The 57,671-nt window shown below is 53.6% G+C and carries 55 protein-coding genes (1 of these 55 running past the window's edge); 21 read left to right on the plus strand and 34 right to left on the minus strand.

Features of this window, described 5'->3' with window-relative positions; genetic code table 11:
- Positions 1-471: 471 nt before the first annotated feature.
- From Q0835_RS20755 to Q0835_RS20775, 5 genes are all read left to right on the plus strand, one after another.
- On the plus strand, positions 472-1,491 hold the full coding sequence (locus tag Q0835_RS20755; RefSeq protein ID WP_298820648.1) for an amino acid ABC transporter substrate-binding protein: 1,020 nt from the start codon (positions 472-474) through the stop codon (positions 1,489-1,491).
- A gap of 228 nt (positions 1,492-1,719) precedes the next feature.
- Complete coding sequence (locus Q0835_RS20760; protein ID WP_298820890.1) at positions 1,720-2,925, plus strand: amino acid ABC transporter permease; 1,206 nt, start codon at positions 1,720-1,722, stop codon at positions 2,923-2,925.
- A gap of 13 nt (positions 2,926-2,938) precedes the next feature.
- Positions 2,939-4,090: an amino acid ABC transporter permease gene (locus Q0835_RS20765; RefSeq protein WP_298820645.1), complete on the plus strand. Its 1,152-nt coding sequence runs from the start codon at positions 2,939-2,941 to the stop codon at positions 4,088-4,090.
- Between the two features lie 69 nt (positions 4,091-4,159).
- The gene (locus tag Q0835_RS20770; protein WP_152501981.1) at positions 4,160-4,963 is read left to right on the plus strand and encodes an amino acid ABC transporter ATP-binding protein; all 804 of its coding nucleotides are present in this window, start codon (positions 4,160-4,162) and stop codon (positions 4,961-4,963) included.
- 21 nt (positions 4,964-4,984) lie between these two features.
- Positions 4,985-5,683: a TIGR02117 family protein gene (locus Q0835_RS20775; protein ID WP_298964021.1), complete on the plus strand. Its 699-nt coding sequence runs from the start codon at positions 4,985-4,987 to the stop codon at positions 5,681-5,683.
- Here Q0835_RS20775 and Q0835_RS20780 read toward each other — a convergent pair.
- Positions 5,680-6,327: a TetR/AcrR family transcriptional regulator gene (locus tag Q0835_RS20780; protein ID WP_298964022.1), complete on the minus strand. Its 648-nt coding sequence runs from the start codon at positions 6,325-6,327 to the stop codon at positions 5,680-5,682. The two genes, Q0835_RS20775 and Q0835_RS20780, sit on opposite strands and share 4 nt — an antisense overlap.
- 71 nt (positions 6,328-6,398) lie before the next feature.
- Here Q0835_RS20780 and Q0835_RS20785 point away from each other — a divergent pair, with 71 nt between their 5' ends.
- Entirely contained in the window at positions 6,399-7,211 is an 813-nt protein-coding gene (locus tag Q0835_RS20785; protein ID WP_298964023.1) for an HD domain-containing protein, read from the plus strand.
- A 279-nt stretch (positions 7,212-7,490) separates the two neighbouring features.
- A complete protein-coding gene (locus Q0835_RS20790) occupies positions 7,491-8,837 on the plus strand; it encodes a globin-coupled sensor protein (RefSeq protein WP_298964024.1) in 1,347 nt (448 codons plus the stop codon).
- Positions 8,838-8,855: 18 nt separating this feature from the next.
- Here the strand turns inward: Q0835_RS20790 and sseA are convergent, their stop codons facing one another.
- The 8 genes from sseA to Q0835_RS20830 form a co-directional block, all read right to left on the minus strand.
- Positions 8,856-9,701, minus strand: coding sequence for a 3-mercaptopyruvate sulfurtransferase (gene sseA, locus Q0835_RS20795; protein ID WP_298964025.1), 846 nt, complete (start codon positions 9,699-9,701; stop codon positions 8,856-8,858).
- Positions 9,702-9,710: 9 nt separating this feature from the next.
- Positions 9,711-10,184, minus strand: coding sequence for a GFA family protein (locus tag Q0835_RS20800; protein WP_298964026.1), 474 nt, complete (start codon positions 10,182-10,184; stop codon positions 9,711-9,713).
- A gap of 21 nt (positions 10,185-10,205) precedes the next feature.
- Positions 10,206-10,922, minus strand: a complete 717-nt coding sequence (locus Q0835_RS20805; RefSeq protein WP_298964027.1) for an alanyl-tRNA editing protein — start codon at positions 10,920-10,922, stop codon at positions 10,206-10,208.
- 109 nt (positions 10,923-11,031) lie between these two features.
- Complete coding sequence (locus Q0835_RS20810; RefSeq protein ID WP_298964028.1) at positions 11,032-11,949, minus strand: NAD(P)/FAD-dependent oxidoreductase; 918 nt, start codon at positions 11,947-11,949, stop codon at positions 11,032-11,034.
- Positions 11,949-12,593: a LysE family translocator gene (locus Q0835_RS20815; protein ID WP_298964029.1), complete on the minus strand. Its 645-nt coding sequence runs from the start codon at positions 12,591-12,593 to the stop codon at positions 11,949-11,951. The genes Q0835_RS20810 and Q0835_RS20815 overlap by 1 nt, the downstream gene beginning before the upstream one ends.
- Positions 12,594-12,720: 127 nt before the next feature.
- Positions 12,721-13,221: a hypothetical protein gene (locus Q0835_RS20820; RefSeq protein WP_298964030.1), complete on the minus strand. Its 501-nt coding sequence runs from the start codon at positions 13,219-13,221 to the stop codon at positions 12,721-12,723.
- A gap of 116 nt (positions 13,222-13,337) precedes the next feature.
- The gene (gene cls, locus Q0835_RS20825; protein ID WP_298964031.1) at positions 13,338-14,852 is read right to left on the minus strand and encodes a cardiolipin synthase; all 1,515 of its coding nucleotides are present in this window, start codon (positions 14,850-14,852) and stop codon (positions 13,338-13,340) included.
- 29 nt (positions 14,853-14,881) lie between these two features.
- The gene (locus Q0835_RS20830) at positions 14,882-15,916 is read right to left on the minus strand and encodes a cysteine synthase A (protein WP_298964032.1); all 1,035 of its coding nucleotides are present in this window, start codon (positions 15,914-15,916) and stop codon (positions 14,882-14,884) included.
- A gap of 317 nt (positions 15,917-16,233) precedes the next feature.
- Here Q0835_RS20830 and Q0835_RS20835 point away from each other — a divergent pair, with 317 nt between their 5' ends.
- On the plus strand, positions 16,234-16,890 hold the full coding sequence (locus Q0835_RS20835) for a ChrR family anti-sigma-E factor (protein WP_298964033.1): 657 nt from the start codon (positions 16,234-16,236) through the stop codon (positions 16,888-16,890).
- A gap of 67 nt (positions 16,891-16,957) precedes the next feature.
- Positions 16,958-17,764 carry an SDR family NAD(P)-dependent oxidoreductase gene (locus tag Q0835_RS20840; RefSeq protein WP_298964034.1) on the plus strand — a complete coding sequence of 269 codons (807 nt, stop codon included), beginning with the start codon at positions 16,958-16,960 and terminating at the stop codon, positions 17,762-17,764.
- Between the two features lie 35 nt (positions 17,765-17,799).
- On the opposite strand, the gene Q0835_RS20845 is transcribed toward Q0835_RS20840, so the two are convergent.
- The 5 genes from Q0835_RS20845 to Q0835_RS20865 all read right to left on the minus strand — a co-directional run bounded on the left by Q0835_RS20845 (position 17,800) and on the right by Q0835_RS20865 (position 23,623).
- Positions 17,800-19,032, minus strand: coding sequence for a cyclopropane-fatty-acyl-phospholipid synthase family protein (locus Q0835_RS20845; protein WP_298964035.1), 1,233 nt, complete (start codon positions 19,030-19,032; stop codon positions 17,800-17,802).
- Positions 19,033-19,051: 19 nt separating this feature from the next.
- Positions 19,052-19,903, minus strand: a complete 852-nt coding sequence (locus Q0835_RS20850; protein WP_298964036.1) for a DUF1365 domain-containing protein — start codon at positions 19,901-19,903, stop codon at positions 19,052-19,054.
- Positions 19,900-21,195, minus strand: coding sequence for an FAD-dependent oxidoreductase (locus Q0835_RS20855; protein WP_298964037.1), 1,296 nt, complete (start codon positions 21,193-21,195; stop codon positions 19,900-19,902). Before Q0835_RS20855 ends, Q0835_RS20850 begins: the two co-directional genes overlap by 4 nt.
- 284 nt (positions 21,196-21,479) lie before the next feature.
- Complete coding sequence (locus tag Q0835_RS20860; protein ID WP_298964038.1) at positions 21,480-22,079, minus strand: hypothetical protein; 600 nt, start codon at positions 22,077-22,079, stop codon at positions 21,480-21,482.
- Between the two features lie 1,067 nt (positions 22,080-23,146).
- A complete protein-coding gene (locus tag Q0835_RS20865) occupies positions 23,147-23,623 on the minus strand; it encodes a MarR family transcriptional regulator (RefSeq protein ID WP_298964039.1) in 477 nt (158 codons plus the stop codon).
- Between the two features lie 255 nt (positions 23,624-23,878).
- Here Q0835_RS20865 and Q0835_RS20870 point away from each other — a divergent pair, with 255 nt between their 5' ends.
- Complete coding sequence (locus Q0835_RS20870) at positions 23,879-24,106, plus strand: hexameric tyrosine-coordinated heme protein (RefSeq protein WP_366142388.1); 228 nt, start codon at positions 23,879-23,881, stop codon at positions 24,104-24,106.
- A gap of 182 nt (positions 24,107-24,288) precedes the next feature.
- Here the strand turns inward: Q0835_RS20870 and Q0835_RS20875 are convergent, their stop codons facing one another.
- From Q0835_RS20875 to Q0835_RS20895, 5 genes are read right to left on the minus strand one after another with little or no spacing between them, the layout of a single operon-like run.
- Positions 24,289-25,734, minus strand: a complete 1,446-nt coding sequence (locus tag Q0835_RS20875; protein ID WP_298964040.1) for a M81 family metallopeptidase — start codon at positions 25,732-25,734, stop codon at positions 24,289-24,291.
- 20 nt (positions 25,735-25,754) lie between these two features.
- Positions 25,755-27,665 (minus strand): family 20 glycosylhydrolase, encoded by a 1,911-nt coding sequence (locus Q0835_RS20880; RefSeq protein ID WP_298964041.1) that lies wholly within the window; start codon positions 27,663-27,665, stop codon positions 25,755-25,757.
- Between the two features lie 4 nt (positions 27,666-27,669).
- On the minus strand, positions 27,670-28,470 hold the full coding sequence (locus Q0835_RS20885; RefSeq protein ID WP_298964042.1) for an SDR family oxidoreductase: 801 nt from the start codon (positions 28,468-28,470) through the stop codon (positions 27,670-27,672).
- Entirely contained in the window at positions 28,463-29,329 is an 867-nt protein-coding gene (locus tag Q0835_RS20890; RefSeq protein WP_298816386.1) for a MurR/RpiR family transcriptional regulator, read from the minus strand. Before Q0835_RS20890 ends, Q0835_RS20885 begins: the two co-directional genes overlap by 8 nt.
- Before the next feature lie 6 nt (positions 29,330-29,335).
- Positions 29,336-29,722 carry a RidA family protein gene (locus Q0835_RS20895; protein ID WP_298816388.1) on the minus strand — a complete coding sequence of 129 codons (387 nt, stop codon included), beginning with the start codon at positions 29,720-29,722 and terminating at the stop codon, positions 29,336-29,338.
- A 105-nt stretch (positions 29,723-29,827) separates the two neighbouring features.
- Between Q0835_RS20895 and Q0835_RS20900 the strand changes: the two genes are divergently transcribed.
- From Q0835_RS20900 to Q0835_RS20910, 3 genes are read left to right on the plus strand one after another with little or no spacing between them, the layout of a single operon-like run.
- Positions 29,828-30,331: a hypothetical protein gene (locus tag Q0835_RS20900; protein ID WP_298816390.1), complete on the plus strand. Its 504-nt coding sequence runs from the start codon at positions 29,828-29,830 to the stop codon at positions 30,329-30,331.
- A 2-nt stretch (positions 30,332-30,333) separates the two neighbouring features.
- Complete coding sequence (locus Q0835_RS20905) at positions 30,334-31,857, plus strand: M81 family metallopeptidase (RefSeq protein ID WP_298964043.1); 1,524 nt, start codon at positions 30,334-30,336, stop codon at positions 31,855-31,857.
- A complete protein-coding gene (locus Q0835_RS20910; RefSeq protein ID WP_298964044.1) occupies positions 31,854-32,921 on the plus strand; it encodes a D-TA family PLP-dependent enzyme in 1,068 nt (355 codons plus the stop codon). The genes Q0835_RS20905 and Q0835_RS20910 overlap by 4 nt, the downstream gene beginning before the upstream one ends.
- A 93-nt stretch (positions 32,922-33,014) precedes the next feature.
- Here the strand turns inward: Q0835_RS20910 and ugpC are convergent, their stop codons facing one another.
- The 8 genes from ugpC to Q0835_RS20950 form a co-directional block, all read right to left on the minus strand.
- Entirely contained in the window at positions 33,015-34,142 is a 1,128-nt protein-coding gene (gene ugpC / locus Q0835_RS20915) for a sn-glycerol-3-phosphate ABC transporter ATP-binding protein UgpC (protein ID WP_298964045.1), read from the minus strand.
- Between the two features lie 70 nt (positions 34,143-34,212).
- Positions 34,213-35,427: a sugar ABC transporter substrate-binding protein gene (locus Q0835_RS20920; protein ID WP_298964046.1), complete on the minus strand. Its 1,215-nt coding sequence runs from the start codon at positions 35,425-35,427 to the stop codon at positions 34,213-34,215.
- 41 nt (positions 35,428-35,468) lie between these two features.
- Positions 35,469-36,311: a carbohydrate ABC transporter permease gene (locus tag Q0835_RS20925; protein WP_298816401.1), complete on the minus strand. Its 843-nt coding sequence runs from the start codon at positions 36,309-36,311 to the stop codon at positions 35,469-35,471.
- Positions 36,308-37,198 carry a sugar ABC transporter permease gene (locus Q0835_RS20930; protein ID WP_298816403.1) on the minus strand — a complete coding sequence of 297 codons (891 nt, stop codon included), beginning with the start codon at positions 37,196-37,198 and terminating at the stop codon, positions 36,308-36,310. The genes Q0835_RS20925 and Q0835_RS20930 overlap by 4 nt, the downstream gene beginning before the upstream one ends.
- A gap of 8 nt (positions 37,199-37,206) precedes the next feature.
- The gene (locus Q0835_RS20935) at positions 37,207-38,373 is read right to left on the minus strand and encodes a Gfo/Idh/MocA family oxidoreductase (RefSeq protein WP_298964047.1); all 1,167 of its coding nucleotides are present in this window, start codon (positions 38,371-38,373) and stop codon (positions 37,207-37,209) included.
- On the minus strand, positions 38,370-39,134 hold the full coding sequence (locus tag Q0835_RS20940; RefSeq protein WP_298964048.1) for a copper homeostasis protein CutC: 765 nt from the start codon (positions 39,132-39,134) through the stop codon (positions 38,370-38,372). The genes Q0835_RS20935 and Q0835_RS20940 overlap by 4 nt, the downstream gene beginning before the upstream one ends.
- Positions 39,131-40,042, minus strand: coding sequence for an ROK family protein (locus Q0835_RS20945; protein WP_298964050.1), 912 nt, complete (start codon positions 40,040-40,042; stop codon positions 39,131-39,133). The genes Q0835_RS20940 and Q0835_RS20945 overlap by 4 nt, the downstream gene beginning before the upstream one ends.
- 243 nt (positions 40,043-40,285) lie before the next feature.
- Positions 40,286-41,167, minus strand: coding sequence for an N-acetylmuramic acid 6-phosphate etherase (locus tag Q0835_RS20950; protein WP_298816412.1), 882 nt, complete (start codon positions 41,165-41,167; stop codon positions 40,286-40,288).
- A gap of 197 nt (positions 41,168-41,364) precedes the next feature.
- On the opposite strand from Q0835_RS20950, the gene Q0835_RS20955 reads away from it, so the two are divergent.
- The 8 genes from Q0835_RS20955 (at position 41,365) to Q0835_RS20990 (ending at position 51,240) form a co-directional block, all read left to right on the plus strand.
- Entirely contained in the window at positions 41,365-42,126 is a 762-nt protein-coding gene (locus Q0835_RS20955) for a GntR family transcriptional regulator (RefSeq protein WP_298816414.1), read from the plus strand.
- A gap of 4 nt (positions 42,127-42,130) precedes the next feature.
- Complete coding sequence (locus tag Q0835_RS20960; RefSeq protein ID WP_298964051.1) at positions 42,131-43,171, plus strand: SIS domain-containing protein; 1,041 nt, start codon at positions 42,131-42,133, stop codon at positions 43,169-43,171.
- Complete coding sequence (gene nagA / locus Q0835_RS20965; protein WP_298964052.1) at positions 43,168-44,319, plus strand: N-acetylglucosamine-6-phosphate deacetylase; 1,152 nt, start codon at positions 43,168-43,170, stop codon at positions 44,317-44,319. Before Q0835_RS20960 ends, nagA begins: the two co-directional genes overlap by 4 nt.
- Before the next feature lie 220 nt (positions 44,320-44,539).
- On the plus strand, positions 44,540-45,097 hold the full coding sequence (locus Q0835_RS20970) for a 2-oxoacid:acceptor oxidoreductase family protein (RefSeq protein WP_298964053.1): 558 nt from the start codon (positions 44,540-44,542) through the stop codon (positions 45,095-45,097).
- An 11-nt stretch (positions 45,098-45,108) separates the two neighbouring features.
- Positions 45,109-46,374, plus strand: a complete 1,266-nt coding sequence (gene porA / locus Q0835_RS20975; RefSeq protein ID WP_298964054.1) for a pyruvate ferredoxin oxidoreductase — start codon at positions 45,109-45,111, stop codon at positions 46,372-46,374.
- Positions 46,371-47,390: a thiamine pyrophosphate-dependent enzyme gene (locus Q0835_RS20980; RefSeq protein ID WP_298964055.1), complete on the plus strand. Its 1,020-nt coding sequence runs from the start codon at positions 46,371-46,373 to the stop codon at positions 47,388-47,390. Before porA ends, Q0835_RS20980 begins: the two co-directional genes overlap by 4 nt.
- The gene (locus Q0835_RS20985; protein WP_298964056.1) at positions 47,387-49,024 is read left to right on the plus strand and encodes an NAD(P)-binding protein; all 1,638 of its coding nucleotides are present in this window, start codon (positions 47,387-47,389) and stop codon (positions 49,022-49,024) included. The genes Q0835_RS20980 and Q0835_RS20985 overlap by 4 nt, the downstream gene beginning before the upstream one ends.
- Positions 49,025-49,188: 164 nt before the next feature.
- The gene (locus Q0835_RS20990) at positions 49,189-51,240 is read left to right on the plus strand and encodes a trypsin-like peptidase domain-containing protein (RefSeq protein WP_298964057.1); all 2,052 of its coding nucleotides are present in this window, start codon (positions 49,189-49,191) and stop codon (positions 51,238-51,240) included.
- 2 nt (positions 51,241-51,242) lie between these two features.
- Here the strand turns inward: Q0835_RS20990 and Q0835_RS20995 are convergent, their stop codons facing one another.
- The 7 genes from Q0835_RS20995 to Q0835_RS21025 form a co-directional block, all read right to left on the minus strand.
- Entirely contained in the window at positions 51,243-52,544 is a 1,302-nt protein-coding gene (locus tag Q0835_RS20995) for a S8 family serine peptidase (RefSeq protein WP_298964058.1), read from the minus strand.
- 102 nt (positions 52,545-52,646) lie between these two features.
- Positions 52,647-53,954 carry a TRAP transporter large permease subunit gene (locus tag Q0835_RS21000; protein WP_298816435.1) on the minus strand — a complete coding sequence of 436 codons (1,308 nt, stop codon included), beginning with the start codon at positions 53,952-53,954 and terminating at the stop codon, positions 52,647-52,649.
- Positions 53,954-54,460 carry a TRAP transporter small permease gene (locus Q0835_RS21005; protein WP_298816437.1) on the minus strand — a complete coding sequence of 169 codons (507 nt, stop codon included), beginning with the start codon at positions 54,458-54,460 and terminating at the stop codon, positions 53,954-53,956. Before Q0835_RS21005 ends, Q0835_RS21000 begins: the two co-directional genes overlap by 1 nt.
- 57 nt (positions 54,461-54,517) lie before the next feature.
- Positions 54,518-55,531, minus strand: a complete 1,014-nt coding sequence (gene dctP / locus Q0835_RS21010) for a TRAP transporter substrate-binding protein DctP (protein WP_152501935.1) — start codon at positions 55,529-55,531, stop codon at positions 54,518-54,520.
- A gap of 84 nt (positions 55,532-55,615) precedes the next feature.
- A complete protein-coding gene (gene leuD, locus Q0835_RS21015) occupies positions 55,616-56,239 on the minus strand; it encodes a 3-isopropylmalate dehydratase small subunit (RefSeq protein ID WP_298964059.1) in 624 nt (207 codons plus the stop codon).
- Complete coding sequence (leuC, locus tag Q0835_RS21020) at positions 56,236-57,642, minus strand: 3-isopropylmalate dehydratase large subunit (RefSeq protein ID WP_298964060.1); 1,407 nt, start codon at positions 57,640-57,642, stop codon at positions 56,236-56,238. The genes leuD and leuC overlap by 4 nt, the downstream gene beginning before the upstream one ends.
- Positions 57,639-57,671 carry the 3' end of a GntR family transcriptional regulator gene (locus Q0835_RS21025; protein ID WP_298964061.1) on the minus strand. It continues 771 nt past the right edge of the window, so 33 of the gene's 804 nt are visible here — the last part of the coding sequence; the start codon falls outside the window, past its right edge; its stop codon occupies positions 57,639-57,641. Before Q0835_RS21025 ends, leuC begins: the two co-directional genes overlap by 4 nt.

Raw genomic sequence — 57,671 nt, forward strand, 5'->3', positions numbered from 1 at the left:
TCACTGAAGATGTCGTACTTCAGTACCTTGAGAAGCACATCGATAATCCTACCGGCATCAGCCGGTAGTGGTTTAGTCATTCGCCCTTCGCCTGCAACCGGGTTTTCGCACTCCAGAGTAGTAGGTGCGACTGACAAAACTCAAACTAAAGTTAACGGTGACGCTACGGGAATTAAATGGATTGAACTCTTTTTGGGCATTGAATGATTTCGTTTTAGACATGTTCGTGTTTTGTGCAGCTGTTTCGGTGGCAATTGTTCCAAGGCACTAGAATTTTGAAGAGATAACTGCAGCAAGTACTTGACCCGAACGGCTAAATGCCATCGTATGGGGTCGTTGGGTTGGGACGGAAGACTTCTGGAGGAAACAGTCAGCAAGGCTGCATACTGTCCGGAAAGCGAGACAGGGAAGACGTCTTCCGAATAAGCCCGACAAGACAAAGTATGGGTAACAAATAAAGGCTGCATATCCATGTCCAATAAAATCCTTCCGCTCGTACTCGGCGCTGCCATGGGAGTCGCCGCAACGACGGCTGCAGGTGCAACGACGCTGGAAGACGTCAAGGCAAAAGGTTTCATTCAGTGTGGCGTGAGCCAGGGCCTGCCGGGTTTCTCTAACCCGGATTCACAGGGGAACTGGACCGGACTTGACGTTGACCTTTGCCGCGCAATGGCTGCTGCGGTATTCGGTGACGCATCCGCTGTTAAATTCACTCCGCTGTCCGCTAAAGAGCGTTTCACCGCTCTGCAGTCCGGCGAAGTTGACGTTCTGTCCCGTAACACCACGTGGACCATGTCCCGCGATACTCAGCTGGGCCTGAACTTCGCTGGTGTGAACTACTATGACGGTCAGGGCTTCATGGTTCGCAAGGACCTTGGCGTCACGTCCGCTCTGGAGCTCTCCGGCGCTTCCGTGTGCACCAACACCGGTACGACGACTGAGCTGAACGTTGCAGACTACTTCCGTGCGAACAATATGCCGTACGAAATCGTCGCTTTCGAAAAAGCTGACGAAGTTGTTGCTGCATATGACGCTGGTCGTTGCGACGTTTACACCACGGATGCTTCCGGTCTGTACGCTCAGCGTCTTAAGCTGGCCAACCCGGGCGACCATATGGTTCTGCCGGAGATCATCTCCAAAGAGCCTCTGGGTCCGGTTGTTCGTCAGGGCGACGATGAGTGGTTCAACATCGCGAAGTGGACCCTCAACGCAATGCTGAATGCTGAAGAGCTCGGTGTTACGTCCGAAAATGTTGATGAAATGAAGGCCTCCGACAACCCGTCTATCAAGCGTATGCTTGGTGCAGAAGGCGCGTTCGGTGAAGCTATCGGCCTGTCCAATGACTGGGCTTACAACATCATCAAGAACGTCGGTAACTATGAAGAGTCCTTCAACGCAAATGTTGGTCCGGACACTCCGCTCGGCATCTCCCGTGGTGTTAACGCACTGTGGAACGCCGGTGGCTTCATGTACGCTCCGCCGATCCGCTAATCCTCTTATGATTTGAGGATTTTAGGGGTTCCGGCGGTTTGCTGCCGGAACCCTCAATAAATTCCGCGCATCAAAACTGGAATAATCCAGTAACGCGTGGGGGAACAATCTGCTTTCGCCGACTGGGGAGCGCAACAGCGCAAGACGTGAAGCAGATATGGACACGTTGGAGGTGAGGCTTCGAGCCGGGCTCTTTCGTGACAACTTGGGCGAGGTTCTATGTCAGTAATGGAGCAGGACTCGGCGGGGGCGCCGGCGCGTGCTTCGCTGTTGAACGATCCCAAAGCCCGTGGCCTTTTTTACCAATTGGTATTGATCGTCGCGTTGGTGACTTTGGGATACGTCATCGTTACGAACACGATAGCCAACCTGGAACGGCAAAACATTGCCTCAGGTTGGGGATTTCTAGAAAACACTGCCGGTTTCGGCATTATTCAGTCTTTGTTTCCCTATTCGGAAACATCAAGTTACGGCACGGCCCTTCTGGTCGGTCTCTTCAACACTATTCTTGTCGCCGTTGTCGGCATCTTCTTCGCCACGATCTTTGGCTTTGTCATCGGGATTGCACGGCTCTCCAACAACTGGGTCATCAACCGGTTGGCATATTGCTATGTAGAGCTTGTCAGAAATGTCCCTCTGCTGCTGCAGATCTTTTTTTGGTACTTCGCGGTTTTGCGCGCTGTTCCAGGAAAGCGGGAAAAGTGGTCGCTGTTTGACACCTTTCACCTGAACATTGGTGGCATGAGATTGCCGAAGCCGATCTGGGAAACTGGTTCCCATATGATCGGTATTGCGCTGATCGTGGCCATCATCGCATCAGTTGTCGTTTCCAACTGGGCCCGCAAGCGTCAGGAAGCCACTGGGCAGCAATTTCCGATGTTCTGGACTGCTGTTGGCCTCATCGTCGGTCTGCCGTTCATAGCATATCTGGTTATGGGCATGCCGATGTATTGGGAGCATCCCAACTTCGTTGAAACCGGGCCGATCCTGCGTCGCGGTTTTGAGTTGAATGTCGGCATCAATGTCATTCCGGAGTTTCTGGCTCTGACGGCAGCTCTTGCGATCTACACCGCCGCCTTTATCGCTGAGATTGTGCGTGCAGGCATTCAGGCGGTCTCGCATGGCCAGACGGAAGCCGCTCATGCACTGGGGCTGCGCAATGGTCCGACCTTGCGTCTGGTCGTCATCCCGCAGGCAATGCGCGTGATCATTCCGCCGCTGACCAGTCAGTATCTGAACCTGACCAAGAACTCTTCTCTGGCGGTTGCCATTGCCTTCCCGGACCTCGTGTCCGTCGGCGGCACGGTTCTGAACCAGACAGGTCAGGCAATCGAAATCATCGGTATCTGGATGGCAGTTTACCTATCGCTCAGCTTGCTCACATCCGCCTTCATGAACTGGTACAACCAGCGCATGGCGCTCGTGGAACGTTAAGGAGCGCTTGATCATGTCAGACACAAAAATGTTCCATATAAGGACCGAGGAGGCGCCGCTGTTGCCGGCGCCGGTCTCGACCACCGGTGTTATCGGATGGATGCGGCAGAACCTGTTCTCATCCATAAGCAACACCATTTTGACGGTCATCGGCATTCTGATTGCCTATTCGATCGTGGCGCCCTTCATCCAGTTTGCGATTGTTGACGCAGTCTGGAACGGTGAAAACCGCGAGGCGTGCCTTCCGCAGGATGGTGCGCATGGCGGTGCCTGTTGGGCTTACGTTAAGGCCTATTTTCCGCAGTTTATCTACGGTCGGTATCCGACAGACGAAATCTGGCGGGTGAATGTCGTCTACGCGTTGTTCGTTCTGCTTCTGGTGCCGCTTGCCTGGCCGAGCGCTCCGTTCAAGCGTACCAATGCGATCCTGTTTCTGGTGGTCTTCCCGATCGTGGCCTACTTCCTGTTGACCGGTCTGGTCATTGGTGGTTCCGTGATCTTGCCGATCGTTGAAACAGCCCGTTGGGGAGGGTTGCTCGTTACGCTCGTCATCGCGGTGACGGGTATCGTTGCCTCGCTGCCCCTCGGGATTGCGCTCGCGCTCGGTCGTCGGTCAAAAATGCCGATCATCAAGATGGTCTCCATCATCTTCATCGAGTTCTGGCGCGGTGTCCCGCTCATCACGGTTTTGTTCATGTCTTCCGTGATGCTGCCACTGTTCCTGCCGGAAGGCGTAACCTTCGACAAGTTGCTGCGCGTTCTGATCGGCGTGACACTGTTCTCTGCTGCTTACATGGCAGAAGTGGTTCGCGGTGGCCTACAGGCTATTCCCAAGGGGCAGTATGAAGGTGCGATGGCACTGGGACTGCGGTTCTGGCCGATGATGTATCTCATCGTTTTGCCACAGGCCTTGAAACTGGTGATCCCGGGCATCGTGAACACGTTTATCGGTCTGTTCAAAGACACCACGCTGGTCTTGATCGTCGGCATGTTCGATCTGCTTGGTCAGATCCAGTCGTCCTTCACGGATCCGACCTGGTCGACACCAAGCCAGGGCCATACCGGCTATCTCTTTGCAGCCATTGTGTTCTTCATATTCTGCTTCGGCATGTCGCGGTACTCCATCTTTATGGAGAACAAACTGCACACAGGACACAAACGCTAGGACCGAGTTTCCGGGGCGCGCGCCAGACCGCAGCGCCCCGGCCAAAAGACACTCATGGAGTAAAGTCTCATGACTGAGAATGCAGTAAACCCGGAAGAGATCGCCGCCGATCGTTCCAAGATGCAGATTTCCGAAACGGATGTCGCAATCGAAATCAAGAACATGAACAAGTGGTATGGTGACTTCCACGTTCTGCGTGACATTCATCTGAAGGTGATGCGCGGCGAGCGGATTGTCATTTGCGGGCCTTCTGGCTCAGGCAAGTCGACCATGATCCGTTGCATCAACCGTTTGGAGGAGCACCAGGCCGGGCAAATCATTGTCGATGGCATTGAGCTGACGGACGATCTCAAGAAGATCGACGAAATTCGTCGGGAAGTCGGCATGTGTTTCCAGCACTTCAACCTGTTTCCTCACCTGACCATCCTTGAAAACTGCACGCTGGCTCCGATCTGGGTGCGCAAGATGCCGAAGAAGGAAGCTGAAGACATCGCGATGCACTACCTGGAACGCGTCAAGATCCCTGAACAGGCCTTGAAGTATCCAGGGCAGTTGTCAGGTGGTCAGCAGCAGCGCGTGGCCATTGCGCGATCCTTGTGTATGAACCCGAAGATCATGCTCTTTGATGAGCCGACGTCTGCTCTCGATCCGGAAATGATCAAGGAAGTGTTGGACGTGATGGTCGGTCTTGCCGAAGAAGGTATGACGATGCTTTGTGTGACCCACGAAATGGGCTTTGCACGGAAAGTCGCAAACCGCGTGATTTTCATGGACGCGGGCCAGATTGTTGAGCAGAACGAACCTGAAGACTTCTTCACCAATCCGCAGCATGAGCGGACGAAACTGTTCCTGAGCCAGATCCTGCACCACTGACATGGGCTGGAATTGGGAAGAATGTTTTTACTGATCAGGCGTGCCATAGGAGGTCTATGCCTGGTTTGCATTCTACTGGTAATACTGATGGGTCTCGGAACGCTTGTTCCGAGACCCTTTTTTGAGTCAATCCAGACAGAGGCCCGTGAACCGGATAAGAAACGGACAATTCTGGTGCTGTCCAATCCGATCCATACAGACATTGCTCTGCCTGCCGACCCGGATGTTCTTGAGGCCTTTTCATTCGTCTCCGACACTGGGTTGGCGCTCGATTTTCAGGGTGTTTTCTGGGTTGTCTTCGGTTGGGGAGGGCGATCTTTCTATGTTGAGACACCAACCTGGGGGCATCTCAAGCCTGGCCCGGTGATCGATGCGCTGACCTGGGACAAGTCAGTCATGCATGTAAGGAGAACAGGGCCCATAGCGGTTGAGTTGGAAAGCGTCCGCGAGGTGCATCTTTCAGAAATCGAATTTGACCGGTTGCTGGACAGCATCAGGTTGAGTTTCGAGTTGGATAAAAACGGCGATCCGATACCCATACCGAATGCTGCATATGATGCACACGATATTTTTTTCTCCGCCAAGAGCGGTTTTAACGCTTTGCTTGGCTGCAATACCTGGACCGCCAGGGTTCTTCGAACCGCGGGTCTGCAAACGGGAACCTGGACACCCCTTCCGATGACCCTGAATTGGTCACTGGACTTGCACAATCATTTTTAGGGGTGGCGGTCGTCATCAGATAAAGCTGAGGCCTGGGCGGATATCAGCCTGTCGACGGCGCTGGAAGACAATCGCTTCAGTTTTTCAGGGTTCTCTCCAGCACGCGCGCGGATCGACAGTCCGTGGAGTACCAGCGCCAGGTGTTGCGCAATTTCTTTCGCATGAGCTTCACGCACCGCGCCTTTGGATTCTCGCAAAATCAGGCGCGCAAAACCGGTGTCCATACGCAGAAGAACATTTCCAAGCGCCAACTGAAAATCCGAGTCCTGCAATGCTTCCGAAGGGAGCGTGGATATTGCAAGGCATCCATGGGCGGCACCGGTAAGGTCACTCTTCCCGGTGTAAAGATCCACTGCAGCCGCCATGATGTCTTTCATGCGTGCATTGACGCCAGTCGCTCGAGAGCCTGCATCACGCAGATGGGCTTCCATACGATCTGCGAAGCGCTCAATCGATTTCAGAAACATGTCTTTCTTGGTGCCGAATGCAGCGTAGAGACTGGGTCTGTTAAGTCCCGTTGCCTCGGCGATCTGGTCAAGGCTGGTTGCCGAATATCCATGTTGCCAGAAGACCTGCATGATCAGATCAAGGGTTTGTTCTTCATCAAATTTTCGCGGACGGCCGCGTTTGGTGAGTGTTTTCATTTTTTACCGTTTCGCACAAAAAGTTCGACATGTCTATTTATGTGCGATACGGTACAAAAAAGGAGAGCCGCATGAACATAAACTGTGAACCCGCAATATCGAACGACCATATGGGCACCGTTGCGTGGGGTAAACGCCTGGGTGATTTCAGTCATGGGCGTCTCACGCGCCTGGAAAAAATTAAGGTTTTGGGTAATCTCGGCCGGATGGCTTTGCTCGAGACCGTTGATGCTCTCAAGGAGCGGGCAGGGCTACTAAGTGCGTTTGGAACGGATCTCGATGGTCTGCAGCCACCAGACACAGCACTCACCCGAGATGCATTTGATTTCGCAGATGATGTCCAGGGCATGGAACTAATGCGTCACAGCTGGCGCACTTACTATTGGGCGGTGTTGTTTGGAAAACGTGCGGGGTTGGATACGGACCTTGAGTTGCTGTTTTCGGCGGCCATTCTGCACGATGTTGGGCTTGCAAGAGACAGGGCATCGGAACCGGGTGATTGTTGTTTCGTGGTTTATGGAGCGGATCGCTGCAAAGAGCATTTGGTGGGCAAAGGACATGATCGGGCGAAAATCAGGAAAATCGCCGATGCTATCGGTTTGCATTTGAATGGCTACGTCAGCAAACGGTTACACGGCGTCGAAGCGCATTTGCTTTCTCGTGGCGCCATGTGTGATGTTTTCGGCCTTGGGCGCCGGAGGCTGTCGAGTCTCACCCAAAAACAGATTTTTGCTGAGCAGCCAAAGGGAAACCTGATCGACGACCTTGAAATTTGGCCTGGTCATCATCTTGCGGGAACGCGAGCGGACTTTCTCATTCGGCTCAACCACAAAGACAAGAGCACGTCCCAGCACCGTAGAAAAATGCAACCAAAGGAAGTTTAGGCAGCTGGTGGAAATTGCGAGCGCTAGCTATATGAAATCGGTTATTTGTTGTCTGGAAAGCTTCATCTAAAACGAATCGAAAGCGCAGAAAACTGCCAAAACGAGTGAGTAGAATCTGGTTGTGTCAAGGTAGTATCTAAATTCTTGATAACGAAAATTGACAGTCATCAATTGATGTTTTGCTGCGAAACTATTGTGAAAAATATCCATTAAAAATACAATTTATGGTTTATTCAGTTTTGCACGGTGAAGTTGTGTTGGTTAGAGGGGTTATCCAACATGCAATCCGTGACAGACGAATTTGCGATCCGACTAGAATTTGCACAGATCGACCAAAGCACGATCAGAACTCTTCAAAAAATTTGGCCGGTGATAAGGCCGGCATTGGATTCGATCCTGGATGATTTTTATGTGCATCTGAAGGGACAGTCAAAACTGGCTGAACTGGTAGGAGACATGCAACCGCGCCTGGTCTCGGCTCAAAAGAGCCATTGGGAAAAGCTTTTCTTGTCGGGCTTTGACCAGGACTACCAAGACAGCATCAACAAAATAGGCCATGTGCATTGTCGTATTGGATTGGAACCCAGGTGGTACATTGCTGGCTATAGATTTGTTCTGACGCGCCTTCACGCGGGGCTTATTAAAAAATATCGCCACGGGTTCAGCGATGTGAACCATTTGTTGGATGCAGTGACAACGGCCGTGATGCTCGATATGGAATTGGCGATCTCGACTTACGAGGAACGGTTGCTGCAAATTCGGGAAGCACAAACCGCTCGGTTGAACGAAGCGATTGAAAGCTTTCAAGGTAAAGTGCAAACGCCGCTGGAGGACGCTGACGAGGGTGCTCGGATCGTCGCCGGTCAAGCGGAAGAATTGACATCTGTGTCGGCGTCCGCATTGGACCAGGTTTCTGCAGCGGAAGCGGCGGCAAAGAACACCAGCTTAAGTGTCCAAACCGTCGCAAGTGCCACGGAAGAACTTTCCAGTTCGATACAGGAAATAGCCAAGCAAATAACGGGTGCATCTGAGATCGCCAGTCAAGCAGCAGGTGGAACCGAGCAATCCAGTCTCAAGGTATCAAGTCTCGCAGGTGCAGCTCAGAAAATTGGTGATGTCGTGGGTCTCATCCAGGCCATCGCCGAGCAGACAAACCTTCTCGCTCTCAATGCGACGATTGAAGCTGCTCGAGCTGGAGATGCAGGACGCGGATTTGCAGTTGTGGCAAGTGAGGTGAAGACGCTGGCAGAACAAACCGCCAAGGCGACTGAGGAGATCAGCCAACAAGTTGCGGAAATCCAGTCATCGACAGAAAGTTCCGTTGCTTCAATTCATTCGATTTCGGAAGTCGTCAGGCAGTTGGACGAAATGACCGCGTCAATCGCTGCTGCTGTCGAGGAGCAGGGGGCGGCAACCAGGGAGATATCCGAAAGCATACAGTCGGTGTCTTCGGGGGCTAAGGAACTCGACGAAAATATATCGGGCGTCGGCATGGCCATTGGAACGTCCGACAAGGCGGCCGCCCAGTTTTTGCAAGCAGCTGAAAAGGTCAACACCAGTGCCAGTTCAATTTCATTGGAAATCAGAGCCTTCTTCGAGGAGCTGAAAGCGGACACGGGAACTTGAGAAGCAAACTTGCCGCAATCAGTCCGTATTGGTGGCAACGTCAACGTCTTCACGGCTTCCCCATTCCGCCCAGGAGCCGTCATAGAGAGCTAGGTCCCGTGTTCCCAAAATAGAAAGTGCCAGGGTCAATATTGCAGCAGTTACACCTGAACCACACGTCGTCGTCACGGGTTTTTCCAGGTCTATGCCAGCATTTTGAAAGGTCGTTTCGAGGCTGGCTCGGTCATTGAAAGTACCATCTTCACTGATCAATTGGGTGAAAGGCAGATTGAATGCCCCTGGCATGTGGCCAGAACGCAGCCCAATACGGGGTTCCGGGGCCCTGCCATTGAAGCGGTCGAAAGACCGGGCATCGAGAACCTGCCTGGAACCTGTTTCAAGGGCAGCTTTGATGCCGGCAAGATCTGCCACCGCACCGTGGTTCAGACGCGATGTGAAATGGCTCTGAACCCGCCGTTGTTCCTTGTCTTCTTCGGCACGTCCTTCTGCCCGCCATTTTGGAAAACCGCCGTCCAGCACGAAGACCCGTTCTGCGCCCATTGTTCGCAAGGTCCACCAGACGCGAGGGGCAGAATAAAATCCGAAATCATCATAAACGACCAAGGTTTGGCCATCACCAATTCCCAGCTTCCGCATCGCGGATGAAAAGACATGCGGGGCGGGCAGCATGTGCGGAAGCTCGGAATTCTTGTCGCAGATTTCGTTGACATCGAAGAAGACCGATCCCGGAATATGGGCGTTCGGATAGACCGGTGGCGCATCAGGGTGGGTAACCGGAGGCATCCAGGCGTTGACCACTACCAAATCGGGTGAAGTAAGGTTGTCGGCAAGCCATTGGGTTGAAACAAGCGGGTGTTCGGTCATGAGTGCATCTCAGTCTTCGTAAAGGCCGTGGGATTTGTGCCAGTCTTCAATCGAGAGGTCTGGATAACGCTGAAAGTGCACATGTCCGGGACCGTCTGGCACAACAATCCAGTCAGCTTTGAATTCAAGCATCATGTGCAAGGTTTCAGGCGGAGTTGGCAATGGTGTGTCTATGGCCCCAGCATGAGGGTGGATCAGATCCGGCCAGCGTGGATCCCAAAGCCAAAGATGCGAGCCACAGGACTTGCAAAAATGTCGCTCTGCGGGGCTCGCCTTGCCATCGACAACAGCGCTGTAGACACCCTTTGCATCAGCCCCAAGTATTTCCAGGCTGTTGGCCTCTGCCAAGAGGTTTATAGCATAGCCCCCACTGCCACCGACCTTCCGGCAGATGGAACAGTAACAGCGCATATAGGGGTAAGGCGTTTTGCTCTCCATCTCAAATCTGATGGAGCCGCATTGACAGCTGCCTGATAGTTTCATGTTGCTATCCAATCAGGGTGATCAGTCCACCAGACGAATTCGTACACGTCTGTTCTGCTTGCCCTTGTTCTCAATCTTTCCGAGCGCCAGCTCACCAATCTCCGAAGTTCGGCTGACATGCGTTCCCCCACAGGGTTGCAGGTCTATATCAGAACCGATCCTGACCAGACGCACTTTGCCCGAGCCCTTGGGAGGTTTCACAGACATCGTTTTGACGAGGCCAGGATTGGCTTCGAGTTCAGCATCTGTGATCCATTCACTTGTCACCGTGTGATCACGTCCCGCCAGATTGTTCAGTGCTTCCAAGAGCGTGTCCTTGTCGATGGTTTCAGTGCCCATGTCGAAATCAAGCCGACCTTCAGTGTCGCCAATCTGCCCACCTGTAACAGGAAAAGGTAGAGCCACTGAAAGAAGATGCAGCGCGGTGTGCATTCGCATGAGGCGATAGCGCCTGGGCCAGTCTATGTGTGCTGTCACGATCGATCCTTCAGGAGGGACAGCCTGACCTGCATTCGGCACGTGGACGATTGTCGTCCGGTCATCGTCAAAAACTGTTGTGGCAATGTCGATCCGGTTGCCATCGTCAAGCTCCAGGTATCCGCAATCGCCAGGCTGGCCTCCGCCTGTGGCATAAAATACGGAGCGGTCCAGCAAAATGCCGCCCCGCTCATTTATGCCGGTAACCTTGGCTTCGCATGTTCGTAGATAGGCGTCGTCACGAAACAAAGGTGTCGTCATGTGTGTATCCCGATATTCCCGACTAGTAGATCATCAGATGCCGTATGGTGTGGCAATTGGATTCGGATAGAGTTGCCCGTCGCGCGAGCGTGGCTCAGGCTACTGCATGTCATTTTTTGAAACTTAGATCCATAACAATGGCCGCTGCTGCCATGTTTCCCATATGCAACGCTGTTGGCGTATTCTGGTGACCGGCATAAATCATGTCTCCGGCCGCATAGATGCCGGCCACGGAAGTTCTGTAACCCTCATCGACACCAGCATAGCCGTCAGGTGTGAGCTGCAGATCCAGCGCTTTGACCACATCCGTCTGTCTCTGAAAAGGATATACCAGCATGCAGTCGATAGCGATTTTGTGCCCATCGGAAAATACCGCTTCAACCAGCGATCCGTCTTTGCCTTTGACCGTATCTGGGAGCGTGTCACATATAATGATGCCGAGACCTTCAAACTGAGCACGACGCTCTGCCGTCAGATGCAGCGAAGGGTCTATAAAATATGTCAAATCAGTTGACCAATGCCGATAAACTTCGGCTGCATCGAGCACCTCCTGACGATCGGCGTATATGCCCCATCGCTTGTTTCTCCATTCATATCCATGGCAAAACGGGCAGTTGATTATGCTGGATCCCCAATAGTCGGCCAGGTTGGCAACTTCTGGAAAGATGTCGATCATCCCGGTCGCGAGCAGGACTTTTTCGGCAATAACAGAGGAACCGTCCACAAGGTTGAGTTTAAATCCGGTTTCGTGGATCTGAATTGCAGTTGCATCGCTATCTATAAAACGGGCGAACGGATAGGATAGAATGTCTTCACGTATTGAGGCGCGAACGTCTGCGGGAGAGTTGCGGTCCATGCCGGGCAGGGCAGCGACAAAAGGAGAGGCAGTGTTTCGAGGCGGTGTGCCTTCCGAAGAAATGACAGTCGTGTCCACCATTGACCGGGAGAGCGTTAGCGCACAGGCGAGCCCGGAAGGTCCGGAGCCCAGAATGGCAACTGTCGTTGTTTCTGTTTTGGAGGAAGGCATCAGTTATTTGTCTTTGCAATCAGGAGTTTGATTGCAAAACTGCCCATGATTCCGGCGAACGCCCAGTCGAAAAAGCGCATCGCTTTTGGAGATGACTTCAAAAAGTCAGCGAATGTACCGGCACCGAGCACCATCAGTGTACAAATTGGCATTCCGAGCAAAACAAAATAAGCGCCGAGAAACAGTAATTTTCCCACGGCATTCGGATCACTTGCGCTTATGAATTGGGGCAGGAAAGTCACAAAAAACAATACGATCTTCGGATTGAGTATGTTGACGCCAAGACCTTGCAGCCAGATCTGCAAAAAAGGTTGCGTCTTTGCTCCGGCAGACTCGATTGCGAGCGATGAGCCATGGCGAAGTGTTCGGTAGGCAAGCCAGATGAGATAGGCGGCTCCCACAATCTTCAAAAGAGTAAACGCAAGCTGGGAAGCAGCTAGCAATGCCGAAACGCCAACTGCGGCTAGAATAGTATGGATGACAAGGCCGACGGTAACACCGAAAACGGCGATTAGGCCCGCGCGGCGACTCTGTGTGAGCGTTTTGCTCATGAACAGGGTCATGTCTGGTCCGGGCGTTATGGTCAAGATCAATGCCGCAGCCGTAAAGGCGAGCAAAGTGGTCGTGTCCGGTACAAAAGTCATGGTTTTACCTGCGGTGCAACGGTTGCAACCCCGCCAACGTATCAGACAATAGGGGACGCTTGCACCTGCTGACCCTCTTACCTTTGCATCAGCCAGTCACGAACACGGACGGTGTTGCTCCGAACTTTCATCGACGCTTTCCGAATTGGGTTCGACGGGCAGCATGTGTTGGTGGCGGCGCTGCTGAACGAACCTGGTAATCAGGGCTGGGCAGTGGCGGCACTGTTGTCCTTGATCGAGATTTTGTACCAACCAGACTTCTGATGAGCACAATCAGTGCGAAGAGCGGAAGAGCGACCGCCGTTGCGATGCGGTTAAAGAGGTAGTCTTGCCCGACGTCCGAGGTAATTCCGCCCGTCGAATCTCCGCGCATCAGTGTCACGGTCTCGGGTGCTCCAAACGAAAGAAAGAAATATTGCTGATCCAACTCTTCTTGCTGAAAGACATAGTTGTAGCTGCAATGATGAAAGATGAACATACTAGACCTGCATCGCCGATTTTCAGTCGGTATGTAAGCAGGAGAGAGTGTTTCCGTTTTTAATTTCAAATCCTTGACGATGGATCCGTCCGTGAAAAAGAAAAACGGCCCTGCAAGCATTAGGGCGAGGAAAGATAAAAATACTCTCATGAAAACCTCAATCAAAAATGGATTGTGCAACCTGAATACAACCCATTTAAAATTGAATGAATCTGGTCTCACAGATTCCCTTAACGCATCAGTTTTTATGCCGGTCGGGGTGAAAATTACAAAATTGGCGACAAAAGACGGGCGCCCTGAGCCAGCACCTGAAAAACGTAACTGCGAGACTGAAAGGCGTCAGGCCAGGTCAGTCGGGCATTTTGAAAATCAGTTTCGAGCATGCTCTCTACGTTTCGAACTGTTCGTTCATGGGTGAACCAGAGCGTGAGTTCAAAATTGATCTGAAATGAACGATTGTCGAAATTTACTGTGCCAATTGAAACCAGGTCTTCGTCCATCAAAGTTACCTTCTGATGCAGGAAGCCCTCCGAATAGCGATACACCTTGACGCCGCGTTGCACGAGGATGTGCTCGTATGCATGGCTTGCCAACCACACCGTCCAGTGGTCACGCTTTTCAGGCAGCAATATGCGAACATCAACGCCGCGCATGGCCGCGGAACATAGCGCTGTTTGGACATCAAGCGACGGCACGAGATAGGGTGTTGTGATCCAAAATCGTTGTTTCGCCTGCGCGGCAGCCTCGACAAATGCGATGGCGCACTCTTCCAGTTTGTCGGCCGGCCCGGTCGGCATGACAAGAACGGATTCGTCTCCAGGCATAGGTATTTCGGTGACTTGGGGCAACTCGATGCGTTCACCGCTTGCCCAAAGCCAGTCTTCGACGAAGGACAGGGCGCAGGCAACCGCAGCAGGACCTTCAACGCTGACATGTGTGTCGCGCCAATGGCCAAACCATTTGCTTCGCCCGACATACTGGTCCGCAACATTGTGTCCGCCGACGAAGGCAACCCTGAAATCGGTAACAACCAGTTTTCGGTGGTTGCGATAGTTCAGGCGCATCGGTCCAAGCAGGCGCAAAAAACGGTGATTTTCGTTGAACCCGCAAACCTTGACCCCAGCCTCTTGCAGGCGAACGATGAATTCGTTCGAAAGTGAATGGCTTCCAACATCGTCGTAAAGAAAACAGACTTTCAATCCGTCCTTCGCACGAGCAATCAAAGCGTCGGCCATCTCCCGGCCGAGCTCATCGTCATGAATGGCAAAAAATTGGAAAAAGATACTATGGTTGGCCTCTTCGATGGCCTGTTTGATCGCCGAAAACGTAGCTGTTCCATCAATCAGGAGCCTTGTCTTATTGCCCGCCAGGAATGGAACACCGGCAACACGAGAAAGAACGGGCCAGTCCCTTGTTTCTTCGTGGTCTGTCAATCCAAGTTCGTCGGCGCGACGCGCGCGTTCAGCACGACCAAGCGTTGCCTGGATCTTCGCGTAGTCTGCAAAGGAGCGCCAACCAAAAACGAAATAGAGCGGCACAGTAATATAGGGAATGAAAAACAGGGACAGAAGCCAGGCGACGGATCCTTGGGATGTCCTTGAGTTCATGACCTCTCGAACGGCGCAAATACCTGCCGTTATATAGATCAACGCGACAAAAGCTGCGACCAGTCCAAGGTTGTTGGCAACCACATCCAGAATGCTGATATCCGTTACAGCATCCTGGATGACAGTCTCGGCCGCAGCTCCATCCCTATCCAGCGCTTGGGGTTCCGGCTCCATTTGTCGTCAATCTCAAAAGTGCAAGCTCGTCATGCAAACGGTGGGGCGATGTCAATGGTTCGCTCTAGCCAATCGGGGACAGGCAGTTTCTTCGATCTCAAGAACTCAGGGTTATAAAGTTTTGACTGATACCGTGTTCCGTGATCGCACAAGATGGTCACAATGGTTTTCCCTGGTCCCATTTCCTTGGCCAGGCGCCGCGCACCGGCAAGATTGATAGCACTTGAGCCGCCAAGAAGTAGGCCTTCTTTCTCGGCGAGATCGAACACCAGGGGCATCGCTTCCTCGTCAGGAATTGTATAGGCGTGGTCGATCTTGAGATCGCCGACGATTACCGTCTTGCGGCCAAGACCAATTCCCTCAGAGATCGAACCTCCCTCGGAAGCAACGGCCTCACCGGTTGTGAAAAGAGATTGCATTGCCGCACCACGCGGATCTGCACAACCGATGACGATGCCAGGCTTGTTTTCCTGAAGAAACTTCGAAACGCCGCCCAAGGTTCCGCCGGAACCAACGGCGCAAATGAACCCGTCTACCTTGCCGTCCGTTTGGGAAAGAATTTCAGGGCCGGTTGTCAAATAGTGGGCTTTGCGATTGTCCAGGTTGTTCCACTGGTCCGCGAAGATCACGCCATTTGGCTCGCTCTTTGCCATGTCCTCAGCAAGACGGCGGGCGACATGCTGATAGTTGTTAGGGTCCTTGAATGGCTTTGCAGGAACTTCGACGAGCTCTGCTCCGCAAAGGCGGAGCATGTCTTTCTTCTCCTGGCTCTGCGTTTCAGGAATAACGATGACCGTTCGGTATCCTCTCGCACTCGCAACGAGCGCAAGACCGATTCCGGTGTTGCCGGCAGTGCCCTCGACGATCACACCTCCCGGTTTAAGGTCTCCGCGAGCCTCTGCCTCCAAAATCATCTGACGCGCGGGGCGATCCTTGACCGACTGCCCGGGGTTCATAAATTCAGCTTTGCCAAGAATTTCGCAGCCCGTCTCATCTGAAAGGGCCTTGAGTCGGATAAGAGGCGTGTTGCCGATCGCATCAACAACTGAAACGGACACAGACATTTAATACTATTCCTGGCTGAATTGGGCAGTTCGAATGAACCGGCCAATAGTCTTGCGGTGAGCTTCGGACGCTAAAGCTCCTGAGGAGCTTGTTCAAGATTCTATGTAAGACTTTGGGCGTGGAATGCCACAAATGGCGGGAAACTCTCAGTCAAAATTTTCCGGAATGATTGAAAGTCGCCGCCGAGTTGTTCTCATGCCCATCTAGATCAAGATTTTGAATCGGGTATTTATGGTGTAGACAATGATCTAGAAAAGGTTGTTGCGCGTATTGGACACAAAGCAACCTGGGCTCGCGGAAATATATGAGAGCGGTAATGGAAAAAAATGTGACTGGGATGGATGAGCTGCTAGCCGGATATGCGGCTGGAAGTCTGTCCTATCCAGCACAAGCCCTCGTCGGCGCGCACTTGGAATTGAGCGACCGCAATCGTGGCTATGTTTCATCCCTGGAAACCCTCGCTGGGGTCGGGCTTGACGATGCCGCGCCGATTGATCTTTCAAATCGCGACGCGGCTTTGTCCGCAATTTTCAGTGGTGATGACACGCTGCTGAATGACAACGCCCCACTTTCGGGCGTGCATTCGGAAGACGCGAGTGATGTTCCCGAATCGCTCCTGTCTATTGTCGGAACTTCCATGGACAAGCTTCCTTGGAAAACGCTCCTTCCTGGCGTCAAGGAATGCAAGTTTGGTGAAATCGACGGCTGTGTGAGCAGTCTTCTGTGGGTGCGTGCCGGACGCGCAATGCCCTCGCATACACACCATGGAACCGAATTGACCCTTGTGCTCAAAGGCGGGTTCAGGGACGAGGACGGCCATTATGTTTCTGGCGATGTTGCCTTTGCTGACGGCGATGTCGACCACAAGCCCATCGCCGATGAAGGCGAAGACTGCATTTGCTTTGCTGTGACCGCTGGTCGGCTGGAGCTTACCGGACCTGTGGGCCGCTGGTTCGCACCTTTCATGCGATAATTTCACATATTCAGATCCACTCGCCAGGCGTTTTGCGTAAACAGTGTAAACGCTTGGAGAGTTCAACTTGAGAAATCAAAACTACGTTGCGAAACCCGATGACGGCTGTGCGTGGGTTACGGGCGCAAGTTCGGGCATCGGTAAAGAGCTCGCGCTTGATCTGGCCCGGTCCGGATGGACAGTGGCGGTCACTGCCAGATCTTCGAAAGAACTTGATGCACTTTCCGTCCAGGCGCAGAACCTGCCTGGTTCCATCCACCCTTATCCCGGTGATGTCTCTGATACGCAATCAATGTCCGAAATCTGTAAATCGATCCTGGCCGGTTTCGGAAAAATAGCCTTGATGATTGCCAATGCCGGCGTCTATCTGCCCCAAGATGGTCTGAAGGCGGAAGCATCTGCTTTCAAGAAGAGTTTCGACATCAATCTGATGGGCACAGTCAATGTCCTGTTGCCTGTGATTGAAGCGATGAAGTCGGAGGGAAGGGGGCAGATCGCCGTCGTTTCGTCTGTTGCCGGGTATAACGGCCTACCGACCTCTGCGGCCTATGGGGCCACCAAAGCAGGACTGATAAACCTCGCGGAGTCCCTGAAATTCGATCTTGATCGGGCCGGTATTCGAATTCAAGTCGTCAACCCGGGTTTTGTCGACACTCCGGCAACACGTTCAAACCCTTTCCCGATGCCGCATCTCATTACGGTTGAACAGGCGGTACAGAAAATTAGGGAAGGTCTGCAAAACAGCAAACGCTTTGAAATAGCGTTTCCTTCGATCTTTGTATTTCAGCTCAAGTTTTTGAAACTTTTGCCTTATCGGTTCTATTTTGCCTTTATGTCGCGCGCGACGGGTTGGAACAAAAAAGAGGCCGGGTAAGTCCCGGCCTTTTCATTTTTCCTGTGGGATATTGGTCAGGACGCTTTCACGTAAACCATCTGGCGTACATCGATGTTGCCTGACCTGAACCCGGCCTCACAATAGTGAAGATAGAACTCCCACAAACGCTTGAAACGCTCGTCGAAGCCAAGAGGGCGGATTTTGGGCCAGGCCTGGCGGAAACTGTAGCGCCACTCGGCCAGTGTGCGTGCATAGTCCTGACCGAAAATCGTCTGGTCTTCGAGATCGAGCCCGAGTGACTTGCCGATTTCTCTCAGTCTGCCAGGGGGGGGCAACATTCCGCCAGGGAAAATGTAGCGCTGAATGAAGTCGGTTCCGCGCCTGTAATCCTCAAACATCTTGTCTTGAATGGTAATGATCTGCAGACCTGCTTTGCCACCGGGCTTCAGACACTTGGAAAGCTGTTCGAAATAGGTCGGCCAGTATTTTTCGCCAACGGCTTCAAACATTTCGATTGAAGCTATCCGGTCGTAGACGCCGCGTTCATCCCGGTAATCCTGGAATACGACATCGACTTTCTCATTGAGGCCGGCCTTGTAGATACGTTCGCGCGCATAATCGAACTGTTCTTGCGAAATGGTCAGAGCCTTTACGTGGGCTCCAACTGTTTTTGCGACGTGTTCCGCAAAACCTCCCCAGCCACACCCGATCTCCAGGACCTGGTGCTCCGGACGAATGCCCGTTTGCCGAACAAGCGAGGCATATTTTTCTGCCTGCGCTTGCTCCAGATTGTTGGTTTCATTGCTATAAATTGCCGAGGAATAGGTCATCGAAGGGTCGAGCCATTCCTTGTAGAACGCGTTTCCAAGATCGTAATGCGCGGAAATATTCCGTTTCGATCCACGTTTCGTATTGGCGTTCAGCCAATGACGAAGAGAAAGCAGGAAGCGTGAGAACGGCCGACCTTGCAGGGCCTCCAGGGTGGATTCCTGATTGATGCAAAAAACCTCGAGAAAGGTCGTTACATCGGGTGACGACCAGTAACCGGCCATGAAGGCCTCACCGACCCCGACATCGCCAGCTTGCACGACCATTCTGAAAAAACGCCAGTTATGGATCTTCAAGACGCCGTGCGGCCCGGTTTCACGGCCCTCAATCAGATAACGGCGACCATCGGGAAACTGAACTTCCAAAGAACCATAGCGGATCTTGACTGCAAGATTTGCTGCCATTCGAGCGAGGCGGGGAGTGCCCTTCAACTCGCTGCGAAGGTTTTCTTGTGTCAGGACAATAGGCTCACTACTCATCGCAGAACCTCTTGAAATGTTATTCATTTGATGCCAGCGAGGCGTGGCGGTTGTGCCGGTCCGGCCCCCCATCCAATGCATCTTGCGCGGGCCGAGAGTGAAATGGTACACGCTTCCGCCAAATTTTAAAGGCTTCCCAATGGATGGCGGCCATGATTTTGAACGTCAGAAATGGAACCCGCAGGCATTCTCCAAGTATGGAAGCTGTCGTGAACTTCTTTCTTTCTCCGGAAAATGTTGCCGAAAGAATTGGACCTTTGGTGTCCTTTTCCAGAATGCGAACGCGAACGCTCTCGCCCGGAGGAAGCATCCTGAAAAAATAGGACTGCTGCATGCTCAGGAAGGGAGACACATAAAATTCTTTACGCTGGGTCTGCCGAACGCCGGCGTCGGACATCTGGCCCGTTTCCACGGGCAGAGCATAAGTGTGCAGACCTCCAAACGTGTTGCGCACTTCATAGACCACACCGGTCAGCGTCTCGTCTTCGTCGTAGGCGTAGTAGACACTCAAGGGGTTGAAGCCGTAACCAAACAGACGAGGATATGCCAGAAGCAATATCCTTTTGGGAGCGGCGATGCCCTGATCTGCCAAGAGGTTTTCTATGTGCCGTCTAAGACAGCTTCCATCACGCGGACCGTGGTCTTTCCGGTGAAACGACAGCAAGTTGAATTTGTCGACTGAAAAGAGCCAGCTGCGTCGCGACGCTTCCTCCAACCGGTCCAGGTCCAACAACATCGAGAAGACACGATAGTTGAACCTGTGCACCTTCGGTTTCATACGATGATGCATTACCGAACCAGGGTAGAGCGAGACGGCGCTCTCAGGCGCAGGCCCATTGTCGCGTAACCGATTGTTCCGCGATGAGGTCATTCGGCGGCTTCCAGAAACTTGTCACTGTCCTGACGTTCCCAGGGCAATTGTGCTCCAAGCGATCTGGCGACGCGCAGGCCGGACGAGAGCCCATCTTCATGGAAGCCATGGCCACCCCAGGCACCGCAATACCAAGTGTTCCTGACGCCTTGGATGTCCCCCAGACGTTTTTTTGCCGCCAACGCAGACGCATCGAATTGTGGGTGATCATAAATGTACTTGGCAAACGTCTTGTCTTCGTCCGGAGCTTCGAACGGGTTGAGCGTCACAAACACCGGCTTGCTCCGGTCAATGTTCTGAAGTCGGTTCATCCAATAGCTCACCGTTACGTCGCGTGTTTCTCCCGCTTCACGGTCTGACATGTAGTTCCACGACGCCCACACGCGTTTGTTCTTGGGCATCAAGGCCTCATCGCGGTGCAGGTAGACTTCATTCGGACGATACCGGATTGATCCAAGTATTTCGCGTTCTTCCGGGCTTGGGTCGCCGAGCATTTCCAGGCTTTGATCCGTGTGGCTCGCAAGGATCACATGATCAAACACATCCGTATGGCCGGTGGTGTCTGTGACGACAACTTGCCCGTCTTTCCGAAGGATCTTGGTGACAGGAGTTCCCAACCGGATTTTTCCCGCCAGGGGCGCGATCAGGCGGCTGACATAATTCCGGCTGCCGCCGGAAATCGTGCGCCAGAGCGGCCTGTCGGTGGAAAGCAGCCGATGATTGTCGAAGAAGGCGACAAAGCTTTCTGCAGGATAGGCGCGCATTTCATTGATCGGCGTCGACCAGATAGCTGCCCCCATCGCGAGAAGATAGTCATTGATGAAGCCGCTCGAATATCGTTCTTCTTCCAGATAGCCGCCGAGGGTCTTTCCAGAAAGGCGTCCGGCTTTCAAGTCTTCAACCGAAGCCTTGTTGAAACGAAATATGTCACGCAACATGCTCAAAAAGCGAGGGGAGAAGAGGTTCTTGCGCTGCGCAAATATGGAATTGATAGAGTCGCCTGACCATTCCAGTTGGCCGTTGTCAGCGGACAGAGCAAAGCTCATATCACTGATTTCACTGGCTACACCAAGATGATCAAGTAAGGCTGTGAAATTGGGGTAGTTAAGCTCGTTGTAGACAATAAAACCTGTGTCGACGGACATCTTGGTCCCGTCATAGTCAATGTTTTCTGTCGCGCTGTGCCCCCCAGGGCGGGTCCGCTTCTCATACAAAACTACATCGTGCCTATCGCTTAGTGCCCAAGCTGCGCTGTTTCCGGAAATACCGGAGCCGATGACGGCAATCCGCATGTTTGTTCCTTTTTGTGACTGGGCAGGCCTCTGAAGGTTCTCGCCATGGTGAAACTGTTTTTGTTTTCTTACCCACTTACGGCTCTCAAAGAAGCGCGGATCACGCAGGCCAATGAATTTTAATATATTTTTGTGATTGAGTTTGAACAACAAGGTTGCATGGGGGATCGACGTAAGGGTCGGCCTGACAACAAAAAACGCCCGATCAAAATTTGATCGGGCGATCTTTTTACCGGGTCAGCAAGCCAGACTTTCTCAGGCGGCTTGAGTAATGTGTTCGGCTATCAAGCCTGGATCGTATCCACAATCCAGTTCCAGGCAACCTCAACGCGGACCTTGGCGGCATCGAAGAATGCGACCACCTTGTTCCACACCATTTGTCCGAAGTCGGCAACATGAAGCATGGGGCCTGATTTCGGATCCGGCTCCTCGCCGGTCTCGATCAATTCGACCGTGGTGGCATCCAGCCCGTCACTGACGACACGGCGGGTCACGGTCAACGCCCCTTCGTTCACGAGCCTTGATTCATCTTTGCCGGCTACGACGGTATTCTGGTCCATCGCGCGAACAACAACAGCGCGTCCGTCAGGAAGCAGGTGTGTCTCGTTCGTGCTGACTTCTGAATCGTATATGACCTCGCCGTAAGAATCGATCAGTTCGACCCAAACCGCCTTACGGCCGTCAAGTTCGATTTCGCCAACCCAGATCGTGAGCTCACTTTCAAGTGGGTCCATTTGATCCAGTGAGGCCGACGCTACTGTGACCGCCAGACGGTCTTCAGGCAAATTTATCGTTTCCTGAGGTAACGGTGCCGCGGCTGCGCTTCCCGCCAATGCGAGGATGAGTCCAAGCGCAAATGTTCCTGCTCTGGTATTCCGTTGCATGTTCGCCTCCCAAGGCAAATACAACTCTATTTCACCGCGCCTGAGGCTTTGTTTTGGTCCTTTTGGACTCTTCAGCCTTTTCGGCAATTCCGTCTGTTGCGGATGCGCCCCAATCGCACGGTCACGATTTAGCCATTATCGCACCACAATCTCGCAATTAAGTGTAATAAAGATCACAAAATCGGTCGATTCCAGTTACTTTCAGTTAATAAGTGTGGTCCGAAGGGGTCAATTCAAGATGCGTCACGGGTTTGTGAGCTAAATTGACCTGTAAAAAATGACAATATACGTAGCGTAATCTTCTTGACTGTGACCAATTTACAATGGTCGATGACAGTAAGTTTTACGCAAATACGGGTCAGTTATCTTTACCTAATTTGCCATGGCTGTCTCAGTGCGGAGGCATTTCTTTGCCCGAGCAAAGGGCATGCTAGTGAGCACCATAGAAATCAAAAAGTCATCAAATGAAAACTCCGCCGGAAAGGGCCGGCGGAGCTGTCGCGGGAACACAAGATCGATGGGGAGACGTGTCATGATCCCGTTTGACCCTCTAAACCTGAGTTGCGGCGTTATTATTTCGGAGCCGCTTGAGTGTTCAGGCCGAAGGCGAAGTATCGATTTCGAAACGAATTTCTAGGTGTGTGGAGAAGAGAACCCACCTGCCAAATTTGTTCTACAAATTCAACAGAAATGAGTGCTCAGTCACATTCAACCCTGTCAGAACTAACAATGAAAAATCGGATGTGGATTTTTTGTGTCCATAATCTGGCAACTAAATCACGGAAAACAAAGAGGAATGAGATATTTGTTCAATGCTGTTGCATTTTTTTGCGGCCTTAATTAATTGCGCCGGAAAGTTAGGCGAAACTGAATTGTTTGCTGTTTTGTTGCATTTCAAGTCTTCAAAATCTAAGTCATTGCCCGTTTTCAAAACACCGGCCGGATTCCTTTGCAAGAATCTACACGGACAGATTGCAAAAGACATTTATCTCGTTCCTGAGAGCAAGGCGGCGCCTAAAGGAGTTTGAAGGTGCAGTCTCAGCGAATGCGCTCTTTGGTCGTCATAGCTAGTTACGAGCAATTTTTGCGCAGATTCGTATGACTTCTTGCGCTTCATCCGCGGACAAGCCGGTACGTTCAAATACGTCCAATGAAACGTCACAGCACTTGGCCCAGGCGCTATGGCCTTCGTTTGTCAGTGCAACGATTTTCTGGCGTTCGTTTCCTTCTTGAATCTCGCGGGTCAAGAGGCCTTTGACCTCCAGTCTACGAAGCATCGGTGTCATAGTAGCCTTTGATACTTCCAAGCGACTGGCAAGCGCAGAAATCGAGATTCCATCTTCTTCTGCCAATGCCATCAAAACCAGATATTGCGAGTAGGTAATGTCGTGGGCCTTGAGGAGTGTGTGGTAATGCTGTCCGACTGTGTTCGAGGCCGTGTAAAGGGCGAAGCACAATTGGTTGTCTAATCTAATCTTCGGTCTTTCATTCGATTTGGCTCGATTGGACAATGGGTTCAGGCCCTTGTTTTGGTGTGAAGCCAAATTGGTAACACCGCGGGAGATTCTTGCAAAACATTTTTGTTGCTAAAAGTTAGGTAGCATATTATTAGAAGGCATACAAATGCGAAGGTGCTTAGGTCAGTGAGAATGTTCCGGTCGCCGGCATGTTGCTGTTGCCGGACTTCCGGCCTTTCGTTGAAAGCTAATTTGATGCTGAAAAAGGGAAGCGCCTGACCTGAACCGCTATCGCATCGCCATTGAGCAACACAAATCAATCATGAACCGAGGGAGATATTCATGAGCTGGCTTCCGAGTTTGAAAACGGCCACACCAGAAGAGGGCTACAGCCTTGCAATAAAGATGTCGCGAATGGCGGTCAAACTGACCCAACCGGATGACGAGATCAGAAAGAGGCTTCGCGCCGATTACGCCAACAGTGCTGACAGCTTGACTATGGTATCTCAGGTTGTTGCGACAAATTTTCAAACCGTCGCCCAGGCAAACAACTACTGGAGCCAGTCCTGAACAAGGGCGTTGCAAAAGAGCGGACGGTTGTTCGATGACCGTCCGTTGAGTGTTTTGGTTTCAAGGCTTGAGCCCAAGCGCTGGTTTCAAAGAACACTTTGCTGAAGTAAACGCTCTGCCGGTGTCAGCGCGAATAAGCGAAGGTCAGCGGACAAGATGACGAACCCAGCACGTTCGTGAGCTTACAGGGATTTGTGACAGGCCCTTGCTGACAGCCTCGCAGCCGGCAGCCAATCGAAGTCTTGTTGAAACGGAAAGGACGGTGGCCGACGCCATTCGTTTTGTAGGGCGCGAATGTCTTGATTTACGGCTCCGTCAGTCAGGGCCATTCGTGGTGGACAGGCAATCGGCGCCAACTCGGGTGAAAGATATCCCGATTTGACGATCAGGAATTTGGCGCTGGCGGGGTCGATGCCGAAAGCCTTGAAATCATCCAGCTTATGGAATGGGCGGCGGTACTCGGACAGGATGACGAGGTTGTTGGCAACCTCAAGCAGCACTTCTCGCGTCTTTTTGTCAGGATCGCCGCGCTTCAGTTGCACCTTCGCTTGGCATTCCACAGTTGGGCAAGAACTTCCGTGAGCTCCTCCAATTGTTATCTCAAGCTTGGCACCAGTTTCGGACTGCCAAGCTGCATCAACCGCTGCTGGGTCAGCAATACCGGCGAACACGCCACCTTCCATTCCCTTTTCAAGCCAGAGGTGAAGGATGTCGGTCCTGTCACCGACACCACCACCTGTCGGGTTGTCGCCGCTGTCAGCGAGTATGAAGGGATGGGTTTTGCAGGCCGCGGCGTCCATCAGGCAGTCCTCAAGCGGTTTCGTTGGGACGCCGAATTGGCAATTCTCCCGATTGTTCCAGTAACCGGCCGCAATGAGCTCGGCAGCTTGCTTGGCAGCTGTTGGATCTGTACCCGTCACAACGGCGGAAGCTGTAGATCTTTCCGTATCTGCCCAAACGTATCCCACCATCAAATTGGAGTCGTCGACACCATCTGATGCGTCGAACAACGGCAAGCCTGTGTAAAGAGACTTCATTGGCTCGTCTTCGGTGCTCGTTCGTTCCCCAGGATGGAGAACAGGCACAGGAACCCAGGCAACACACCGCTTGGAGCCACCAGAGAGTTGGTCTATCAACAGATCCGCTGCGCGCTGGTGGGTTTCCTGAACGTCAATATGGGGCGCTGTCCGGTAAGCGCAGAAAATATCGATCTGGTCGACGATATTTTGGGTAACGTTGCCATGAAGGTCATAGCTGACTGCGATCGGTAGCTTTGGCCCGATGACTTTCCGAACAGCTGCAATCCAGTCGCCTTCGGCGTCGCCCAGGCCAACCACATGCATTGCGCCGTGCATGATCAGGAGCACACCGTCGACAGGAAGACTGTCCTCAAGCTGTTTCAGGAAGTCACCTTTGAAGGATTGATAGCAAGTCTCTTCAACAGGTCCGCCAGGGACAGAACGCGCATGAAAAAGAGGCTGAAAGGCGATCTCGGCATACCGGCTGTCCGCCAGGCCTGCCTCTCTGACAAGGTCTTCACCGCGAACAATCGTAAAGTCATCAGCGGTCTGGATCAGGGGAGAATAAGTGCTGCATTCCGTGTGGATACCGCCAACCGCTATTTTCATTGTTCGCCTGTCGTCTCGTTTCATAGGGATGGGAAGTACATGCTTGATGCAGCAAAGCGCTGCCAGTTTTTCTGTGCTGGTGACGTCCAGCCTGCCTCCGCAACAACGTAAATTCTCGGGAAGACCATGTGATTGAAAAGCGCTTTGTCGGTAAGGTGCTCGCTCCAGATGCAGGCTTGAACACCTTTCAACTGGTCCAGTTTGGCCTCATGCAGGCCTTCCGAGGGTTCATAGGCGTAAGATGCTTCGGGCGTTGAAACACCCGCCCAGCTTGCGCCAGGTTCCTTCCAGCCGGAGGCCTGAACCATGTCGAGGTAATAGTGCTGCCCGGGCGTACTGACGACGTCGTAGCCTTGGTCAATCAACTCCTTTGTAACCTCGCGCTTTTGCCACGCCATCAGGAGGACACCGTCCGGATCGATGCCGCCGCCGTGCGATACTTCATCCCATCCGGCAAGTTTCTTGCCGTGTTTCGCGAGGATCTTGCGCACTCTTCCCATGAAATGAGCTTGCAATTCCAGTGTTCCGGAGAGGTTCTTCTCACTCATTAATCGCTGAGCTTTGGGTGATTCCAGCCAGGAGTGAACATCAACCTCGTCCCCGCCGATGTGAATGTATTTGCTTGGAAACAGGCTTGCGACTTCCGCAAATACCTTCTCAAGAAAGTCATATGTTTCGTCCATCGCTGGGTTGAGCGCGTTGTTGGGATAACCCTGGATGGAGTGATAACTGTTGTCGGGCTCGGCCTGATCGGCGAATTTGGGATAGGTTTTCAGGACTGCAGTTGAATGACCCGGCACATCTATTTCCGGGACGATATCTATGTTGAGGTCAAGGGCGTGGGAAACGATGTCACTGATATCGTCCTGAGAATAAAAACCCTCGTAAATTTGGGACGAAAACCCGAGTTGCCCAACCTGTTGGCAACCAGGGCCGCGTTTGGCTCCGCTGCTTGTGAGTTCGGGGTAAGCCTTGATCTCAAGGCGCCAGCCTTCGTCGTCTGTCAGATGCCATTGCAGAACATTCATACGGCCCCAGGCCAGAATGTCGAGCAGGCGCAGCACTTCATGCTTCTGCCTGAAGTGACGTGAAACATCCAGATGCGTTCCTCTCCAGCCAAAGCGTGGGGAGTCAGCGATTGAGCCCCGGACAGGAAAGCGGTAGGTGTCTGGCGCGACATAAGCGCCGTAGGCAATTTGCGCCAACACAGTCAAGCCATAGTCGCGGCCCTGTTGGCCCCCATACCTGAGCAGTGCATGTTCATTCGCGAACTCGATACCATAGGCTTCGTCTGCCAGGGTTTCGTCATGCCTCAAGGCAAGACCGCAAGTTGTCGACGAAGCTGAAAATCGGAACGGATAGGGGGCCTCGGGAAAGAGGCGTTTTGAAAGGCCGTTTATTTTTCCGGCTGCCGCTTTTTCGTCAGGAGTTCCTTCAGACAAGTGGATTGCAGAAATTCTGTCCGTCCACGCCGAGACATTGATCGTTTGGGGCCAGGGCACAATATGGATCGGTAGGTCGACCACGCCGGGAGACACACTTCTGCGCTCACCGGTATCTGCGTCATCCGGGGCATCAAGATCATTGCACAGGACCTCAACAATTTGGCCGTATATGGTGATGTAGGCCGACTTTGGTCCGTCAAGCCGGTGACGGGCCGGATTGACGAGGCCTTGAACAGCGAATGTCCAGCTCTCTCCTGGCTCAAACTTCAGGTCAGGAGGTGGAGAGAGTTCATGAAAATTGGCAATGCGTGTTAGGTTTTGCGCATTTTCCAAAGATGCATTTCCAGCTGCACGGGTCATTGCGGAATAAGCGAGCGTGAAGGACTGTAGCGTCTTCTTGCCGGTATTGGTCAGGGCAAATTCGAGGCGCGCGTCTGCAAGATTTTCTGAGGGACGATAGAAACAGTCGAGGACAACATCGGTCATGAATTCAGGTTCCGTCAAAGTCGGGCGATTGTGTAAATGTTCTGGGCAGGGCGGGGGAACCAGCTGACAGGCCGCTGTCGACCGGAAGGCAGACACCGGTGATGCATCTGGCTGCCGGGCTCAACAAAAAGGCAACAGCCTGGGCGATATCGGCCGGTTCTGGAAGAGCCTTGAATGGGTACCAGCGAAGGGCTTCTTCAAATACTTGCGGATTTTCCGACTGCCTTAATTTCCAAGCTTGCGTCTTGACCGTTCCGGGAGCAACAGCATTCGCCCTTAATCCATATTTGCCGTATTCGACGGCAAGAGCCTTTGTCGCGTGTATCAACCCTGCCTTGGCTGCGCTGTAAGCGGGGTGGCCGTAGGTTCCGAGACCATTTACCGAGGCGATGTTGACGACGCTGGCGTGCCCACAGGCAATCAGATCATCTTCAAACATCTTGAAACAGTTGAGCGCAGCTTCCAGGTTTAGCCCTACGTCCTTTGCAAGATTTTCTCGGGTCATTTGATGGAGTGAGAGCGCGCTTGCTGCTCCAGCGTTGTTGATCAATACCTCAATGGGGCCAAGAGACCGGGCGGAAGCAGCCAATTCGCAAAGACTGTCGGCATTAGTCAGATCAAACTGAAGTGCCGTCGCCTTCAAACCTTTTTCTTGAAGAGATCCAACAACCTTCTCAAGGCTGTCCTGGTCCATGTCGACAGCAGCTATGGTGTAGGTCTCTGCCAGTTGTTCCCCAATGGCGGCACCTATGTCACCTGCGGCACCTGTTACGACGGCGACCGGTTTTGAAGTCTGTTCAGTCACCCAGTGCCTCCTTGTCGTCCTGATCGCGGGTATTGGTAAGCTGATGTTTGACCCGGCGCAGGGTTTCGCGAGCTTCATCTCCGCGTCTCACTGCTATCAAAGTTGAAAGCAAATCGACGACAAACAGAAACGCGTAACGGCTGCAACTTGGTCTTAGGATGTTTTCCCCTTCCGGCAGATCGATCCCGATTGTGATATCGGCGAGGGCTGCCACAGGACGCTCGGGCCGGGTGAGCGCAATTATCGTCGCGCCATACGTTCTGGCAGCCTCGAGCGCGCGCGCCATCTGGACATTGCGTCCCGAGACGGAAGAGGCCACGACAACATCTCCTGGCCGCAATGTTGCCGCGTGCATAAGCTGCATGGCGTGATCGGTTATGCTGACAGTGCGCAAACCAAGACGGAAAAAGCGGTTCTGTATCTCGTCCGCAACCATCGACGAAGTGCCACCAGCGCCATAGGCAGCAACGAGACCAGCGTTGCTGAGCAGGTCTGCAGCATGCTGGACCGTGTCCATGTCTAACGCAGACCTGGTATTTGCGGCCGTTTCCTGCAGCTGAACCATAAGACTGTCGGCAATGTCTTGCGGAGCCTCGGAAGCAGCATTGGTCGCTAGATAGCGGGTGCCTGCAAAGGTGACCTGAGCAACCTGCACCTTGAAGGCCGTAAAGCTTTCACATCCAAGTCTTCGACAGAAACGGGTCACCGTTGGTGGCGACACGCCAGCGCGTTCAGCAACCTCGGTAATGCCCGCGTTGACAATGAAGTCTGCATCTTTGCGCAAGATCGCCGCCAGAACGCGTTCCGACTTTGATAAATCAGGTTCAACACCCTGCAACACCGACAGAATGTCTCGCATAACCGATCAATCCGGTTTCTTGTAGGCGATACAGTCGATTTCAACCTTGCAGTCGACCATCATGGTCGCCTGGACGCAAGCGCGCGCAGGAGGGTGTTCGCCAAAATAGGATTTATAGACCCCGTTGAAAGACCAGAAGTCTCGAGGGTCATCTAGCCAAACGCCAACACGAACCACGTGTTCAAGTCCGTATCCAGCTTCTTCCAGAATAGCGATGACGTTCTTGATGGTCAGGTGCGTTTGTTCAACGATGCCACCGTTCACTATCTCTCCATCTTTCATTGGGACCTGTCCGGAAACATGAAGCCATCCGTCAGCTTCTACAGCGCGTGCAAAGGGAAGATTTTGACCGCCGGCTCCTGATTTGTCGGCTCCATATCGTGTGATGCTCATTTCAAGCTCCAAAATGAAAATGATTTACATAGTGGTTTGACATTGGTTTCATTTCACTCCTATATTTTTTAAAAATCAACCGTACAAATGAAAATGGTTTCCGAAATGCGGGATAAGTCTGAAAATCAAATCAATCCATTCTCGGGTCAGGATCCCGATCGTGCGGAAATCTGGGATATGCTCGTTGATAGGGACATAACGGCATTTCTCGCCGCTGACTGGGGCCTTGTATCAAACGATTTTGAAGAAGATGCGTTTTTCGGGGTCGACGGCGGGAAGGTGGCCAACCCGGACGAATGGCAACTCGGCTTTCCCGATCTGGCGACTTACAAGAACGAATGGCTGCGTCAGGCAGAAGAGTTTTCCAAGACCGATTTTGCGGAAGACGCAAGAGCCGCGATCTTCAATGCGACTCGTCTGACAGATATCGAAATCAATGGCTCCCGGGCTATCGCTCGGAAGAAATTCGACGGTCGGATCAAAAAGGCTGATGGCAGCGAGGATCGTTTGCTTTGGCAGACGCTTTATTATTGCGTCAAGAAGAGCGGGCGCTGGAAGATCTGCAGTTTCACCGGTTACTTGCCAAATCCACTCGGCGCTGCAAACTGAAGATGACCCAGCGACGTGCTTTCACAGCTGTATTGGCAACAGAAACCAACACCTTTTCACCAATTCGCATAGACATCGATGCATTTGAGGCGTCCTTGTTGGCGCGGCCAGGCGAGCATCCCGGCACACCAACACTGTGTTCTGCCGTAGTGACCGTGGGACGGCAATTTGCCAAGGACAATGATTGGCAACTCGTCGAGGGTACATCCGCATGGGCAGATCCGGCTGGACTGGTCTCGCGTCAGTGTTATGAGCTGCTTCGGGACGAAATTCTTGGGCAACTGAAAAAGAGCGGTCCTTTTGATGTCATTGTCCTTGGCCTGCACGGTGCGATGGTTGCAGCAGGGTATGATGATCCGGAGGGCGATTTTCTGACAAGAGCCCGGGAGATTGTTGGGTCCACCGTGCCCATTGTTGCGACCATGGATCCGCATAGTCATCTGACGCGCAAGCGGATCACGGCGGCCGATGCGTTGATTGCCTTCAAGGAGTTTCCTCACACCGACTTTGTTGAGAGAGCTGAAGATGCCTGGCACCTTGCCGGGGAGACAGTTGCCGGTCGCGCGCGGCCAGTCATCAGTGTCTTCGATCCCAAGATGATCGATGTGTTTCCGACAAGCAAAGAACCAATGCGCGGTTTCGTCGATGACATGATTGAGCTCGAAAGAGGAACGCCCAACATTCTTTCGCTTTCTGTTATTCATGGGTTCATGGCGGGCGACGTACCGGAAATGGGTACGAAGATCCTTGCCGTCACCAATGATGATCACCCGTTGGGTGAACGGGTTGCAAAGGAGCTCGGAGAAAAGCTCTATGGCTTGCGTGGCAATGTCCGCAGCCCTGAACTGACCCCAAGCGAAGCATTCGACAAAGCGGTTGGCTCTTCTGGAGGTCCGGTCACAATTGCCGATATGTGGGACAATCCGGGCGGGGGGACCGCAGGCGACTCGACGATACTTCTGACCGAGGCCCTGAAGCGCCAGCTCACCAAGACCGCATTCGGCAGCATCTGGGACCCGATTGCTGTCAAACTCTGTCATGCTGCGGGCGAGGGTGCTTCGTTGAAGCTTCGTTTCGGTGCCAAATCTGCTCCGGAAACCGGATTGCCCATAGACGCCGAAGTGGACGTCATCCGCAACGTGAAGAATGCGACGCAGGTTTTTGGTGACAGCATTGTCCCGATCGGCGATGCCACGTGGATCAAGGTGGGTGAAATCGACGTTATCTTGAACTCAACGCGGGCCCAGTGTTTCGATACAAGTCTTTTCACCAATTTTGGCATAGACCTTGCTGACCTCAAGATTGTGGTCGTCAAATCGACCAATCACTTTTACCGGTCCTTTGCCGAAATCAGTCAGCTCATTCTGTACTGCTCAGCCGGGCGGCCCTATCCGAACGATCCAAGAAAGACGCCTTACAAAAAGGCACCAAGCGATATCTGGCCGATCTCGGACTATGCGTTGACGTTAGATGAAGAAGCGCAGGAAACCTTGAAAGCAACCGGCCGTTCAGGAGGCAAATCATGAGTGTCGGATACTCCATAAACGACTTGCTTACGCCAGTTGTCGTGATCGACGAGGCGGTCATGGAATCCAACATCAACGTCGCGCAACAGTATTTCAATCGGATCGGTCGAAACTTCAGGCCTCACATCAAGACCCACAAAATTCCCGCGCTTGCCTCGTTGCAGGTCGCAGCTGGAGCAAAGGGTATCAACTGCCAAAAAATCAGTGAGGCAGAGGTATTTGCTGACGCAGGTTTCACCGACATCCTAGTCACCTTCAACATGCTCGGTGATGCGCGCCTGGATCGGCTTAAGGAGCTGAATGCCAGGGTGGACCTGCAGGTGGTTGCGGACAACGATTTTGTGGTTGATGGCCTTGCAACCCGCTTTGGCGAAAGTACCCCTTTGAAGGTTTTGGTCGAGTGCGATACCGGCTCGGGTCGAAATGGTGTCCAGACACCGGAAGAGGCAGTAGTCCTCGCCAGGCAGATTGACCAAAAAACCGGCCTTACGTTCCATGGATTGCTGACTTATCCCAAGCCGTCGAGCGAGGCTGACGTTGAAACGTTCTTTGCAAAGACCATTGATCTCTTGAAACGTGAAGGACTTGATTGTCCCGTAGTGTCTCACGGTGGATCGCCCAGTCTTTTTGATTCAGATCTGGTCAAGTGCGCGACAGAACACAGGGCAGGCACATATATCTTCAATGATCGCTCGATGGTGCGTGCCGGTATGTGCGACTATGAGGATTGCGCCATGCATGTGATTGCCACCGTAGTGTCCAGACCCACCGAAAACAGGGCTGTGCTCGACGCCGGTTCCAAGGCACTTACCTCCGATTTACTCGGTTTTGCCGATCATGGCCGGATGATCGGTTATCCAGAAGCTTCGATTGCGAATTTGAGCGAAGAACATGCCGTTGTCGATCTGAGCAGGTCGGAAAACAAACCGCAAGTTGGTGAGCGTGTGCGGATCATACCCAATCACACCTGTGTGGTTTCCAACCTGTTCGACAAACTGGTCTTTCACAGAGACGGAGTGGTGACGCGCATTGAGCCCGTCTCTGCTCGTGGGCAAGTCGTCTAGGGCATTTTTCGGGAGAAAAGTTGCTCTGTCCTCCAGACGGCTTGCCCGGCAAATCCACCTAGAAAAGGGTGCAATTTGCCGGCCTTCATTGCGTCATATTTGCATTTTGGCAGGGTCGAGGTCGGACAAGGCGACCCTGCGTTCAAACGCAGCGCCATTTTCTTCAAATAGATGGCAGTCAGCACCGTTTAGCCCCATTGCGACGGACACGCCGACCCTGGCAGGTGCAGAGCCAGGCAATAAAGAGCAAAACGTATCTGTCGCACCGTCCACCACACTATAAGTCACTGTGTGGATGCCGAGATGTTCGACCACATTCGGGACAACTTCGATAGTAGCGTCTGCTGCGTCCAAGGTGAGGTCTTCCGGTCTGATGCCAAGAGTGAGTGACCTTCCTGCAATGTCGCCGTTGGTCGATACGCCGGCCACTATCTCTTGCCCATTGGGCAGGGTCACTCTGGCGCCTTTTTCGTCGGCATCTATCCCGGTCACTTTCAAGAAGTTCATTTTCGGGTTGCCGATGAAACCGGCCACGAAAAGGTTTTGCGGTTTGTGATAGAGATCAAGTGGTGTGCCGACCTGTGAAATTACGCCATGTTCCAGAACGACGATCCGATCAGCCATTGTCATGGCTTCGACCTGATCATGCGTCACATATATCATGGTGGCATCGAGCTCATTGTGGAGCTTTGCCAATTCCACACGCATTTCCGCCCGCAACGCTGCGTCCAGGTTGGAAAGAGGTTCGTCGAACAGGAACACCGATGGTTCCCGAACAATAGCACGGCCGATCGCAACCCTCTGTCGCTGGCCGCCCGAGAGTTGGCCAGGACGGTGCTTTAGCCGCTCTTCCAGTTTGAGAATACGTGCGGCCTGGTGAACCTTCTGCTCGACCAGATCATTGGAAAGCTTTTCAACCCTGAGCGGAAACGCAATGTTTTCATAAACGGACATATGCGGATAAAGCGCATAGGACTGAAAAACCATGGCGATGCCGCGTTCGACCGGAGGCAGGTTGTTGACTGTCTTGCCACTAATCTCTGCGGTGCCGCCGCTGATTTCCTCCAGCCCGGCGATCATGCGAAGCAACGTGGATTTGCCACATCCCGAAGGTCCGACGAACACAACAAATTCGCCATGACTGATGTCCAGTGAAACGCCCTTGATCACTTCCAGATTGCCGAAGGATTTGCGGACGTCATCGAGGCGTAGTTCGCCCATCGGAATTCCTCATATGTCTGAAAAGGTCCGGGCCCTCATGAAAGAGGGTCCGGACGAGTTTGCGGGAGGTTTATTTGAATTCTTCCAGTTCCTCGGCGGCGAATTCCACCGCTTCGGACGGATCGACATCGCCGGAAACGACGCCTTGAACAGCTTCGTTGATCGTGTCCTGAAAGCCGACATAATCGGTGAGGAACGGCTCCGGTCCGCCCGTCGGGATGGCATCAAGGAACGCAGCCCAGGTCGGGTCTTTTTCAACGAGGCCTTTAACTTCAGGCAAATCGCGCAGCGGTGTGAAGCCTTCAGCCAATTCGAAAGCAATCTGGTTTTCCGGATTGGTCAGCAGTTTTGCAAGTGACAGCGCCTGTTCTTCGACACCGCTTCCTTTAAAGACAGCAAGCGAATCCGTGATCAACAGCGTACTGGGCTTCCCACTCGGTCCTACCGGGATCGGGGCAACACCCCAGTTGACGGAGTCGCCAACCTGTGAGCGTTCCCACGGGCCGGAAATGAACATGCCGATTTTTCCTTCGGAAAAAAGCGGACGCAATTTGGCCCGGTCATAGGCGATGGGACCAGGTTGTGAGACGCCGGCCATCTTGCCATAAAAGGCGAGCGCTTCAACGTTGTTCGGTGAATTGAAGACAATTTCACCATCGCTGTTAATGACTTCACCACCGTTCGTATAAACGTAGTTCATGAACTGGTGCATGGTGTTGTCAAAGGACGCGGCAGCCAGACCGAACCCGTCAGCGTCTGTTTTTTCCTTGATAGCCGCAGCGGCGTCATACATTTCGTCCCAGGTTTTGGGCGCTGCTTCCGGATCAAGTCCAGCTTCTTTGAAAAGGTCTTTGTTCCAGTAAAGGGCCTTTGTTGAAAACGCGCGCGGCAACCCCCACTGCTGACCATTGGCGGTTATCGTACCGAGGATCGGCGGTGCGTAGGTCGCCTTCTCATCTTCGGTCATGTCCACAGGAATGATCAGATCGTTGGCGGCGAGCTGCTTAAGCGTGCGGGAGCCCATATAGGCGATTGCAGGCGGGTTGCCCGCGCTTGCAAGCGTTGTGGATTTTTCCTGACACTGACCCCAGGGAACGAATTCCACTGTGACATCATATCCAGGATTGGCAGACTTCCATTCTTCGATCAGCTGCGCCTGGAGCGGGATGCCCGCACCTGTGTCGTCGCCGCAGTTGATCATGTTGATCATCTTGTCTTCCGCAGCGGCTGCGCCGGTCAGACCGACTGCAAACACGCTTGCCATCAAAATGGACTTCATAGTCATTTTCCACCTCCGGTTATTGTGTGTGGGTTGCTATGCGGGACTTACTCCTTCACGGCACCGGCGGTCAGGCCCGCGACGATGTAGCGTTGGAGGAAGACGTAGAGGAGCAGCACTGGAAGGATGCCGACCAAACTTGCAGCCATCAGTTCGTTCCACACAACCGTTTGACGGCCGAAGAACTGGAACAGTCCGACTGGGAGAGGGTTGAACTCGTTCACCGAGTTGAAGGTGAGTGCAAAGATGAATTGTTGAGCGTATGCCGCAATGAATGTTGCGATGGCGACGACCATGATGCCGGGCAGGGCGATCGGCAGGATGACCCGTATCATGGTGTAGAGTTTGCCGGCTCCATCCACCCAGGCAGCTTCCTCGAGCTCACGTGGTATCTTCATAAGGTAGGAGCGCAGCAACCAGATGCCTGTCGGGATCACGAATGCAGTGCCTGGAACAATCATCGCGAAATAAGTGTTCAGAACACCAAGTTGCTGCATCACCTTGTAAAGCGGGATGATCAGGACCGCGCCGGAGACCATGTTCACGGCAAGAAAACCTGCGAGGAGCCCTGTGCGCCCGGAAAACTCAAATCGCGCAAATGCATAGGCGGCCGGAACGATGGCCAACAACCCGCAAATGGTGATCGCACTGGAGATAAAAATCGAGTTGATCATGTAGCGCGCCAGCAAGGGAACGCTGCTCCACATTTCCCAATAGGCCTCGAACGTCATGTTGTCCGACAGAAACCGGTATGGGATTGAAAACAGCGACTGCATGGGCCGCAACGACACCGTGAAAGCGGTGATGAACGGTGCGAGAATGAAGGTCAAAAACAGGGCAAGCCCGGCATAGATCAATACAAACTCGTACCAGCGATACTTGTTGATCATACCTCTTTGTCCTTCTTTGATAGCCTGGAAATCATCAGGAAGTAGAAGGTGGAGAACAGCGACAGGAAGATCACGATCATGACGGCACGCGCTGCACCTTCGCCGTATTTGAAGCGGCTGATCGCAGTCTTGTAGGTGTCGATAATCATCGTTGTGGTCGCGTTGCGGGGACCGCCTTCTGTCAGAATCCAGATGATGTCGAAGGAGTTGAAAGTCCAGATGGCGGACAACAGCGACATCGTCGCGATGGCCGGCATGATGAGCGGCAGGGTTATCCGGCGAAAACGATAGAACCTGGAAGCACCGTCGACCCAGGCCGCCTCATGCAGGTCAGGCGAAATGGCCTGCATTGCCGCCAGCAGATAGACTGTTACAAGAGGAGTTCCGATCCAGACATCCGTGACAATGGTCGAAAAGAAGGCAGAAGACTTGAAGGCCAGGAATTCGAACGGCCCTTCAAGCAGTCCAATGGATTGACCAATGCCGGAAATCATTCCGAACTGCCCATTGTACATCCAACCCCAGATGAAGACGCCAATTGGGATCGGGATGATCCAGGGCGGCATCACCAATACGCGCATAAGAGTTTTGCCGGGAATAGCTGCGTTTAGCAGCACCGCACCGAGCGTTCCGACGACAATTTTGAAAATGACTGACAGCGCCATCCAATAGAATGTTCGTGCTATTACTTCCGGAAATCGCCGGGAGAACATCTTTTCGTAATTGGCAAAGCCAACATAGTTTTCGACGGGGCGCAGCGAGGCATCTGTGAAGGATAGACGGATAGTCTCCACCAGAGGCCATGCGACTACGATCAACGTCACAACTGTTGCCGGTATCAGCAATAGGTACGGGAAATAGTCAGTTTTTCGAGTGTTGAACGCCATTGTCCCCTCTAAGCCAACCCATAGCTGTCAAATTGGTCCCAGGTATCTTTCAAGTCGATAACGGAGCGGGCATGACGCGCTTCATCGAGTTTGATTGCAGTCAGCCCTGCTTCAAGCGCATCGAGAACACCGACCGGCAACCCGCCGCCGTTTTTGAAGTAGTGAACGAGATCCTTGGCCATCGCTTCGTCAGCGCCGTAGTGACCGTCACGCGCTTCAGCGAGCTGTGGTTTGTCGACAAGTCGCTTCGAAGTCAGTGCATCGTGCACACGGAAATAGTTCCGGATGAAGTCACCTTCGGCCATGCCCTTTGTGCCCATGATCGCAAAACGCCGGAATTCATCGGGCACATAAATGTTCGTGTGAAAACAAAGGTTCGCGCCGTCCTCATATTCAATCAGCGCGGTCTGGTAGTCGATGATGTCACCATCTGAATCGAAATCTGCGTTTCCGCCACCCCATCGCGGCGTGAATGGGTCGACACGCCCCGAGATTTCAGGGGCCGGGAAGCTATGATCCTGTTCGGGACGGTTCTCCGGAACGAAGCTTTTCCGGCCACCGAAACTGGAAACATATCTTGGACGGCAACCGACAACGCCCTGATAGAGGTCGAGATCATGGCAGCATTTCTCAAGCATGAAGCCACCGGAATTTTTCTCGTAGCGGCGCCAGTCCCGCATAAAGAAGGAGCCATGATAGGGACCGATATGCTCTGCAGCCTCGATTGAAACGACTTTGCCGATCTGCCCGTTGTCCAGGCTGCGCCTTAACTCGGTGTAGAGCGGCGAATAACGCAAGACCAATCCGACGAGTACTCTTTTCGCTCCGTCATTTGCTTTCATCAAAGACAGCAGCTCAAAGGTTTCCTCTTCGCTGACGACAACAGGTTTCTCGCAGAAAATATAAGGAACGTCGGATTGGAGAGCGGCCCGGAGGTGATCAAGATGCATGAAGTTTGGAGAACCGATCATCAGGAGATCAAGGTTTTCCTTTGCCAGCATATCAATTGGATCTGAATAGCTTCTCAGGCGTTGCCCGGATTTCTGTTCAACATGTTTCAGACCGGCAGGTGTCGAGTCCACATAGACTGCAGGTTCCAGGTCCGTTGAAACACCCTGAAGGCAATTGCTGACATTTGCAATTCGGGCGCCGAGGCCGAGGTAACCGGTCTTCATGCTGCGGCCTCCAAATATTTGTCCATAGCATCCCTCAATGCTCGCACGAGCTTTGCATCTGTTGATCTGACGCCGGTTTCACCAATAAAGCCGAGTTTGCTTTCAAGGGCATCGGGCGAAGGGGCATCAACATAGGAGCCACAGGATGCGTGGAGTTCATGGACGCCTGCGTGCGCCAGAAGGCTCTGAGCATTCGCGGCTGAAACGCCTGAACCTGCCATGATCGAAATTCGGCCTGCTGCTTGTTTTACGGCACTTGCGAGTGCTTCCCGGCCTAGATCTGCTGTCGTAGCCTGGCCGGAAGACAGAATGCGTTCAAACCCAAGTTCGATCGCGGTTTCCACCGCAGATGCATAGTCTTTCACTGTATCGAAGGCGCGATGCAGGGTCACAGAAAGCGATGTGTTCTCGATGGCCGCAGCCAGAAAGTCTCGATCCAATTCGCGCTGTTCGGTTACTGCACCAATGACAACTCCTTCCAGACCCGCATTTTCGGCCATCTGGATGTCGCGTAGCATCACTGCTTTTTCTGCGTCCGAATAGTAGAAGTCGCCCGCACGCGGCCGGATCATTGCATAAACGTCAACAGGCAATTTTGAAGCGGCAGACATCATCCCGGCCGATGGTGTCAGTCCACCGACGTCAAGTGCAGCACAAAGCTCAATGCGACCTGCTCCGCATTCAGCAGCTGTCCAGGCACCCTCCAGGGTGTCGACACAAATCTCGAGGATGAGGGTGTCGCTTGAGGGGGGTAATCTCATGCAGCCCACTCCCTGAACGACATTCGGGCTACGATACCTGCACCTTGGAGGCCACCATTTTCCGCAAAATGGCCTTTCAAAACCAATGCCTGCTCATATTTGGCCAACACGATCTCACGCGTTTTACGATCAATCAGATCAAGCAATGCAATGTCGTTGGAAAGTCCTCCGCTAACCGGAATAACGTCGGGCCCAAGCGTATTGACCAGGCCTGAAAGAGCACGGGACAGGAGGGTTGAATAAGCCCCTATGGTTGAAGAAGCTTTCACATCTTCCTGGTGCCAGGCCTGGGTGATTTCCTCGCTGGAAGAAGTAATGCCGTGAAGTGACTGGTGGATCCGTTCCAGCCCGCGGGCAGAACAGATTGCGTCAATGCACCCGATTTGTCCGCAGCCGCAAGCATAGTGACCGATACCCGACAATTGGCCACCGGCGCTGGGGTCAAGCACCGGTCCATGCCCCCATTCACCGGCGATGCCGTCAAAACCCGTCACCAGCTTGCCATCTATGACGAGACCGCCGCCAACGCCTGAGCCGAGAATAATACCGAACACAACGGATTTGCCCTTGCCGGTGCCGTCAACGGCTTCCGCAAGCGCGAAAGCATTGGCGTCATTTGTTATAACAACGGGGCGTCCCAGAGCTTTTTCCAGATCGGACAACACGGGACGTTTGTGAAGGCAGGGTATGTTGGCAACGTCAGCTACTCCGGACCGGTCATCAAATGCGCCTGCAAGCGAGATCGAAATGGGAGTGCCTGAACTTCCGGCACACGAATTAATGGCGCCTACAAACGCGTCCCAGTCGGCGCCGGGCGTCGCGACGCGGCCGTTTTCTGTGACGGATCCATCTTCACGCAGCGTTCCGTGCCGGATGAAGGAACCCCCAATATCGAAACAGGTGATCATCGCCTGTGATTACGCCTCTGGATCTATTTGTTTGCGTCCATTTATAATACCAATATGCAACCAATTGCGGAGTTAGTAAACCAAAAAAATAATTGGCCTGATTTTTTTAACGATTATGGCAGTTTGGCTGAGCCGGTATGAATCGCGGCAATTTGTCAAAGAATAGCTGAAACGTGACTGTACGCACATGCGGAACAGACAGCCTGAAAGGTAAAGAGCTAACTATAGTCTTGCTGAATTGGATCAGAGTAGCGGGCGCAGATTGCCGTCGTATTTTTTCAGGATGTCTTCCGCTTTGTTGGCGTTGACGCCCTCGCGAATCATGACAGTTGCTACTTTTACGCGTCCGTTCGCTTGAATTAGCGCGTTTGCTGCGGTTTCTTCAGCGCAGCCGGTCAGGTCCTGAAGCATTCTTTGGGCACGGGACCGCAGCTTTTCATTGTCGGCGACCAGGTTGACCATATGACCGCGTACAGCGTGGCCTAGCCTGAGAGCAACCAGAGTTGAAATCATGTTGAGCGCGGCCTTTTGCGCGCTTGCTGCTCCCATGCGTGTGGAGCCTGCAATGATTTCCACGGGTGTGTTCAAGAATACCGGGAAGTTTGAATGCTCTTGGAGTGGTGTGCCGGGATTGTTTACAATTGCGATTGTCACGGTGCCTGCTTTTGCGGCGGCTTTGAAGGTGCCGAGCGTATAAGGCGTTGTTCCGCTCGCAGAAACGCCGATCAGAACGTCACCTTCGCCCAGGCCGCTTTGGTCAAAATCACGAATGCCCAGTGCAATATCATCTTCGTGCGTGCCTGCAAGGTGAAGAAGATTTTCGACACCTCCGGCGTATAGCATGCACATCCGATCGGCAGGAAAGCCGAAAGTTCCTGGCAGTTCCAGGCAATCTGAAAGCGCGGTCAGACCTGCACTTCCGGCTCCTGAATATCCGATCTTGTTTCCGGCCTGCGCTGCCTTTTGAAGAGCCGTTGCTGCGTTGACAAGCTGCGGTAACGCGGGGCCAACAGCTCTCAACGCTTCCATCTGCCGCTCAAGCAGCAATGATAGAACTTCTTCGTCAGATCTGTTTGAAAGACCGATGGAGAGTGGGTCTCGATCTTCTGTGGTCGGCAGCGTCATGTTCCGGGCTCAGGTCGTTTAAGCGGACGTTTGGCGATCAATTCCGGGCTATCGGCGTGATCTTGCTCGCATATCTCCGTTCAAAGGGCAGTCCCAAAGGTTAATGAAGAACCTTTTAGCACTTGATTTTCGGTTTCGATAGAGTTTAAATTGGTATCTGAAAGGTATTATTATTCTCGCCCAAGGCATCTCGTTTCATGACAGACTTCATCTCCATGCTGGAAAACGATGACTGGATGGCCAGTTCAAGTGGGCCACGCTATCTCCAGCTGCGTCGCCGCATTCAACAGGCGATTGATGATGGTGTGCTGAAGGAGAACGAGCCGTTGCCTTCGGAGCGTGAAATCGCTTCCATTACCGAATTGTCGCGCGTGACAGTGCGCAAGGCGGTTGCCGGTCTTGTGGAAGACCAGATCGTTGTTCAAAAGCGCGGTAGCGGTTCCTTTGTCGCGCCCAAGGTTCACAAGGTCGAGCAACGTCTTTCAAGTTTGACTTCCTTCAGTGAAGACATGGCGCGGCGCGGTCTTACAGCCAGCAGCGAGTGGCTGCGCCGCGGGGTCTTTCCTGCTTCGCCGGAGGAAATTTTTACGCTTGGTCTGACTTCTGGCCAGCGTGTCGCGCGCGTCGACCGTTTGCGCAAGGCTGACGGAACTCCAATGGCAATCGAACGGGCCTCACTGTCGGAAAAGGTTCTGCCCAATCCAGAACGCGTTTCAACGTCTCTTTACGCAGTGTTGCGATCGACAGGGCTGCAGCCTGTGCGCGCCATTCAACGTATTTCGGCGCGCAATCTTGAATCGATGGATGCCGAAATTCTCAACGTTCCTGTCGGTTCAGCCGGACTTAAGATCGAGCGTGTATCCTACCTTGCTTCCGGACATGTTGTTGAGTTTACCCGCTCTGTCTATCGCGGCGATGCCTACGATTTCATTGCCGAACTGCAAATGTCGGATGACTGACTTCATGAGTAAACCAATGAACCCTTTTGCCCAGACACACATGAGGCAGGAGATCGAAGAGATCCCGGTAGTCGCGAACAGGCTGTTGACCGACGGTCGCGCTCACATTCGTGCTGTTGCGGCACGCGCTGGCGCTCCCGTTTTTCTGGCGAGTGTGGCACGCGGGTCTTCAGACCATGCCGCGACGTTTTTGAAATACGCTTCGGAGATATATCTCGGTCTTGCTATGGCTTCACTCGGACCGTCAGTGTCTTCAATTTACGGTGGCAAGGTACGGCTTGATCAGGCCCTGGTGATCGCTATCTCTCAGTCCGGTGCAAGTCCGGACATTCTGTCGGTGGTGCAAAGCGCGAAAGAGCAGGGGGCCTTCACAGTTGGTCTGACCAATACAGCCGACAGCAAACTGGCGGAACTTTCCAGCGCGGCACTGGACATTGGAGCTGGTCCTGAGCGCAGTGTTGCTGCAACGAAAACCTTCGTGAATTCCGTTGTTGCCGGATTGGTGCTGCTTGCTGAAATAGGAGGCGATGAAAAGCTCCTGGACGCGCTTGCAAAGTTGCCTGGTGCATTTGAGGATGCAATTGGTATCGATTGGCAGGAACTTGCAGAACCGATTGAAAAACGAGGCTCGCTTTATGTAATCGGCCGTGGCCCTGGGCTCGCGATCGCCAACGAAGCGGCCTTGAAATTCAAGGAAACATGCCAGGTGCATGCAGAAGCCTATTCGTCGGCGGAAGTGATGCACGGACCTGTTTCGATTGTCGAAGGCGGGTATCCGATACTGGCGCTCGGGGTTAGGGATGCCGCCGAGGCCGGGCTTGCGGAGGCTGCTGATCTCATGTCCGCCCAGGGCGGAAGTGTCTACGCAACCACGAAGCTGGTCGAGCGCGCTCACAGGCTGCCCTTTGTCTCGACCGACCATCCGATCACTGACGCACTTACTCAGATTGTCTCCTTTTATGCATTTATCGAGTGGTTTTCGCGGCAACGCGGGTTCAACCCGGATGTGCCAAAACATCTGAAAAAGGTGACGCAGACAGTATGACCGGCCTATCTGCCTACACCTGCAGCAGAATTTTTGACGGCGACAACTTTCATAAAGATGCTGCGCTTCTTGTGGAAGGTGGACGCGTCAAGGCCATTGTGCCCCTTGGAGCGCTTCCGGCAGACCAGGTGAGAACCGACCTTGGCAACAGCACGCTGGTGCCGGGGTTTGTGGACCTTCAGGTCAATGGTGGCGGCGGGCTGATGCTGGGTGACGTGGACTGTGTGGAGGATATTGCGCGCATCTGTCACGCTCATCTGCAACTCGGAACAACCTCGCTGACCCCAACCTTGATCACTGACAGTCCTGAGGTCACACGCAGAGTTCTCAAGCTTGGAATAGAGGCGTGGGCGGAAGGTGTTCGTGGCTTCCATGGGCTGCATTTGGAAGGCCCTCATCTTTGTGCGGGCAGAAAAGGGGCACATGACGCCTCCCTGATCAGGCCGATAGAAGATGAGGACATGGATCTCTATCTTTATGCGGCCAGCCAATTGCCCTCTCTGATGATCACTGTCGCGCCGGAAACCGTAAGCCCCGAACAGATTAGCCGATTGGCCGGTGCTGGCATTCACGTCAGTCTGGGACATAGCGGCGCTTCTTATAAAGAGTGCTCAACAGCAGCAGAGGCTGGTGCAGCCTGTGTGACGCATCTGTTTAATGCCATGAGTCCGCTTCAACATCGTGAACCTGGGCTCGTCGGTGCCGCGCTTGATCTCGGCAGCTTGAGCGCGGGGCTGATAGCCGACGGTGTTCACGTTGATCCGGCAGCGATCAGAATAGCGCTTGAAGCCAAATCCGGACCGGGCCGCATATTCCTTGTAACAGATGCCATGTCTCAAACAGGCACCGACGTGACCTCGTTTCATCTCGGAGGGCGTGAAATCTTCAGGCAAGACGGCAGACTAACGCTCTCCGACGGAACGTTGGCAGGTGCCGATATCGATCTCCCAACTTCGGTTGCTTATCTCGTGGAAAGCGTTGGCGTAGATATTGAGACAGCGCTTTCCATGGCAACCAGCTTCCCGGCTGACATTGTTGGCCGCCCCCTCGGACGGCTCAAGGTTGGGTGTCAGGCAGATTTTGTATGCCTCGACGACGACTTCAAGATTGTCGGTGTCTGGCTTTCCGGTCATGCTCTAGGCGAGTGACCGCCGCAGGCGTCCCAAGGCAGGCGACTGTGACAAAAGATCGTTCGTCTGTCTTCCAACCCACCACGTTTCAGCAAACCACGATTCAATTCTGGGTTTCAGGCGACAGCCTTTGAAACGATTGAGACATGTCAATGTTGACAGTCGCTCGCCTTTGTACCCTCCCAATCGTTGCCTGCCGGCCGGTGGTCGCCAGTGTGTTCCAATCGGGGGAGAGGTCTTGTTCCAGGTACGATTTCATGGCCGGGGCGGCCAGGGCGTGGTTACCGCCGCCGAACTCCTGTCCATCGCGGCATTCAATGAGGGTAAGCACGCGCAGGCGTTTCCGAGCTTCGGATCGGAGCGAATGGGTGCGCCTGTCGTTTCCTACTGCCGAATTGCAAACACGGAAATACGGTCACGCGAACCCGTATCCCAACCTGATGCTCTCGTTATACAGGACCCGACACTTATTCACTCAGTTGACTTGTTCGCGGGTCTCAATGGTCAAGGCTATGTCTTGATTAACTCCCAGCAATCCTTCGAAGAGTTGGGAATTGACGATTTTGCCTCCGGGTTTCCGCACAACCACTTTCGGGATGTTGGAGCCAGCGAGATTGCCCGGAAACATATCGGACGACCACTTCCCAACGCAGCGCTGCTAGGCAGCCTCGCAGCGATGAGCGGTGAGGTGTCTATTGAAGCCGTCGAACAGGCAATTTCCCAAAAGTTTCCAGGGCAGGTTGGTGCCGCCAATATCGCGGCCGCACGCGAGGCCTACGACGTCGCCGTTGGATAGGAGAGGGTGATATGCTCAAACAGATTGAAGGATCCGCCGCTGTTGCACAGGCCGTTGCGCTTTGTCGCCCGGAGGTTGTATGCGCCTATCCGATTACGCCACAGACCCACATAGTTGAAAGTGTCGGAGAGCTTGTTAAATCCGGGGAACTGAAAAACTGTGAATACATAAATGTTGAATCTGAATTCGCCGCGCTCTCCGTCGCAATAGGCGCATCAGCAGCTGGTGCGCGGGCCTATACCGCGACCGCCAGCCAGGGACTATTGTTCATGGCAGAAGCTGTCTACAACGCTTCTGGTCTTGGTTTGCCAATCGTTATGACACTCGGCAACCGCGCCATCGGTGCACCGATAAACATCTGGAACGATCACACAGACGCGATGTCAATGAAGGATGCAGGCTGGATCCAGCTTTTCGCGGAAACCAACCAGGAAGCGGCTGACCTGCACATTCAGGCTTTCAGGCTGGCGGAAGAACTCAGCTGTCCGGTCATGGTCTGCATGGACGGATTTATCCTGACCCATGCCTATGAGCGCGTTGATATTCCGACCCAGAAAGAGGTCGACGCTTTCCTTCCGCCCTACGAACCCGTGCAAGTTCTTGACCCCGCAGATCCTTATTCGATCGGTGCCATGGTTGGGCCGGAGGCTTTTACGGAAGTTCGCTACCTGGCACATCGCAAGCAAATGCAGGCGCTCGATCTCATTCCGCAGATTGGAACCATTTTCAAGGAAGTGTTTGGCCGGGCGTCCGGCGGCCTGTTGCATTCCTATAGGGCGGAGGACGCGGAGACCATTTTTGTGGCAATGGGGTCGGTCAATGGAACCATCAAGGAGGTCGTCGATGCCGAACGGGAGACCGGTTCGAGCGTCGGATCGGTGTCAATCTGTTCGTTCCGCCCGTTCCCGCTTGAGGAGCTGAAGAATGCGCTGCAAAGCGCTAAGCGGGTCGTCGTGATCGAAAAGAGCCTGGCTCCCGGCCTTGGTGGCGTACTCGCATCAAACGTCCGCATGGCGCTCAGAGAAGTTCCACTTCCGGTGCAAACTGTCATTGCCGGGCTCGGAGGCAGGGCGATCACCATGATAGGCATTTCTGAAGTGTTACGGGCTGCCGAGAGCGGATCTCTGCCAGATGTGACTTTCCTGGGCCTGGAGCAAGCTGTCATTGACCGGGAAATTGCACGGTCCGCGGAGATGAGACATGCCGGGCCGACGGCTGAAGGAATACTGAAAGCCATTCAAAATCGCCCGGCTGCAGAGCGGAGTAGAGCGTCATGAGCGAAGAAACAGCCCTGCAAAGGGTGAAATTCTACCAGACCGGGACACATACCGTCGGCAATCGCTTGATGGATGAGGACAAGCGAAGCGTACAATCCTCAATCGACCGCTCGAACGCGATAACGTCCGGACACCGGGCCTGCCAGGGATGCGGCGAAGCTCTGGGCGCACGTTTTGCCCTGGATGCAGCCATGCGTTCCTGCGACGGCAATATGGTAGCGGTAAATGCCACCGGATGCCTGGAAGTGTTCACGACACCTTATCCCGAAACCTCGTGGCAGATCCCCTGGATCCACTCCCTGTTTGGCAATGCACCTGCGGTCGCAACAGGTGTTTCAGCTGCCATGCGGCGGAAGGGCAGAGCCAAGACCAAAGTGATTGCGCAAGGCGGAGACGGTGGAACGACGGATATCGGCTTTGGCTGCCTGTCGGGAATGTTCGAGCGAAATGATGATGTGCTCTACATTTGTTACGACAATCAGGCCTACATGAACACCGGAGTACAGCGATCGTCGGCGACGCCGCCAACGGCACGAACGGCAACGACGCCCGCCGTCGGGGATGCTCCGGGCAATGTGTTCGGCACAGGCAAGAATTTGCCCTTGATCGCGATGGCACACAACATTCCCTATGTGGCGACCGCTACAGTTGCAGATCTGCACGACCTTGAAACCAAGGTGACACGTGCCATGAATATGTCCGGGTCGCGATACATCCATGTGCTTGTGACATGCCCGCTCGGTTGGGGATCTGCGACGAACCATACGATATTGCTTGCGAGACTTGCCGTTGAGAGCGGTTTGTTTCCGCTTATCGAGGCAGAAAACGGGGCTGTCGTTAGAACGCAAAAGATCCGCAAAAAGGTCCCGGTCGAAGACTACCTGAAACTTCAGAAACGGTTCGCGCATCTGTTTAAGAAAGACCATGAAGATGTTGACCGAATAGCCGCAATACAGCGAATGGCTGACGCAAACATCGACCGTTTCAATCTGTTGGGGGAAAGGACGGCGCCATGACACACGATTTGCCATTTGCCATAACACTTGATCCGAGCACCAGCCTGGCCAACAAGACAGGCTCCTGGCGAACCGAACGCCCCGTCTATCTGGATCGGCTTCCGCCGTGCAATCACACATGCCCGGCAGGCGAGAATATTCAAAAGTGGTTGTTTCATGCCGAAGAAGGCGATTATGAGCGAGCCTTTCAGGTGATCATGGAAGACAACCCCATGCCTGGTGTTATGGGACGGGTCTGCTACCACACCTGCGAAACGGCCTGTAACCGCGGGCAGCTGGACGAACCCGTTGCAATTCACGCCATAGAGAGATTTCTCGGTCGCATGGCCTTTGAAAAGGGGTGGATGCCCAGGTTTTCGGCGCCGGATACAGGAAAGAAGGTTCTTGTCGTTGGCGCGGGACCGAGCGGGTTGAGTGCAGCTTATCATCTGCGTCGTTTCGGCCATGACGTGACGATCCGTGAGGCTGGTCCGATGGCGGGTGGCATGATGCGGTTCGGAATTCCCAAATATCGCTTGCCACGAGATGATTTGGATTATGAGATCCAGCGAATTCTGAATACCGGCGTCCAATTGGAGCTCAACAAAAAGGTGGAAGACATCGAAGCGGCCTTCGAGAACGAGGGCTTTGATGCGGTATTCGTGGCCGTCGGTGCGCATCTGGCAAAACGAATTGATATTCCCGCACACGCAGCCGGAAAGATCCTGGATGCGGTCAGCGTTTTGAAGGAAATGGAGACGGGTGGCGAGCCCCCGAAACTTGGGCGACGCGTGATCGTCTATGGTGGCGGTAACACTGCGATGGATGTCGCTCGAACTGCCAAGCGACTTGGTGTTGACGAAAGCATGATTGTTTACAGGCGTTCTCGCAAGGAAATGCCCGCGCATGACTTTGAGGCCACGGAGGCCGAGGACGAAGGCGTTCTGATGCACTGGTTGCGAACGATCAAAGAGGTTGATGGCACCAGCGTTACTGTCGAAAAGATGGAGATTGACGAAAACGGCCGTCCCCAACCGACAGGTGAATTTGAAACCATCGAAGCCGACACTCTCATTTTGGCGCTCGGCCAGGATGTCGATACTAGCTTTCTGGAGAGAGTTGAGGGTGTTGAGATCGCCAGAGATGGCGTTGTAACGGTCAATGCCCAGATGATGACGGGTCGAGCAGGTCTCTTTGCAGGCGGTGACATGGTGCCGGCCGAACGGACCGTAACGGTTGGTGTGGGACACGGAAAAAAAGCTGCCCGCAATATCGATGCCTGGCTTGGCGGAAAGACCTACCAACCCCCTTTGAAGGCTGAGCTCGCCGGATTTGAGAACATCAATCCCTGGTATTATGACGATGCGCCGCAAAGCAAGCAGGAGCAGCTTGATCCTGTACGCAGGCAAACCGGCTTTGAGGAAGTACTGAAAGGTCTGACCGAAGACAATGCGCTTTACGAGGCGCGGCGGTGTCTGTCTTGTGGCAATTGTTTCGAGTGTGACAATTGCTACGGCATCTGTCCCGACAACGCGGTCGTGAAACTCGGGCCAGGCAATCGGTTCGAATTTAACTACGACTATTGCAAGGGTTGCGGTATGTGCGCCTTTGAATGCCCATGCGGGGCCATCAAAATGGTGCAAGAAGGCAGTTAGATAGGGACAATCGCGACCGGCAGGCGCACGGCTTGAAAGGCATATAGCTATATTGGATTGCACGTGTCGCGACGGATTGGGTCTTGCGCACAAGGTGCTAAGGTTGTTCCCTCGCAATCGTGCGGGGTATTTCCGCCACGCAGACACTGCTCCGGAGCATGCTGATGCCACGCTGTCTTTCTCATGCTGTTTACATTTTGGTTCTGTGCTTTGCCGGCCTCATTGCCGGGCAGGTGAAGGCATCACCTGACAAAGCGCTCGAACATGTTGTCTCGGTGTTGCCCGTGTGGCCTGGACACGACCAGGGCGGGCAGGGTGCACGACCTGGCCAAGCGCCTGAAGGCAGTGGGGTGGTTCTGCGTGAGGGTGTGATTGCAACGGCCTGGCATGTCGTGGAACCGGCCCGGCGCATCGATGTCCGATTGCACGACGGTCGCATAATCCCTGCACGGCTTATGGCGCATGATGCTTCCACTGACATTGCGCTTTTGAAAGTTGAAGAGAAGCTGCAGCCAATTGCAACCGCGCCGCCACCTAACTTGGTTCAACCGGTTTGCGCGATTGGTAACGCCTTCGGTCTGGGACTGTCGTTCACATGCGGCGTTGTCTCCGCCAAGGGTATCAGCAATGCTGGTTTCAACGAAATCGAAGACTTTGTGCAAACGGACGCGACTGCAAATCCAGGCTCTTCTGGTGGCGCGCTTGTTGACACCGACGGCAGGTTGGTCGGAATGATGTCAGCGATTTTCGCTTCAGGTTCCGACACGAACATCGGTATGAACTTTGCCATTTCGACAGAGCTTTTGTTGCGTGTTGCAGAAGCTTTGATTGATACGGGTCAGGTTGGGTTTCAGGATGCTGGCTGGCAGCTTGCAAGAACGGACCGCACCGCTGCTGCGTTGGTTGCCGCACCTGTCGTTCGTATTGTTCGATCGGATGGAGCTGCCAAACTGGCCGGGATAGAGGTCGGCGATTTAATCCTGGAAATTGGCAATCGCAGGGTCCGGACACCTCACGATGCGAAGACAGCTGTTGCTTTAATTCCCAAAGTGCAACGAAAGGTCCAGGTACGGTATCGCCGGGGCGACGATGACCATGTCGCGACACTTTCGTTTGAGACCCCAGACCCGCCTAAGGTTTCCAACGTTGATACAGAGCCTTCACACGACGTTGACTGTCCGCATCCTTCGGATGTTTGCAAGTTGAGACAAGCAGTATTTCCGATCTCAAGCTTTGACCCGGTCGGCAGCGCCACACGCATCGCTGAAGATCTGCTGGTGACCAACCGGCACGTGGTAGGAGATCAAACCGAGGCAATCGTTCACACGCCAAATGGCCCACTGAATGCCCAGCTTGTACCTTCTGCATATGAAGGTGATCTCGTTCTTCTTGAAGTGGAGAACCTTCCGGATACGGGTGTCATTCCAAATCTCGACGTTCAAGCCGAAACCACAAGCCAGTACTTGGTGGTCGGTGCCGATATTGCCCGAAAGGAAGTGCGGGTTTTCGAACCTGGTGATCTCATCGCGAGGCCTGAGGAAAACGCGAAACTGGGCCGGCTTCATGTTCGCGCTCATATGCAGCCAGGTGTAAGCGGCGGTGCTCTCGTCACCGCAACCGGTGCTTTGGCTGGTATCGCCGTGGGCGGAGGAGACGGACGCTTTGAAGCCATACCACTGGCAGATGTTCATAAACTCTTGGCTCTCAGGGACGACAGAGACGCGATCCGATTGACAGAAAGCCTTGGTGCCGACTTTGTAGCGTGCGAAGAAGCGATGGAAAATGCAGTCGCTCAAACTGTCCAAGACGTTGTTCTGACGGCCGTAGCAGACACCTGTTCAAACTCCACCAACCACGGACAAATGTTGAAAGCCGGCCGGATCCTCGCGCAATCCGGCGCTTTTGAGCAAGCAATACGCCTTCATGGCGAAGCCGCCGAACAAGTGCCGAATTCGATAAATTCCAGAATGTCACTCCTGGTATCGCTGCAATTGGCAGGACGTTTTGAAGACATGACTGAACATGCGCGGCGTTTGATGGAATTGGCCCCCGATGATCCTCAGGCTCTAAGGTTTTCCATTCAGTCAGGGGTCTGGGGCAATGAACCGGAACTGGCCGAGGAAGGCTATCAGGCGTTGTTGAAGGCTGACCCTAGGCAGGCACAGGCTGCGCGGCGGTTTATTGACAATGCTCCGCCGGCGCCGCAGCGCCGCTGACTTTAATCAAGGGTGGGGTCAGGTATCCACCCGGCGGAGACAGCGTCGCGGGTTTCGAAGGGCGAAGGCGTTGCAAGTGCCATTATGCGGGCCTTTAGGTCTTTGGCCGATAATTCTGGATCTTTTCGAAGCAGTCTTGCGGCCAGAGCAGCAAGTCTTGGAACGGCATAGCTCGACCCGGATGAAACACCGGAAGCACCGCGAAAGTCTGTTACCGTCAGGTTCTCGGCGGGAAGCATTATATCGACAGTGTTGCGGCCCCAGTTTGAACCTGACGCCAACCTACCAAAGTTGTCAGCTGACGTGACGGTTATGATGTTCTCAAGCGGAAGTGCTGCTGGATAGACCGGCGCTTGATCGATGTTTCTCCCATTGTTTCCAGCCGATACGATGGCGAGAATGTTCTGGTCTTTCAACGCGTTGGCAAAGCCGTTCCAGTCGTCCGGATTGTTGCTCCCGAGGGGCATGGCCAGAATTCTGATTTGGTCATTTGCAGCTCTTTGCACGATATCAGCCATACGGTTCATATCCGGCCTTGGATACCGATAAGGCACGAGCGCTGCAAAAGGTGCTTCTTGCGCCAGGATCGAGGCAACGGCTGTTCCGTGGCGGATGGGCAAGAATGCACCCCTGGAGGTGTCCCCGTCGTAAGGCCAGGGGTCCAGGTCCCAAAAGTCGTAACCAATGGGAACACCGTTCAAATCGCGCGCAAGTCGGTCGCGAAACAGGGGCAGGTCATAGGCCAGTCCTGAATCGACAAGGGCAACCCGAACTCCGCCTGGATCAGACCCTGAAGGCCAGGGAGCCTGGAGCGTTTCACTCCATCTCAGTGTTTCCAGATCGCCGTCCAGCTGATCGAGAAAGATCCATGGGTTAGCACCGTGACGAATTGCGCGTCCTGATTGAATGACGCAATTGCCGTCAGCAATTGCCAGTAGGCGCGGCTGTAACTTAACACCATCTGCTTTGGAGTAGCTGGCGCGAAACTGTCGGGTCAGACCGTTTATCAGGCGAGACTCCAGTTTAAGCTCATCGCCTTCTGGTAAAGCCAAACGGATCGTTATTCGCACTGGGGAATGGCTGTTCGGCTGTCGTTTTTCGTTCAACAGCCAGCTTTGCGGTACAATTTCCTGAATTTCCAACCCGCTCAGCTGCGGTTTGCCGCAGACTTTCGCAACAGCTTGTCGAACCCAGTCGACGGGCCTGAGCTGTTCTCGTTCTGTAGTTTGTGCAGAGACGGACGAGCAAACACTCATATAAACGGCAATCAGGAACCCAACGCCTGTAGTGCCAACTCCATTCATGTGTTGCCCGTGTTTCACGCTGGACCTTTGGAAACTGAAAGCCTCGCTCCATAAATAGATCAGCTGGCTCTGCTATCAAAACCAGACTTCGTTGGTGCACTTCTAGAGGCCGGGAAGCCAAAGTGCGAGCTCGGGAAACGCGACGAGAAGAACCACGAGCAAAAGTGAGCAACCGATAAACGGGAAGGCGGATGTATAAATCGTGCGCATGGTCGTTCCAGGCGGCGCAACACCTTTCATGACAAACAGCAATAGCCCGAAGGGAGGTGTCGTAAAGCTGATCTCAAGCGCCAGCAACATGATCAGGCCAAACCATATCGGATCAAAGCCAAGGTTCATGGCCAGAGGAAAGAAGATCGGGACAGTCAAAAGCATGATGGAAATCTGTTCCATGAACATGCCCAGTAGCAGCAACACAGCAAACATGACCATCAGCATGGCAATCGGTGCCAACTCAAAGGAAATTGCCCAATTCACCAGACCGCGCGATGCTCCGGAAAAAGCAAGAAGCTGGCTGAATGTCGCAGACCCGAAAACGATAAGGTAAGCCATCAGCGTGACCTTCAAGGCACCCGTAACGGACTTACGCATCGCGTCCCATGTGAGGCACCTGAACACTGCGGCAAGGATGATCACACCGAGAGCGCCGAAGGCAGCCGCTTCGGAAGGGGTCACGAACCCGTTGATCATCAAGATGATGATGATGACCATAACGCCCACCATCGGGACGACTTCGCGCAGCAGCAGGGTGACCTTGCTTATGAAAGACAAGGGTTCAACGTCGTACGCGGGGGCTGCATTCGGATCCAGTCGCGTTTGAAGCCAGATCGTCCCGATATAGAAAACCGCCAGAATCAAACCAGGAATGACCCCGGCGATCAGCAATGCCCCGACATCAATTTGCGCCAGCGTGGCCAGCAGGACAGCGAGTGCGGAGGGCGGGATGATAATTGCAAGTCCACCGGTGCCAAGGATCGGACCGATGCTCATGTGAGGCTTGTATCCGCGCCTGTTCATCTCCGGCACCATGAGTGAGCCGAGCAGAGCAGTGGAGCCCATCGATGATCCCGACAATGTCGAGAAAGCTGTCCCTCCCAGGACTGTGACATAGCTTAGCCGGCCGGACAGGCGGCCCAGCAACCTGTCGATCGCATTGAACATCCGCCCGCCAAGACCTGTATGAAAAAAGATCTCTCCCATCAGCAGAAACAAAGGAATTGGAACGAGGGCAAACTTCGTCAGCGAGCCGAGGCCATTGTTGAGCAGCTGTCCAATACCGCGTTCACCACCCATGAATACCCACGCGCCAATGATGTTCGCAGCAAGAAACGCCAACGCTACTGGCATACCCATGGCCATGAGAAATACGATTACCCCAATCAACAGGGCCAGTGCTTCGTACCATTCCATTATTCGTGGATCCCCGCTTCGCCGGTGTGCATGAGATCAGAGCCTGTGACAAAGCGGGAAAATTCAATTGCCATAAGTCCGAAGCTTACTGGGAATGCGACTGTCAGCAGCCAGCGTGGATAGTAGTAGGCACGGGTGTCGTAGTCGCCGCGTTCAATGTTTTTCAAAAACAGTTCCAGCCCTTTCCAGGCAAGAATAACGCAAACAACCACACAGGCGAACGCGACCAGACGGCTGACGATACGACGGGCATTCTCAGGCAAGATGGAAGTCACGAGTTCAATGTGAACATGCCCCTTTTCACGCACCAGCCAGGGTGCACCGAGCATGGTCATATAGAGCAGCCCATATTCGGAAGACGTGAAAAGCCAGGCGAATGGTTGAAGGCCAAGGTTGCGCATGAGAACCGAAATCACGACCGATACCATCAGCCAAACAAGCGTCGCTCCGGCGACAAATGCCATGGCATCGATCAACAACCTGTAGGACCTGAAAAAACCGCTCATAAACAATACCTGGATGCCAGATGATCAGGCCCGCTGGGAAGCGGGCCTGTGGTTCACTTATTTGGCTGAATTCAGATCGTAGAATAGTTCGATCAGCCGGTCATAGTTTCCGGTGCCACCAGGCTGTTCAGCCATGAGACCCTTCATCCGCTCCCAGGTCTTTTCGCGCGCGGCGGCGAGATAGTTGGCTTTGGCTTCTCCTTCCAGGGAGATGGCTGTCATGCCCGCAGCGTCGAGCGCAGCAAAGTCTTCGTCGCGTTTGGCACGAAGGGCTTCAACGCTATCCTTTTCGTGCTGGATGGCGACGTCCTGAAGGATCTTCTTTGACTCGTCGGAAAGGGAGTTCCACTTCTCAAGATTGACGATGACGCCAAGGTCTGTGGAGAAGAAGCAAGGCTCGATGCGATAGTTCAAGAATTCATTCCATTTCAGATCGATGAGACCGATCTGGGTCCACCCGGTCGCATCGACAACGCCGCGTTGAAGGGCGGAATAGACTTCACCAGTTGGCAGATCGATAACCTGAGCGCCAAGGTAGTTGGTAAAGAACGCATTGTAGACGTTGTTGCCGCGAAGCTTCAGGCCTTCAACCTCAAGGTTGCCGTCCTTGTCAAAGGTTGGTTCGTCGCGTGTCCAAAGATTGTAGCAGACCCCGCTGTCGAACCAGCCCAGATACTTGAGTCCCATCTTTTCCTGGTGGATCTGATCGATAAGCTCAATACCGCCGTTTTCACGGGTCTCGACTGCGGTCAGGTTGGACGCGACCATGGCATCTTTTTCGGGAAGTGCGCCGCCATAAAACGAACCAGGCGTATAGACCATGTCGACAATGCCGTCGCGAACCGCGTCAGGCTGCTGGAACATACCGATGGCCTCTGGGCCCCCACGGACTTCAATTTGCACCACACCCTTTCCGGCTTCGTTCACTTTGTCGACGAAGGACAGGAAGCTTTTGGTGTAGATCAACGTTTCTGGAAATGCGTGTACTGCCGTGATTTTGTCTTCCGCCAGTGCTGAGGCAGAGAACAGAGCCGAGCCGGCGACAAGACCGGCAAGTATTAGTCTTTTCATAGTCTCACTCCACTTTAGGGGCGGCTTTATGCCTTATCCCTCTGGTTCTCGGGCAATGCCCTGATGCTTAAGATTCTGGTTGGATCAAGATCGTTGTCGATTTGCCGCGGGAAGGGCCCATGGCGCCGATTGCTCCAGATTTTTCTTGTGGTTTTTGATGTCTTCACCGTGCTGCATGGTCAGATCGATGTCATCCCAGCCATTGATCAGTTTTGTCCGCCATGTCGGGTCGAGTTCAAAAGCTATTGAGCAATCACCAATGCTGATGTGATTTTTCTCCAGACAAATCTGTGCGAGCATTGAAGTATCATCCAGTAAGCTGAGTAAGGTGATGTGGTCTTCTGGAGATATTTGCGCGGGAAGCATCCCGTTGTTGATTGCATTGCTGGAGAATATGTCACCAAAACTCGGGGCTAGTACCGCCCTGATGCCGGCATCAACCAAGGCGTAAACCGCAGCCTCGCGGGAGGATCCGCTGCCAAAATTGCGTCCGGTGACAAGTATGCTGGCGTTTCGAAAACGGTTCAGCGGGAAGTGCTTGTGTTCGTTCCCATCGGCATCCCGGCGAAGATCATGCAGCAGGAACTTTCCATAGCCCTCATCGCGAGGCGTTGACATGAACCTGGATGGGATCAACTGGTCCGTATCCACATTGTGAGCTGGCAAAGCAATCGCGTGGCCTTCATGTTGTGTCCACCCAAAAGTCATGCCAACCGCCCTTTCAAAAGTGGTCGAACGTCGGTGATTTCTCCTGTTACCGCTGCGGCGGCCACCATTGCAGGCGACATCAGGTGTGTCAGTGAACCTGGTCCCTGACGGCCTCGAAAATTGCGATTGGTGGACGAGGCACACCTTTTGCCAGGTTGGACAAGGTCTCCGTTCATACCGACACACATCGAACATCCAGGTGAAGCCCATTCAAGCCCGGCGTCGATGAAAACCTTGTCCAGGCCTTCCTGTTCCGCTTGTGTTTTGACCTGTGCTGATCCTGGAGAAACGAGCCCCGGGACCTTGGCTTTTCGACCTGCGAGGACAGCAGCGGCAACGCGCAGATCCTCAATTCGTCCATTGGTGCAAGAGCCAACAAATACCTGATCAATCGGCGTGCCTTCGATCGGGCGGCCTGCGGGCAGTTTCATGTATTCAAGCGCATCCTCGACCGACCTTGCCTTGCCGTTAACAAGTAACTTCGGATCCGGTATTGCCGCGGTCACCGGAATAGCCTGCTCGGGGCTGGTGCCCCAGGTGACCGTTGGTGCTATGTCACTGCCGTTCAACCGAACTTCTTGGTCAAAACGGGCGTCGTCATCGGTGCGGAGCCCGGTCCAGGCTTCCACGGCAGCTTCCCATTGTGAACCTGTCGGGGCGAAAGGCCGTCCTTTCAAGTAGTCGAATGTTGTCCGGTCTGGTGCGATCAAACCAAAGCGCGCGCCCCCTTCAATGGAGAGGTTGCACAAGGTCATGCGGCCTTCCATCGTCAGATTTCGGATGGCGCTGCCGCCATATTCGATCGCGTGACCACGTGCTCCGTCGGCACCAAGAGCAGCAATCCAGTTCAGAGCTATGTCTTTTGCGCTGACACCTGGACCGAGCTGACCATCAATCCATATGCGCATGACAGCCGGTTTCTTTTGCCAGATCGTTTGCGTTGCAAGCACGTGGGCGACTTCGGTGGCGCCGATGCCGAAGGCAAGTGCACCGAATGCTCCATGCGTGGACGTATGGCTATCTCCGCAATTGATCAGAAGGCCAGGCAGTGTCAGACCCTGTTCAGGCCCAACAACGTGCACGATGCCTTGACGCGGATCATCAAGGTCGAACAGTTTCAAATGGTGTTTGCTTGCGTTTTTCCTCAGAGTCTCAATCATGTAGCGGATCTGAGGGTTCGAAATCCGTTCGCGATGACGTGTAGGCGCATAGTGATCTACAACAGCAAATGTCAGATCCGGTTCGGCGACGGCAATCTCGCGATCCGCAAGCTTGCCAAAGGCATGATGAGATCCTTCGTGAACCAGGTGACGGTCGACCCACAGGAGCGAAGCACCGTCATCTCGCAGCACGATTTCATGCGCGGCCCAAAGCTTGTCGAGAAGCGTGCGCCCAGATGTCATGGCTGCTCACCGGAAGGTTTGCCGATTGC

It is taken from the genome of uncultured Roseibium sp., from assembly GCF_947499295.1.
Taxonomy (GTDB): domain Bacteria; phylum Pseudomonadota; class Alphaproteobacteria; order Rhizobiales; family Stappiaceae; genus Roseibium.

Coding starts and splice junctions, on each gene's coding strand:
- Q0835_RS20755 (WP_298820648.1), top strand. CDS start 472: ATGTCCAATAAAATCCTTCCGCTCGTACTCGGCGCTGCCATGGGAGTC.
- Q0835_RS20760 (WP_298820890.1), top strand. CDS start 1,720: ATGGAGCAGGACTCGGCGGGGGCGCCGGCGCGTGCTTCGCTGTTGAAC.
- Q0835_RS20765 (WP_298820645.1), top strand. CDS start 2,939: ATGTCAGACACAAAAATGTTCCATATAAGGACCGAGGAGGCGCCGCTG.
- Q0835_RS20770 (WP_152501981.1), top strand. CDS start 4,160: ATGACTGAGAATGCAGTAAACCCGGAAGAGATCGCCGCCGATCGTTCC.
- Q0835_RS20775 (WP_298964021.1), top strand. CDS start 4,985: ATGTTTTTACTGATCAGGCGTGCCATAGGAGGTCTATGCCTGGTTTGC.
- Q0835_RS20780 (WP_298964022.1), bottom strand. CDS start 6,327: ATGAAAACACTCACCAAACGCGGCCGTCCGCGAAAATTTGATGAAGAA.
- Q0835_RS20785 (WP_298964023.1), top strand. CDS start 6,399: ATGAACATAAACTGTGAACCCGCAATATCGAACGACCATATGGGCACC.
- Q0835_RS20790 (WP_298964024.1), top strand. CDS start 7,491: ATGCAATCCGTGACAGACGAATTTGCGATCCGACTAGAATTTGCACAG.
- sseA (WP_298964025.1), bottom strand. CDS start 9,701: ATGACCGAACACCCGCTTGTTTCAACCCAATGGCTTGCCGACAACCTT.
- Q0835_RS20800 (WP_298964026.1), bottom strand. CDS start 10,184: ATGAAACTATCAGGCAGCTGTCAATGCGGCTCCATCAGATTTGAGATG.
- Q0835_RS20805 (WP_298964027.1), bottom strand. CDS start 10,922: ATGACGACACCTTTGTTTCGTGACGACGCCTATCTACGAACATGCGAA.
- Q0835_RS20810 (WP_298964028.1), bottom strand. CDS start 11,949: ATGCCTTCCTCCAAAACAGAAACAACGACAGTTGCCATTCTGGGCTCC.
- Q0835_RS20815 (WP_298964029.1), bottom strand. CDS start 12,593: ATGACTTTTGTACCGGACACGACCACTTTGCTCGCCTTTACGGCTGCG.
- Q0835_RS20820 (WP_298964030.1), bottom strand. CDS start 13,221: ATGAGAGTATTTTTATCTTTCCTCGCCCTAATGCTTGCAGGGCCGTTT.
- cls (WP_298964031.1), bottom strand. CDS start 14,852: ATGGAGCCGGAACCCCAAGCGCTGGATAGGGATGGAGCTGCGGCCGAG.
- Q0835_RS20830 (WP_298964032.1), bottom strand. CDS start 15,916: ATGTCTGTGTCCGTTTCAGTTGTTGATGCGATCGGCAACACGCCTCTT.
- Q0835_RS20835 (WP_298964033.1), top strand. CDS start 16,234: ATGGAAAAAAATGTGACTGGGATGGATGAGCTGCTAGCCGGATATGCG.
- Q0835_RS20845 (WP_298964035.1), bottom strand. CDS start 19,032: ATGAGTAGTGAGCCTATTGTCCTGACACAAGAAAACCTTCGCAGCGAG.
- Q0835_RS20850 (WP_298964036.1), bottom strand. CDS start 19,903: ATGACCTCATCGCGGAACAATCGGTTACGCGACAATGGGCCTGCGCCT.
- Q0835_RS20855 (WP_298964037.1), bottom strand. CDS start 21,195: ATGCGGATTGCCGTCATCGGCTCCGGTATTTCCGGAAACAGCGCAGCT.
- Q0835_RS20860 (WP_298964038.1), bottom strand. CDS start 22,079: ATGCAACGGAATACCAGAGCAGGAACATTTGCGCTTGGACTCATCCTC.
- Q0835_RS20870 (WP_366142388.1), top strand. CDS start 23,879: ATGAGCTGGCTTCCGAGTTTGAAAACGGCCACACCAGAAGAGGGCTAC.
- Q0835_RS20875 (WP_298964040.1), bottom strand. CDS start 25,734: ATGAAAATAGCGGTTGGCGGTATCCACACGGAATGCAGCACTTATTCT.
- Q0835_RS20880 (WP_298964041.1), bottom strand. CDS start 27,665: ATGACCGATGTTGTCCTCGACTGTTTCTATCGTCCCTCAGAAAATCTT.
- Q0835_RS20890 (WP_298816386.1), bottom strand. CDS start 29,329: ATGCGAGACATTCTGTCGGTGTTGCAGGGTGTTGAACCTGATTTATCA.
- Q0835_RS20895 (WP_298816388.1), bottom strand. CDS start 29,722: ATGAGCATCACACGATATGGAGCCGACAAATCAGGAGCCGGCGGTCAA.
- Q0835_RS20900 (WP_298816390.1), top strand. CDS start 29,828: ATGCGGGATAAGTCTGAAAATCAAATCAATCCATTCTCGGGTCAGGAT.
- Q0835_RS20905 (WP_298964043.1), top strand. CDS start 30,334: ATGACCCAGCGACGTGCTTTCACAGCTGTATTGGCAACAGAAACCAAC.
- Q0835_RS20910 (WP_298964044.1), top strand. CDS start 31,854: ATGAGTGTCGGATACTCCATAAACGACTTGCTTACGCCAGTTGTCGTG.
- ugpC (WP_298964045.1), bottom strand. CDS start 34,142: ATGGGCGAACTACGCCTCGATGACGTCCGCAAATCCTTCGGCAATCTG.
- Q0835_RS20920 (WP_298964046.1), bottom strand. CDS start 35,427: ATGACTATGAAGTCCATTTTGATGGCAAGCGTGTTTGCAGTCGGTCTG.
- Q0835_RS20925 (WP_298816401.1), bottom strand. CDS start 36,311: ATGATCAACAAGTATCGCTGGTACGAGTTTGTATTGATCTATGCCGGG.
- Q0835_RS20930 (WP_298816403.1), bottom strand. CDS start 37,198: ATGGCGTTCAACACTCGAAAAACTGACTATTTCCCGTACCTATTGCTG.
- Q0835_RS20935 (WP_298964047.1), bottom strand. CDS start 38,373: ATGAAGACCGGTTACCTCGGCCTCGGCGCCCGAATTGCAAATGTCAGC.
- Q0835_RS20940 (WP_298964048.1), bottom strand. CDS start 39,134: ATGAGATTACCCCCCTCAAGCGACACCCTCATCCTCGAGATTTGTGTC.
- Q0835_RS20945 (WP_298964050.1), bottom strand. CDS start 40,042: ATGATCACCTGTTTCGATATTGGGGGTTCCTTCATCCGGCACGGAACG.
- Q0835_RS20950 (WP_298816412.1), bottom strand. CDS start 41,167: ATGACGCTGCCGACCACAGAAGATCGAGACCCACTCTCCATCGGTCTT.
- Q0835_RS20955 (WP_298816414.1), top strand. CDS start 41,365: ATGACAGACTTCATCTCCATGCTGGAAAACGATGACTGGATGGCCAGT.
- Q0835_RS20960 (WP_298964051.1), top strand. CDS start 42,131: ATGAGTAAACCAATGAACCCTTTTGCCCAGACACACATGAGGCAGGAG.
- nagA (WP_298964052.1), top strand. CDS start 43,168: ATGACCGGCCTATCTGCCTACACCTGCAGCAGAATTTTTGACGGCGAC.
- porA (WP_298964054.1), top strand. CDS start 45,109: ATGCTCAAACAGATTGAAGGATCCGCCGCTGTTGCACAGGCCGTTGCG.
- Q0835_RS20980 (WP_298964055.1), top strand. CDS start 46,371: ATGAGCGAAGAAACAGCCCTGCAAAGGGTGAAATTCTACCAGACCGGG.
- Q0835_RS20985 (WP_298964056.1), top strand. CDS start 47,387: ATGACACACGATTTGCCATTTGCCATAACACTTGATCCGAGCACCAGC.
- Q0835_RS20990 (WP_298964057.1), top strand. CDS start 49,189: ATGCCACGCTGTCTTTCTCATGCTGTTTACATTTTGGTTCTGTGCTTT.
- Q0835_RS20995 (WP_298964058.1), bottom strand. CDS start 52,544: ATGAATGGAGTTGGCACTACAGGCGTTGGGTTCCTGATTGCCGTTTAT.
- Q0835_RS21000 (WP_298816435.1), bottom strand. CDS start 53,954: ATGGAATGGTACGAAGCACTGGCCCTGTTGATTGGGGTAATCGTATTT.
- Q0835_RS21005 (WP_298816437.1), bottom strand. CDS start 54,460: ATGAGCGGTTTTTTCAGGTCCTACAGGTTGTTGATCGATGCCATGGCA.
- dctP (WP_152501935.1), bottom strand. CDS start 55,531: ATGAAAAGACTAATACTTGCCGGTCTTGTCGCCGGCTCGGCTCTGTTC.
- leuD (WP_298964059.1), bottom strand. CDS start 56,239: ATGACTTTTGGGTGGACACAACATGAAGGCCACGCGATTGCTTTGCCA.
- leuC (WP_298964060.1), bottom strand. CDS start 57,642: ATGACATCTGGGCGCACGCTTCTCGACAAGCTTTGGGCCGCGCATGAA.